At 60.2% G+C, this 50,337-nt stretch carries 42 protein-coding genes and 4 pseudogenes; 31 read left to right on the forward strand and 15 right to left on the reverse strand.

The window, feature by feature from the left end:
* Positions 1 to 305: 305 nt before the first annotated feature.
* Positions 306 to 1,418, forward strand: a complete 1,113-nt coding sequence (locus tag ASG39_RS07290; RefSeq protein ID WP_082477034.1) for a VWA domain-containing protein — start codon at positions 306 to 308, stop codon at positions 1,416 to 1,418.
* 596 nt (positions 1,419 to 2,014) lie between these two features.
* Here the strand turns inward: ASG39_RS07290 and ASG39_RS07295 are convergent.
* From ASG39_RS07295 to ASG39_RS24685, 6 genes and pseudogenes are all read right to left on the reverse strand, one after another.
* Entirely contained in the window at positions 2,015 to 3,700 is a 1,686-nt protein-coding gene (locus tag ASG39_RS07295; RefSeq protein WP_062594388.1) for a methyl-accepting chemotaxis protein, read from the reverse strand.
* Between the two features lie 12 nt (positions 3,701 to 3,712).
* Positions 3,713 to 6,061 carry an EAL domain-containing protein gene (locus ASG39_RS07300; RefSeq protein ID WP_082477036.1) on the reverse strand — a complete coding sequence of 783 codons (2,349 nt, stop codon included), beginning with the start codon at positions 6,059 to 6,061 and terminating at the stop codon, positions 3,713 to 3,715.
* 22 nt (positions 6,062 to 6,083) lie between these two features.
* Entirely contained in the window at positions 6,084 to 7,829 is a 1,746-nt protein-coding gene (locus tag ASG39_RS07305; RefSeq protein ID WP_062594389.1) for a pilus assembly protein TadG-related protein, read from the reverse strand.
* Positions 7,829 to 8,254: a TadE/TadG family type IV pilus assembly protein gene (locus ASG39_RS07310; protein WP_062594390.1), complete on the reverse strand. Its 426-nt coding sequence runs from the start codon at positions 8,252 to 8,254 to the stop codon at positions 7,829 to 7,831. The genes ASG39_RS07305 and ASG39_RS07310 overlap by 1 nt, the downstream gene beginning before the upstream one ends.
* Before the next feature lie 414 nt (positions 8,255 to 8,668).
* Positions 8,669 to 9,322: pseudogene (locus ASG39_RS24680) on the reverse strand (transposase).
* On the reverse strand, positions 9,319 to 9,783 hold the full coding sequence (locus ASG39_RS24685; RefSeq protein WP_277995956.1) for a transposase: 465 nt from the start codon (positions 9,781 to 9,783) through the stop codon (positions 9,319 to 9,321). Before ASG39_RS24685 ends, ASG39_RS24680 begins: the two are co-directional and overlap by 4 nt.
* Before the next feature lie 492 nt (positions 9,784 to 10,275).
* Between ASG39_RS24685 and ASG39_RS24455 the strand changes: the two genes are divergently transcribed.
* Complete coding sequence (locus ASG39_RS24455) at positions 10,276 to 10,566, forward strand: hypothetical protein (RefSeq protein WP_244481160.1); 291 nt, start codon at positions 10,276 to 10,278, stop codon at positions 10,564 to 10,566.
* Between the two features lie 211 nt (positions 10,567 to 10,777).
* On the opposite strand, the gene ASG39_RS07325 is transcribed toward ASG39_RS24455, so the two are convergent.
* Positions 10,778 to 11,500, reverse strand: a complete 723-nt coding sequence (locus ASG39_RS07325; protein ID WP_062594391.1) for an SDR family oxidoreductase — start codon at positions 11,498 to 11,500, stop codon at positions 10,778 to 10,780.
* A gap of 128 nt (positions 11,501 to 11,628) precedes the next feature.
* Here ASG39_RS07325 and ASG39_RS07330 point away from each other — a divergent pair, with 128 nt between their 5' ends.
* The gene (locus ASG39_RS07330; protein ID WP_062594392.1) at positions 11,629 to 12,564 is read left to right on the forward strand and encodes a LysR family transcriptional regulator; all 936 of its coding nucleotides are present in this window, start codon (positions 11,629 to 11,631) and stop codon (positions 12,562 to 12,564) included.
* A gap of 49 nt (positions 12,565 to 12,613) precedes the next feature.
* Here ASG39_RS07330 and ASG39_RS07335 read toward each other — a convergent pair whose 3' ends face one another.
* On the reverse strand, positions 12,614 to 13,780 hold the full coding sequence (locus ASG39_RS07335; protein WP_062594393.1) for a dihydrodipicolinate synthase family protein: 1,167 nt from the start codon (positions 13,778 to 13,780) through the stop codon (positions 12,614 to 12,616).
* Between the two features lie 256 nt (positions 13,781 to 14,036).
* Between ASG39_RS07335 and ASG39_RS07340 the strand changes: the two genes are divergently transcribed.
* The 14 genes from ASG39_RS07340 to ASG39_RS07405 all read left to right on the forward strand — a co-directional run bounded on the left by ASG39_RS07340 (position 14,037) and on the right by ASG39_RS07405 (position 30,320).
* Positions 14,037 to 15,083, forward strand: coding sequence for a LacI family DNA-binding transcriptional regulator (locus ASG39_RS07340; protein ID WP_062594394.1), 1,047 nt, complete (start codon positions 14,037 to 14,039; stop codon positions 15,081 to 15,083).
* On the forward strand, positions 15,080 to 16,084 hold the full coding sequence (locus ASG39_RS07345) for a Gfo/Idh/MocA family oxidoreductase (RefSeq protein ID WP_062594395.1): 1,005 nt from the start codon (positions 15,080 to 15,082) through the stop codon (positions 16,082 to 16,084). Before ASG39_RS07340 ends, ASG39_RS07345 begins: the two co-directional genes overlap by 4 nt.
* Positions 16,085 to 16,092: 8 nt before the next feature.
* A complete protein-coding gene (locus tag ASG39_RS07350; protein WP_062594396.1) occupies positions 16,093 to 17,703 on the forward strand; it encodes an acyl CoA:acetate/3-ketoacid CoA transferase in 1,611 nt (536 codons plus the stop codon).
* Positions 17,696 to 18,475: an enoyl-CoA hydratase/isomerase family protein gene (locus ASG39_RS07355; protein ID WP_062594397.1), complete on the forward strand. Its 780-nt coding sequence runs from the start codon at positions 17,696 to 17,698 to the stop codon at positions 18,473 to 18,475. The genes ASG39_RS07350 and ASG39_RS07355 overlap by 8 nt, the downstream gene beginning before the upstream one ends.
* Positions 18,475 to 19,995, forward strand: a complete 1,521-nt coding sequence (locus tag ASG39_RS07360; protein ID WP_062594398.1) for an aldehyde dehydrogenase family protein — start codon at positions 18,475 to 18,477, stop codon at positions 19,993 to 19,995. The genes ASG39_RS07355 and ASG39_RS07360 overlap by 1 nt, the downstream gene beginning before the upstream one ends.
* 129 nt (positions 19,996 to 20,124) lie before the next feature.
* Positions 20,125 to 21,324: an ABC transporter substrate-binding protein gene (locus ASG39_RS07365; RefSeq protein ID WP_082477046.1), complete on the forward strand. Its 1,200-nt coding sequence runs from the start codon at positions 20,125 to 20,127 to the stop codon at positions 21,322 to 21,324.
* 154 nt (positions 21,325 to 21,478) lie between these two features.
* On the forward strand, positions 21,479 to 22,357 hold the full coding sequence (locus ASG39_RS07370; protein WP_062594400.1) for a sugar ABC transporter permease: 879 nt from the start codon (positions 21,479 to 21,481) through the stop codon (positions 22,355 to 22,357).
* Complete coding sequence (locus ASG39_RS07375) at positions 22,357 to 23,241, forward strand: carbohydrate ABC transporter permease (RefSeq protein WP_062594401.1); 885 nt, start codon at positions 22,357 to 22,359, stop codon at positions 23,239 to 23,241. Before ASG39_RS07370 ends, ASG39_RS07375 begins: the two co-directional genes overlap by 1 nt.
* Before the next feature lie 5 nt (positions 23,242 to 23,246).
* Positions 23,247 to 24,362 carry an ABC transporter ATP-binding protein gene (locus tag ASG39_RS07380; RefSeq protein WP_062594402.1) on the forward strand — a complete coding sequence of 372 codons (1,116 nt, stop codon included), beginning with the start codon at positions 23,247 to 23,249 and terminating at the stop codon, positions 24,360 to 24,362.
* Between the two features lie 13 nt (positions 24,363 to 24,375).
* On the forward strand, positions 24,376 to 25,902 hold the full coding sequence (locus ASG39_RS07385; protein ID WP_062594403.1) for a GMC family oxidoreductase: 1,527 nt from the start codon (positions 24,376 to 24,378) through the stop codon (positions 25,900 to 25,902).
* Positions 25,899 to 26,678, forward strand: a complete 780-nt coding sequence (locus ASG39_RS07390; RefSeq protein ID WP_062594404.1) for a 3-ketoacyl-ACP reductase — start codon at positions 25,899 to 25,901, stop codon at positions 26,676 to 26,678. The genes ASG39_RS07385 and ASG39_RS07390 overlap by 4 nt, the downstream gene beginning before the upstream one ends.
* 14 nt (positions 26,679 to 26,692) lie before the next feature.
* Positions 26,693 to 28,348, forward strand: a complete 1,656-nt coding sequence (locus tag ASG39_RS07395) for a GMC family oxidoreductase N-terminal domain-containing protein (RefSeq protein ID WP_062594423.1) — start codon at positions 26,693 to 26,695, stop codon at positions 28,346 to 28,348.
* A 78-nt stretch (positions 28,349 to 28,426) separates the two neighbouring features.
* Positions 28,427 to 29,773, forward strand: a complete 1,347-nt coding sequence (locus tag ASG39_RS07400; protein WP_062594405.1) for a glycerate kinase — start codon at positions 28,427 to 28,429, stop codon at positions 29,771 to 29,773.
* A gap of 58 nt (positions 29,774 to 29,831) precedes the next feature.
* The gene (locus ASG39_RS07405) at positions 29,832 to 30,320 is read left to right on the forward strand and encodes a heme-binding protein (RefSeq protein WP_062594406.1); all 489 of its coding nucleotides are present in this window, start codon (positions 29,832 to 29,834) and stop codon (positions 30,318 to 30,320) included.
* A gap of 657 nt (positions 30,321 to 30,977) precedes the next feature.
* On the opposite strand, the gene ASG39_RS07410 is transcribed toward ASG39_RS07405, so the two are convergent.
* Positions 30,978 to 31,904, reverse strand: a complete 927-nt coding sequence (locus tag ASG39_RS07410; protein ID WP_062594407.1) for a manganese catalase family protein — start codon at positions 31,902 to 31,904, stop codon at positions 30,978 to 30,980.
* A gap of 233 nt (positions 31,905 to 32,137) precedes the next feature.
* Here ASG39_RS07410 and ASG39_RS23700 point away from each other — a divergent pair, with 233 nt between their 5' ends.
* Entirely contained in the window at positions 32,138 to 33,079 is a 942-nt protein-coding gene (locus ASG39_RS23700) for a glycosyl hydrolase 53 family protein (RefSeq protein ID WP_156468062.1), read from the forward strand.
* A 144-nt stretch (positions 33,080 to 33,223) separates the two neighbouring features.
* Here ASG39_RS23700 and ASG39_RS07420 read toward each other — a convergent pair whose 3' ends face one another.
* The 3 genes and pseudogenes from ASG39_RS07420 to ASG39_RS24185 all read right to left on the reverse strand — a co-directional run bounded on the left by ASG39_RS07420 (position 33,224) and on the right by ASG39_RS24185 (position 34,841).
* Positions 33,224 to 33,781 (reverse strand): DUF4142 domain-containing protein, encoded by a 558-nt coding sequence (locus ASG39_RS07420; RefSeq protein ID WP_162242417.1) that lies wholly within the window; start codon positions 33,779 to 33,781, stop codon positions 33,224 to 33,226.
* Positions 33,782 to 33,800: 19 nt separating this feature from the next.
* Positions 33,801 to 34,421, reverse strand: a pseudogene (locus ASG39_RS24180) (alpha/beta hydrolase); the annotation flags it as partial.
* Positions 34,422 to 34,436: 15 nt separating this feature from the next.
* Positions 34,437 to 34,841 carry a hypothetical protein gene (locus tag ASG39_RS24185; RefSeq protein WP_200943868.1) on the reverse strand — a complete coding sequence of 135 codons (405 nt, stop codon included), beginning with the start codon at positions 34,839 to 34,841 and terminating at the stop codon, positions 34,437 to 34,439.
* Between the two features lie 305 nt (positions 34,842 to 35,146).
* Between ASG39_RS24185 and ASG39_RS24190 the strand changes: the two are divergent.
* From ASG39_RS24190 to repC, 3 genes and pseudogenes are all read left to right on the forward strand, one after another.
* A pseudogene (locus ASG39_RS24190) lies at positions 35,147 to 35,557 on the forward strand (plasmid partitioning protein RepA); the annotation flags it as partial.
* 71 nt (positions 35,558 to 35,628) lie between these two features.
* Positions 35,629 to 36,609, forward strand: a complete 981-nt coding sequence (repB, locus tag ASG39_RS07435) for a plasmid partitioning protein RepB (RefSeq protein ID WP_062594410.1) — start codon at positions 35,629 to 35,631, stop codon at positions 36,607 to 36,609.
* Between the two features lie 159 nt (positions 36,610 to 36,768).
* Complete coding sequence (gene repC / locus ASG39_RS07440; protein ID WP_062594411.1) at positions 36,769 to 38,082, forward strand: plasmid replication protein RepC; 1,314 nt, start codon at positions 36,769 to 36,771, stop codon at positions 38,080 to 38,082.
* A 280-nt stretch (positions 38,083 to 38,362) separates the two neighbouring features.
* Here the strand turns inward: repC and ASG39_RS07445 are convergent, their stop codons facing one another.
* The 3 genes from ASG39_RS07445 to ASG39_RS07455 are packed head-to-tail and all read right to left on the reverse strand — an operon-like array spanning position 38,363 to position 40,163.
* Positions 38,363 to 39,508 (reverse strand): tyrosine-type recombinase/integrase, encoded by a 1,146-nt coding sequence (locus ASG39_RS07445; protein WP_062594412.1) that lies wholly within the window; start codon positions 39,506 to 39,508, stop codon positions 38,363 to 38,365.
* Positions 39,505 to 39,909 carry a type II toxin-antitoxin system VapC family toxin gene (locus ASG39_RS07450; RefSeq protein WP_062594413.1) on the reverse strand — a complete coding sequence of 135 codons (405 nt, stop codon included), beginning with the start codon at positions 39,907 to 39,909 and terminating at the stop codon, positions 39,505 to 39,507. The genes ASG39_RS07445 and ASG39_RS07450 overlap by 4 nt, the downstream gene beginning before the upstream one ends.
* The gene (locus ASG39_RS07455) at positions 39,906 to 40,163 is read right to left on the reverse strand and encodes a type II toxin-antitoxin system VapB family antitoxin (RefSeq protein WP_062594414.1); all 258 of its coding nucleotides are present in this window, start codon (positions 40,161 to 40,163) and stop codon (positions 39,906 to 39,908) included. The genes ASG39_RS07450 and ASG39_RS07455 overlap by 4 nt, the downstream gene beginning before the upstream one ends.
* A 183-nt stretch (positions 40,164 to 40,346) precedes the next feature.
* Between ASG39_RS07455 and ASG39_RS07460 the strand changes: the two are divergent.
* From ASG39_RS07460 to ASG39_RS07505, 10 genes and pseudogenes are all read left to right on the forward strand, one after another.
* Positions 40,347 to 41,485: pseudogene (locus ASG39_RS07460) on the forward strand (RHE_PE00001 family protein).
* Positions 41,486 to 41,591: 106 nt separating this feature from the next.
* A complete protein-coding gene (locus tag ASG39_RS07465; protein WP_062594415.1) occupies positions 41,592 to 42,509 on the forward strand; it encodes a hypothetical protein in 918 nt (305 codons plus the stop codon).
* On the forward strand, positions 42,502 to 42,990 hold the full coding sequence (locus ASG39_RS07470; RefSeq protein ID WP_062594416.1) for a hypothetical protein: 489 nt from the start codon (positions 42,502 to 42,504) through the stop codon (positions 42,988 to 42,990). Before ASG39_RS07465 ends, ASG39_RS07470 begins: the two co-directional genes overlap by 8 nt.
* Positions 42,987 to 45,011, forward strand: a complete 2,025-nt coding sequence (locus tag ASG39_RS07475; protein WP_062594417.1) for a hypothetical protein — start codon at positions 42,987 to 42,989, stop codon at positions 45,009 to 45,011. Before ASG39_RS07470 ends, ASG39_RS07475 begins: the two co-directional genes overlap by 4 nt.
* 82 nt (positions 45,012 to 45,093) lie before the next feature.
* A complete protein-coding gene (locus ASG39_RS07480; RefSeq protein ID WP_156468063.1) occupies positions 45,094 to 46,425 on the forward strand; it encodes a hypothetical protein in 1,332 nt (443 codons plus the stop codon).
* A gap of 153 nt (positions 46,426 to 46,578) precedes the next feature.
* Positions 46,579 to 47,172 (forward strand): DUF6088 family protein, encoded by a 594-nt coding sequence (locus ASG39_RS07485; protein WP_062594419.1) that lies wholly within the window; start codon positions 46,579 to 46,581, stop codon positions 47,170 to 47,172.
* Entirely contained in the window at positions 47,165 to 48,202 is a 1,038-nt protein-coding gene (locus ASG39_RS07490) for a nucleotidyl transferase AbiEii/AbiGii toxin family protein (protein ID WP_062594420.1), read from the forward strand. The genes ASG39_RS07485 and ASG39_RS07490 overlap by 8 nt, the downstream gene beginning before the upstream one ends.
* A 62-nt stretch (positions 48,203 to 48,264) precedes the next feature.
* Complete coding sequence (locus ASG39_RS07495) at positions 48,265 to 49,110, forward strand: restriction endonuclease (protein WP_244481162.1); 846 nt, start codon at positions 48,265 to 48,267, stop codon at positions 49,108 to 49,110.
* Between the two features lie 15 nt (positions 49,111 to 49,125).
* Complete coding sequence (locus tag ASG39_RS07500) at positions 49,126 to 49,905, forward strand: Hachiman antiphage defense system protein HamA (protein WP_062594421.1); 780 nt, start codon at positions 49,126 to 49,128, stop codon at positions 49,903 to 49,905.
* Positions 49,889 to 50,233, forward strand: coding sequence for a hypothetical protein (locus ASG39_RS07505; RefSeq protein WP_062594422.1), 345 nt, complete (start codon positions 49,889 to 49,891; stop codon positions 50,231 to 50,233). Before ASG39_RS07500 ends, ASG39_RS07505 begins: the two co-directional genes overlap by 17 nt.
* The last annotated feature ends 104 nt before the right edge of the window (positions 50,234 to 50,337 follow it).

Below are 50,337 nucleotides of genomic sequence, written 5' to 3' on the forward strand. Positions count from 1 at the left end.
CGATCACTCCAGAGCCCCCGCTGAAAACATGCAGGGGACGGTTGAAACATGGGTCAATTCTCAATGGAAATATAACGCTGCGCCGGGTCAGCTCTCAGTGGAAATCAACACTTAAAGCGGGGCATCGTCTTGAAATCGACGCAATCCGCATCACCAAAGCTGATGGGATTCTGGTCTGCAGCAAGCAGTCTTGGCTGGCAGATCTGATAGTTCTGCTTTCAGAGAAAATTTACATTCTGTCTCAACTGTTCCGACATGGATCACGATTATGTTGCCGCTAAGCAAAACATTAGTGGTATTCGATTATGCGCAAGCTTTTTTCAACAGCCATTCATTCCTTTCAATATGCAATATCCGGCAATATCGGCATCATGGCAGCAATGATAATGCCGGTCCTCCTTGGTGCGGGCGGTGTGTCCGTCGATGCTTCCAATATTATGTGGGCGAAAAGCACTTTGCAAAATGCGACCGACGCGGCAGCACTCGCCGCGGCATCCGGGCTCGCGAACGAGCAGATGTCGGTGGACGAGGCAAAAAAGCAGGCGAGGGCGTTCCTGCTGGCTCGAATGGCGAGCCCAATAGATTCTTTGTCATCGACAGGCGATGATGCAACGCTCAGCTCGCCTGATGTTGATATTGATACGGCAGCAACGGGGGTTGGAACCGGCAAGCGATTTGTCGTTTCGGTCAAATCCGAGTTTACCGTTCCGCTGACTCCGATGACGCGCCTGCTCGGTGCGTCCAGCATAAGCGTCCATGCTGAAAGCCAGTCTAAGGGGCAGACAGCGACCGAGAGTTCGCTTTCAATGTTCCTCGTTCTCGACAAGTCCGGATCAATGAACGAGGCAACAAACAAGAAGGGCGTCAACAAGCTTCAGTCTCTGAAGCTTGCAGTCGAGGGTTTGCTGGCGCAGCTTTCGAAGGCCGATCCAAACGGAAAGTACGTGCGGACCTCTGCAGTTGCTTACAACGACAAAGCAGACGCACCGAGTGGGTTAAGCTGGGACGAAGGTGTTACCTTGGCCTACGTAAAGAAATTGGCGTCAGGCGGTTCGACAGACTCCAGCGGCGCGATGAAGACGGCATATGCTGCGTTGACCGATCCTTCCGAAACAGCTGTTCACGTCGCTATGACTGGTTTGACGCCAAAACGGTTCTTGGTGCTGATGACGGATGGTGACAACACGGCCGTCAAGAACGATACGGACACGAAAGCTATTTGCGACAAGGCCCGATTAACGCAAACGACAGTCTACACGGTGGCCTTCATGGCGCCGGCAAAGGGCAAGTCTCTGCTGTCATCCTGCGCGACAAGTGCGGCTAATTTTTTCCAGGCTGAAGATGCGGACGCGCTGATTGCGGCATTTGCCTCGATCGGCAGAGACGCGTCGATGCTGGCGGTGCGCTTGACGAAATAAATGCACATAGGGTATAGCAAGGCCTCCCTGTATCTGCGCTGGAGACACGCCCGTTGCCTTTAAGACGCATAGCTTCTCTTAGCGCAACGCCATTATACAAGCAGTAGGCAAATTACTTCAAAGTATAAGCTCTGTTACAGATAATACAGGAATGACAGAGATAATTAAATTGTTTGAAAGCGTTCCAATTCTTTGCTGGATCCAGACCTTATGATGCTTCTTTCTTGCTTGATAAAAATTGGAGAGGGAGATTTGCACATCATCATTGTATAACATAACAGGTCTTACTTCGTCCATTTAAAGCGGACTGTGTTTCGCCGTCCTACGTCATCGCGTGAGGAGCGGGTTTCGCTTGGCCTCTTTCGGGAGGTAAATGGCCAAGCATACAGCCTCGATCTCCGAAGCCTCAGTAACGAATAGCCAAGTATACAGTCGTTTTTTCGCAGGCTTAGGGCTTCTCTTTGTGTCCTTTGACTATTTTAATTGCCTCATATTCCCGCAGAACGCTGCTCATTAGCGTGTTTTAATTGGAAACTGCCAGTTGCATTCATACATTGTAAATCCGCTAATGGAAAATGATTATCTGAAAATGTACTTCAAGCAACAATTCGCAAACGTTTAACATCTGTGTAAATGAATGTACCGAGAAGTTTCCGTAGCTCCACGGTCTGAGCAGCAAGCTCGATACTTGCAGCCGTGCTTTCCTCGGCCATCGCGGCATTTTTCTGGGTTGCTTGGTCCATCGCATTCACGGCGACGTTGATCTCCCGCAGGCCCACCGCCTGTTCCCGGCCGGCCTGGACGATGGCGGTGATGTTGACATCGATGCTCGTGACCTTGCCGACGATCTCATCGAGCGTTCGGCCTGTTTCTCCAACGAGCGCCACACCCTTCTTCACGACTGCCTGTGACGTCGAAATGAGCGTGCCGATTTCCTTGGCGGCCCTCGCGGATCGTTGCGCCAGTTCCCTCACTTCCTGTGCAACCACCGCGAACCCGCGCCCGGCCTCGCCGGCCCGCGCCGCCTCGATGCCTGCATTGAGCGCCAGCAGGTTGGTCTGGAAGGCGATCTCGTCGATCGCGTCTATGATGCCACTGATCGCTTGGGAGGCATCGGCTATCTCTGCCATGGCAGCCACGGCCTCCCCGACGACCTCCCCGGACCGTTTGGCTCCTACCCGCGTCTCGGACACGAGACGGCCGGCTTCCTGGGCGCGGGCGCTCGTGTCGTTGACGGTCGTCGTGATCTCTTCCAGCGCTGCGGCTGTCTCCTCAAGGCTGGTTGCATTCTGCTCGGTTCTGCACGAAAGGCTGCCAGCATTCTCACTGATCTCGCGGGAGCCATCGGCAATGGCTGTCACGCTGTCACCGATGCCGCTCATCGTCGTCCGAAGCTGTGCCAGCGTCGCGTTAAAGTGATGTCTGAGCTCCTCCATCGAAGGAACGAAGGCGCGGTCGAGCGTCCGTGTGAGATCGCCGTCCGACATCGCCTTCATCGCCGTTCCGATCTCGGCGATGGCGCTCATCCTCTCCGTGACGTCGGTTGCGAACTTGACGACCTTGCAGACCTTTCCGCCTGCATCGAGGATCGGGTTGTAAGCCGCCTGGATCCAAACTACTCTCCCGCCCTTTCCGATCCGCACGAACTCGTTCGCGATGAACTCGCCTGCAGCGAGACGATCCCAGAATGTCCGGTACTCCGCCGTGGCCGCATAGTCCCTGCTGCAGAACAGGCTATGGTGCCGTCCGACGATCTCGGCGAGTTCATAGCCAAGCGTCCTGCAGAAGTTCTCGTTCGCCGTGATGATCTCGCCCGTGGGCTTGAACTCGATGACGGCCTGGGATCGGGATAGGGCGGACAGCTTGCCCGCGTCCTCGACCGCCTTCTCCTTCGCCGCGGTGATGTCTGCTGCGAACTTGACAACCTTGTAGGGGCGACCACCCTTCATAACGGGATTGTACGTGGCCTGTATCCAGACTTCGCGCCCGCCCTTGCCGATCCGTCTGTACGCCCCGGCATCGAAAATGCCCCCCGCCAGCCGTTTCCAGAACGCCGCATAGTCCGCGGACTCAACGGTCTGCGCATCGCAGAACATGCTGTGATGCCGGCCGACGATCTCTGCGAGGTCGTAGCCGAGCGTCCTGCAGAAGTTCTCATTGGCGGTGATGACCATGCCTTTGAGGTCCAATTCGATGACCGCCTGCGACCGTGACAGCGCGTCCGCGATGTCCGTTCCGTGTCCAGCAGCCCGGCCGTGCGCACCCGTCTTCCATCCGAACATTGTATTATCCCCTTATCTCTTTCCCGCGGCGATCCGGCTGGATACCTTTCGCACGTATTTCTGCGGGCCTGCGGCGGGTCTGCCGACCAGATACCCCTGCGCATGCGCGCAGCCTTCGTCGGTGATGATCTTGTACTGCGCGGAAGTCTCGATTCCCTCCGCGGTGACCGGCAGTCCAAGGGAGCGGCCGAGGCTGACCACCGAACGAACGATGGCCCGCGCGCTCGGGTCGGTCGCCATGCCGGCGATAAAGCTGCGGTCGATCTTCAGTCCATCGAACGGAAAAGACTGGAGATTGCTGAGCGAGGAATAGCCTGTTCCAAAGTCGTCCATGACCACCTTGACCCCGAGCGCCTTGATCTGCGTAAGGATGTCGAGCGTCATCGCACGGTCCTTCAGGAGCGCCGTCTCCGTGACCTCCAGCTCCAGGCGCTCGGGCGAGAGACCTGTGGCGTCCAGGATGCTGCCGACGACGAACGCGAGGCTGGCGAGCCGGAACTGGATGGCTGATACGTTGACGGCCACCTTAAGTGCCGGGTTCCATTCGACCGCCTGCCTGCAGGCTTCCATCAGAACCCATTCCCCGATCGACAGGATGACGCCGCTTTCTTCGGCGATGGGTATGAAGATGTCGGGGGACACGTTACCCCGCGTGGGATGCGTCCATCGGAGGAGCGCCTCGTATCCGACCGTCGCCTTTGATCCGATGGCTTCGATGGGCTGGAACTGCAGGTGCAGCTCGTTCCGGACGATAGCCTGGCGAAGGTCGTTCTCGAGCTGCCTGCGATCCCGCCGCTCGAGGTCCATCGCCAGGTCATAGAAGGCATGGGTCCCCCGGCCGCCTGCCTTTGCGCGATACAGAGCGACGTCGGCCGCCTGCGTCAGTGCGTCGGCATCCAGTCCGTCCTTCGGATAGACGGCGATACCGATGCTGACGCCGACCGCGGTCGGATCGACGGAGACGTTCATCCTGTCGCGGAAGGTTGCTCGCACACGCTCCGCCAGCGCTCCGGCCCCGTCGCTGCCCACGCCTTCCGCCGTAAGGATCACGAACTCGTCGCCGCCGATCCGGGCGACCGTGTCGCCTCCACGGCAGCAGGTCCTGAGAATCTCGGCGACATCGCGAAGGACGCGATCACCCTCGGCATGCCCGAATAGATCGTTCACGGCTTTGAAGCGGTCGAGATCAAGCGCTAAGAGCGCAAACGGTTTTCCTGTCCCGGAACCGCGCGCCAACTGCATATCGAGGGTGTCCTGGAAGGTCGATCGGTTGGTCAGTCCTGTCAGGATGTCGTGGCGGGCGAGGTATTCGACCTTCTTCTGCACGGTTCGCCGTTCTGTAAGGTCGCGGAGCGCCACAACCTGTGAGGGGCGTCCGCCATATTCGATGGTGTGCACGGCGATCTCGAAGATGCGGGCCTGATTACCGACGAGCGGAAAGGCCTCCAGTGCGGCCTCGCGCGGTGTGTCGACCCGGTCACCGTCCGAAACCGTCATCAGACTGTCGGGCCGGATGCCGACGAGGTCCGAGGCCTCCCGCTCGAGGAGATGGGCGAAGCGGCCGTTTGCCTCGATGATCACACCGTCCCGGACGATCGCAAGGCCGTCGAGCGTCGAGTTGGCAAAGCCCTTCAGGTCGACGAGGTGCCTGTCTATCACGACAGCGACGATCGAGGTGGCAAGGATCAAGAGCGTGATCACGGCGATCGCAATGGTCAGCCACATCGCATCCTCACTCCCCGTGACGAGGGAGGGCAGGGACAGATCGGGTGTGATGATTGTGGCCGACATCGATGTGAAGTGAAGTGCGCAAATGCCGAGCACCGCGGCAATGGCGGCGGGTAGAATGCGTATCCGCCCTCGCAGTTGTGTGAAGGCGAGAAGCGACATGCAGAAAAGGGCGAACGCGACGGCCGCTCCAGCGGCGATCTCAGCCCAGCCGAAATTGAGCTGGGCGGCCGCGTCAAGACCTGCCATGCCGACGAAGTGCATCGCGGCGACCGCAAGCGTGACGAGCATGGCTGACATCGCCACGGGCTGCCGGCTTTTGAACCCCTCTCTGATCGCGATCCAGAAACCTGCGATGGCAATCAGGGCAGACAGCGTGGTGAAGAGGAAATCGAAGCGCAGCGACACGGTGCCCTCGTAGGCCAGCATCGCGACGAAATGGGTCGCCCAGACGCTGAGACCGGCGGAAAAGGCTGCGACGATACGCCAGTTGCGTCGGCGCGCGAGCGTGCTTTCCTCCGACCGCATGAGAAGATGGAAGAAGGCGAGCATTCCAACTGAGGCGATGACGGCCGAGATTGCCGTTATCGCGGTGTCGTGGCGGTCGGTGACGCATTCCAGAACCGTGAACATCCTGTTTCTCCTCTCCGCCGCCCTACTGCACCAGCACGGGGTTGGCGCAGTCCACGCCCGTGACCTGGATATCGGCCTCGCCGACGCGCACTCCTGCTGCGGCGAGCACGCTGTCGAGCAAGGTGTCGACGGCCGGGGTGACGGCCCCGAGCGTCTTTGCCAGAGCGGTCTGCAGAACCTTCGGAGGCGACAGGGACAGGCCGAGAAGCAGCTTGACCTCGACTGCCAGATCGAGATTGCCGATCAGCGACTGGGTCGCCGAGGTGGTGAGGCCCGTGCTCGAAACCGACTTTGTCAAACCGCTCGCGATGTTGGAAGGAGTGAAGGAGACCCTCTTAATCTGCGTGCCGCCAACCGTAGTCGACGACATGCCGTCGATGGCAAGCGCTGGCGTGTCGACCAGACGCGCCCTTGTCACCCTTGGCTTCGATCCGAAATTCTTCAGAGCCGACGGATCGACGGCGCCTATCGACACCTCGGCGACACCGGGAGCGGCATCGATCGCGACGGTGGCGTTGTCAGCCTTGCCGCCGTGGCACTGGATGTCTGCGAGCTTTGCTTCGGCATGGGCGACCTCGACATAGAGGGGCAGGGTGATTTTCGTTCCGAGAAGTTCGGCAAGCCCGTCGATTCGGACCGTGGCGGAGAGGCGTACCTGCGCCGTTCTGACCGCCTGGCCGGGTTCTCCGATGCGGTATGGAGGCGCGCTGACAGACGGTTCGCCGACGGCGAGGTTGAGGTCGACCGTTCCGAGACCTGGGAGAGCGGCCTGCGTCTGGACGGAAACGAGATTGGAACCGTTCGCCAGCGACGCGCTCGACTGCAGGAGATCGAGCAGCCCCACTTTCATCGAGATGCCGGATTTCGCGTCGACCCTCAGGCGCGACTTCTGGTCAAGGTCGACGAAGCCGCCCAGCGTAAACGTCTCACCACCAGGCGGCACGATCCTGCGCAGTTCGCTGACAATGCCCGAGGCTCCTGCCGCGACACCGCCGTATCTGGCCACGGCGGACAGGAGCTGAGGCATCGTGATTTCGGCCTTCAGGACGTCGTCGTAGGTAGCGGCGGTCAGGTTGAGGTCGGTCGCCAAGCCCTTCGCCAGTCGGAAGAGGTCGATGTCGGCCGCCGCCAGCGAGCGGTAGTCCACAGCGCTGAACGTGAGCTTCGCGCCGAGCATCTTGCCGAGGATGGCATTGAGGACGCCGCCCTCAAGACTTGCCAGCCGCGATCCGATAGAAAACGCGGCTGTCTTCGATACAGCGGCGGTCCCCGTCGCCGACAGCATTGGTGGTGTGGTGAACATGCCCGCGAAGAACAGCGTTCCCGACTGCTGGACATGGACGCGAACGGCATCCGCCAGTTGAGCGGAAGGCTTGAAGCGCTCATTGGGCGAACGCGCGGGATCGGGCGCATAGCGTCCCTTTTCGACCGTGACGCGTCCGGTGGATGCAGCGACGGACGCCTCCGGAAGCAGGGCGCCTTTCACCGTCTTCCATCCCTGCGGAGTCCTGAGCACCATCTTGAGACCGTTGTTGTCCAGATGAGCCAGGACGGCATCGTCCGAATGCGCCATGTCGGACGCGACCGCGATCGCGGCAAGGTCTGCCACCGTCTGGAGCTGCCGGCGCTCGAGCGTGAGCTGGCCGTAGTCGACCGCGAGGGCGACGATGCCAAGGCAGGCCGGGAGCGCCAGTGCAGACATGACGGCGATGTTGCCCTCCCTGCATGAAACGAGGCCGGAAACGCGCTTTGTCAAGGACTCTGCCATCACACCCCACCGATGCGAATGGTGGTGCTCCGGACGATCGTCGGACTCGGCATCGCGAACGTCATCAGGTTCCAGATCGGAAGGTCACTCGCGTCGTACGTGAGCTTGACGGTAAACTGATTGGCGACAGCCGCATCGTCTGCAACCTGGACTGTCAGCCGTGCCTGGTTGATCAGAGCGTATCCCGCAGTCGCCTGGGAAGTCGCGTACCCCGTAGCAAGGGTCGTTCGCTCCGTTGCTGAAAGTCCAGCAACAGCAGATCGGGCGGTATCAGCTGCGATCTGCTGAAGAGAGTGACAGGCGCTCAGGTAAACTCCCCATCCGATCATGCTAAATAACATGCAGATGAAAAGTGGAGCAAGCATTGCGAACTCGATCGCGGCGACGCCGTCTGCGTTGCGTGAAAAGCGTGACAGGATATGCATCGCCGAACTCCGGTCTATTATTGACCGAGCCTCCTCGGTGCACCATAAGGTTGCGCTCAATTTCCTAACGGGGTATTAACGCGACAATCCCGAGTTCTGGTACGATTTTGGACCTTTCTATCTGTGGTTTACTTGAGAAAACGGCTCAAAATAGAACATACGGCATTCAGAAACCCAACGTCCTCAATGACAACTCCCAATAATGTGGTGATTTAGCTCTTGGTCGGCTTGCGTGACCCGATCGTGTCCCAGGGGGTGGTGTAGCTTCAGCAGTCCCCGTGCTTTCTGGACAGAGCCGGGGATGGATCAGCTTGCGGCTGGCAGGCCGATGAGCAGATCCATCGCTCATCGTGGCGATTGTCTCAAGTGTCATGTAGCGGGACCGCTGGACTGCCCACTTGTCATTCTGCTCAATTAGCAAGGCGCGGACCAGTCTGACGATGGCATCGTCGTTAGGAAAGGTGCCGACGCCTCTGTCCGTCGCTTGATCTCGCCGTTGAGCCGTTCGATGGAGTTTGTCCTGTACAGCTTTGTCCAGAGCGCCTCGCGAAAGGTAATGTAGGCGAGCACGTCCTGCTCGGCGCTGTCCATAAGACTAGCGAGCTTGGGCACCTTCGGCTGTTTTGATCTGCGCCATTGCGCCATTGGGCACTTGCGGCCTCTGGCGTGTCCTGGTCAAACGCCATGGCGAGGAAGGCGGACACGACACGTCGTCCGCTCTTCCGGCATGGGCGAACGCGTTGCGCATGAAGTGGACCCTGGAGCACTGCCAGAAAAAACCTTCGACACGGCGGCCATGATGCCCTCATGCGCATCGGAGACGACGAGCTTGATGCCGCGCAAGCCTCGTCTTGTCAGCTTCCGCTGGAATTCTGTCCAGATCGCCTCAGCCTCAGACGTGCCAAGTTCCATGCCGAGCACCTCGCGTCGGCCATCTGTGTTCACACCCACCGCGATGATGACAGCGACAGAGACGATGCGCCTGCCGCGTCGGACCTCCAGATAGGTGGCATCAATCCAGAGATACGGCCATTGGCCTTCGATGGGCCTGTCGAGGAAGGCCTTCACCTTTTCATCAATCTACCCTTGCCCGACAGGCAATGTCTGCATTGCCCAAAGGGGGGAGAGTCGGGATACTTGGCTCTTGGAGATGCCTGACATGCCCATGGCCTTGACCAGGTCATCGACGGACCGGGCCGAGATGCCTGTATATAGGCCTCCTGGATGACCGCCGTCAGAGCGTTCTCGGCCATCCGGCGCGGCTCAAGGAAGCTCGCGAAATAACTGCCTGTGCGAAGTTCGGGAATGCGTAGTTCGACGGTGCCTGCCGGCGTCTCCCAGTCCCGGTCGCGATAAACATTACGCTGGGCAAGCCGGAAATCATTCTTCTCACCATAGCCTGCGCCGGTCTTCGTCCCCACCGCCAGCGCCATAAGCTTTTTGGCAGCAAAGCTGATCATCTCGCGCAGCAAATCGGCGTCGGCGCTTTTCTCAAGAAGTGAGCGCAGGTTCATCATAGTATCGGTCATCGGTGGTGTCCCTCAGGTTGGCTTTAAGTAACCTGTTCCTACCGGATGACACTGGTGACCACCGCTACGCCGCCTGCTCACTACAGCACATCGGAGGATCCGCTCGCGAGCGGCTTCGCTATCACCCCGCTACACCACTCGGCGGGAGACGAAGTTTAATTTCTCATGAACCAATTTAATGGGCATTAGCGTTAGTAAAAAATCTAGCTGTACCGCAATGAGCGATACCGGCTCCTAGAGCTATCAGACTATATTTCGTGATTTTGAGCACCTTGGCTCGGTGCACATGACACCACTGCAGTTCGATTCCGCCCAAGGCGTCTAAGCCGGGAGTGGCTGTTCTGCGGAAAGAATTTCCGGGCACGACGCAAGGCGATGGTTCGTGCCATCTGGGCGAGCGATAATGGCATAATTATCGACCTATCACACAGACAGGCTTCGTTTATTAAGGCCTGCCTTGCGAGCTAACATAGCCTTCACCTGGAGGAAGCTATGTTAAAGGTGGAGAGCATCGATCACCACTTCCCCAGTACGGCGGACCATGCTGCCGCCATTGCCGAGCGCTACTGGCCGGATACCAAGGTTTGGCTGGAAGAGGTGGCTAGCAGAGAAAGCGATGCGAACGGGCGTCTTCGCAGGTACCCGGAGACGTTCCGGATGTCGCTTGAGAACGGCACTCGTCTCTGCCTCGGAAGTTTTGTCGGGGCTGAGTACGACGATCTGCCCGAGCCGGTGCGCAAGCAGGTACCGGTCTTCGCGGACGTCAACGTCGCGTGGCTGTAAGCGCGGCTTGTTGAGGCCGATCCTGCTAACAAGGAGGATTCTAAGCAGCGGGCACGGGCGATCTTTGCCGCCGTTGCGGGAGCCCGGCTTTTGGCCCGCAGCCGTTCCGACATCTCGCTATTTGACGCGATGATTGAGAGCTACCGCACAGTAGGGCTGCTGCCAGCTTGATCTGGCAGCTCAGAACCACAGCGAGAATGGCCCTGCGCACTCACCAAGGTGCCCGGCTTCTTTCGAAAAAGAAGCCGCCCGTTGGCCCAGAAGCATCCTGACCTGCAAGCCAGACGATCGTGTCTGCGGCCTGCTCGACGGTGCGATATCCGGAGTGATTGTTAAAGTCCGTCTTCGTGTAACCGGGATCGGCGGCGTTCACCTTGATGCCGTCCTTCGCAAGATCCTTGGCCAGGGACAGGGTAATCGCGTTCAGCGCCGTCTTCGAACTGTTGTACCCCAGAATATTAACGGCATGGTATGGGTGCGCGGGATCGGAAAGCCAAGTCAGCGAGCCCAGGCCGCTGCTGACCATGATCACGTTGGCCTGACCGGAAGCTCGAAGAAGGGGCAGGAATGCCTGCGTCACCCGGATCGGGCCGAAGACATTGGTCTGGTACACCGTTTCGATCTCGCTCAGGGTCTGATCACTTGGCGCGGCATAGCTTCCGGGAATGCCGGCATTGTTGATCAAGACGTCGAGTTTGCCGTCGGCAGCCTCGACAGTTGCCACTGCGTTTTGCACGCTGTCGTCATCCGTCACGTCGATCGCAATTGCCCGAACATCGATGCCCTCCGATGACAGGGTTTCGGCGGCAAGCTCGCCGCGACCGGCGTCTCGGCTGCCGAGCCAGATGCGATATCCGAGCCGGCCCAGTTGGCGGGCGGTCTCGTAGCCGATGCTCTTGTTTGCACCGGTGATAAGAACGGTCTTGCCTGTCATGTGATCTCTCCTAGTCTGAACTTCCGGCCGTTGTTTCGTCGCAAGTGTGTTGGCCAGGTTCTGTTGCCATCAATCTATCACTCTTGGATTGTTTGATAAGCGGTCCAAAACCGCATAGTCTGATCGCCATGGCGAACAACGATGATCTCCCTTTGGACTACCTGTCCATATTTCTTTCGGTCTGCGAGACAGGTGGATTTCGGACCACAGCCAAGCAGCTTGGCTTGTCGCCATCGACCGTCAGTGAAAAGATCGCCTCGCTAGAGACGGGGTTGGGCGTGCCACTTCTCATCCGCACCACTCGAAGTGTGAACGTGACAGAAGCAGGTCGGGCGCTGGCTTCCCGCCTGTCACCATTGATGCGAGAGACACGGGCCGCACTGCAGGATGTCGCAAGTTCAAAGGACAAGGTCAGAGGTCAGCTAAAGCTGAATGTCACTGGCGCCGTCATGGTTGACATCCTACCGCCGCTGATCGATCGCTTCCTCAACCGCTTTCCAGAGGTCAGGGTCGAGCTTGTGGTGGAAGACAGGCTCGTCGATATCATCGCCGTTGGCTGCGACGCTGGGATCCGCTACGGCGAGCATCTGGCGCAGGACATGATCGCTGTCCCTATCGGGCCCCCATTCCAGCGATTGGCACTTGCAGCGTCGCCGAGCTACCTGGACGCGCGGGGTGTGCCTATGCATCCAAGTGATCTTCTGACCCATGACTGCATCCGGCTTCGCTTCTCAAGCGGCGCGCTCACTGCTTGGGAGTTCGAATGCGGTGACACGTCCGTCACGGTTGATCCCCCAGGACGTCTTACCATTAGTGTGGATGCTGCACCTGCGGCCATTGAACTGGCTTGCACGGGTCGCGGAATGATTTGCACATTTGAGAACTGGCTTGACCCGGTGCTGAAGACCGGCGCTCTCACGCCGATTCTTCCGGAATGGTGGACCAGGTTCGAGGGCCCTCGGCTCTACTTTTCAAGCAGGCTGATGTCGGCGCCTCTCAGGGCATTCGTCGATCTTGTGGGTGAAGAGAGGGCTCAAGATAAGCGACTTGCAAAAGAGGTTTGAACGAAAGATACCCGCTACCGGCCGCGCAATCCCCTGTTAATTAGCAATGTCATTGAATGCCGTAAACGCCAGCGAGATGGCGCATGCGCTGAATGGCGAGGTCCGGGCGGTCGAAGATGTTGGCCTGGTCGGCGAGGCGGAAGATATCGGCGTAGTGGTTAATGCCGCGCGCCGACTGCATGCCGGCCGGAAGGCTGAAATGCGACTGGTGTCCGTTCAGCCAGGCGAGGAAGACGACGCCGGCCTTGTAATATTGCGTCGGCACCTCGAAGATCTTGCGTGAGAGCGGGACCGTTGGATCGATCACCGCACGGAAAGTTGCTGTGTCGTCTGCGGCAAGCGCTGCCAGCGCCTTGGAGGCGGCCGGCGCGACGGCGTCGAAAATGCCGAGCAGCGCATGGCTGTGGCGCCGCCCGTCGCCCTCGATCAGGCCGGCATAGTTGAAATCGTCGCCCGTGAAGCAGAGCACGGCTTCCGGCAGACGGTCACGGAGCGCGATTTCCTTCTCATGTTCGAGCAGCGAGATCTTGATACCCTCGACCTTGCCGGCATTCTCCGTGATGATCCGCAGTGCGCAATCGAGCGCCGGCTCGAAGTCGGTGCTTCCCCAGTAGCCGAGTAGCTGCGGGTCGAACATATCGCCCAGCCAGTGCAGCACCACCTTGTCCTTCGTCTGCGAGAGAATGCGGCCATAGACCTTGGCGTAATCTTCCGCTGAGCGGGCGATGCGGGCAAGCGCCCGGCTCGCCATCAGGATCGCGCGACCGCCATGCTTCTCGATATGCTCGATCTGTATCTCGTAGGCTGCGATGATGTCGTCCAGCGAGCGGGCATCGTTTGGGTCGAGATGATCCGTGCCGGCACCGCAGGCAAGGTCGGCACCATCCACCGTGCGCGCTTCGGCAAGCGAGCGGGCAATCAGTTCCTGAGCACCGGCCCAGTCGAGACCCATGCCGCGCTGCGACGTGTCCATTGCCTCGGCGATCCTGAAGCCAAGGCTCCAGAGATGATGCCGGAAGGCAAGCGTCGTGTCCCAGTCGATCGCCGGGCGGTTCCACGGATCGGTGTCGCGCTCCGGCGCGGAAACGACATGCGCGGCGGCATAAGCGATGCGGTTGAAGACGGGGGTGGTTGCCGGCCGCGCGATCGGCGTGCCCACAAGACGATACGCTTCGACCGTGTCTGCGGATGTCGGCAGATTGAGAACCTGGGTCATGATGCCTCCTCGGAATGTCAACCGGATAATTTGGATCGGTCTAAATAGCAAGACTCTATTTTGCGACGAATGATCATCAGGTGTGCAAGCCGTCATGCGCGCAATGCGCTGCAGATACGGCAATACGCAGCCTGATAAGCCTGTATGCAATTGAAACAGGCCCGTCAAAAAATCTGCAAACACCCAGAAAATGGTGCTTGATATTTTGGAACGATCCAAATACTGAAGGGGACAAGGTGGAGGCGCAGAAGAGTTCATGGCGAACGGACGGGTCACGGTCATCGATATTGCAAAGGCGGCGGGGGTGTCGAAATCCACGGTCTCGCTCGTCCTGCAGGGTTCGCCGCTCGTCAACGAGGGCACGCGGACCAAGGTCAATGCCGTCATGCGGGATCTCGGCTATGTCTATAATCGCGGCGCGGCCAATCTCCGCCAGTCCAGCGCCAAGTCGAAGATCATCGGCGTCGTCGTCAACGATCTGACCAACAGCTTCTTTGCCGAGCTTGCGGTCGGCATCGATCTCGTCGTGCAGGATGCGGGCTTCGTGCAGTTCCTCGCCAATACCAGCGAGAGCCTCGACCGGCAGACGGAGGTCATTGCCTCCATGCGCGAGCACGGCATTTCCGGCCTCGTCGTGTCGCCCGCCCGCGGCTCGCGGGCCATCGACTTCAAGGCGCTGGTCTCGGCCGGCATGCCGGTCGTCGCCGTGGTGCGCCCTGTGCCGGGTGCCAAGGTGTCCTCGCTGATGTCGGACAATCACACCGGACTTTTTTCAGCCGTCGAACATCTGGCAAAGCTCGGCCACACGCGCATCGCCTTCTTCGGTGGTTTTGAGGATACGGCGATCTTTCAGGAGCGGCTGGCCGGCTATCGCGACGGGCTCGCGGCGGCGGGGTTTGGCTATGACGAAGGCCTTGTCTTTGCCTGCGCTCCCTCGCGGGCGGAAGGGGCGAAGGCCGTGGCGCGGGCGATGGCGGCCGGCGACCGGCCGACGGGCGGGGTCTGCTTCAACGATGCCGTCGCCTTCGGCGTCTATGACGGATTGCGGGCGCGGCGGCTTGAGCCGGGCGTCGATTTCGCCATCGTCGGCTTCGACGACGTCATCGAGGCGGGTACGTCCGTGCCCGCGCTCACAACCATCGCGGTGGATCCGCAAGGCATGGGCCGGCGTGCCGCCCAGCTGCTGCTCAAGCAGATCAATGCCGGCAAGGCGGAGGCGGAGGCCGTGGTGACGCCCGTACGGCTGGTCGTGCGGGAAAGCTGCGGCGTGAACAGAATGAAGCCGGGGAGGCGGACTGCATGACGAACCGTTGGGGATTGATCGGCGCGAGCACGATCGCACGGGAATGGGTGATCGGCGCGATCCGCGCGACGGGCGGGGAGGTCCTCTCCGTGATGAGTTCCAGCCCGGAACGCGCTGCGACCTATGCGTCCGAAAACGGGATCGGCAAGGCCGTCTCGAATCTCGATACCCTGCTCGCAGATCCCGATATCGACGCGGTCTATATCTCGACCACGAACGAGCTGCACCGCGATCAGGCGATCGCCGCCGCCAGGGCCGGCAAGCATATTCTCTGCGAAAAGCCGCTGGCGATGACTCTGGAGGATGCCCACCGCATGCGGGACGCGGCACGGTCGGCCGGCGTGGTGCTAGCGACGAACCATCACCTGCGCAATGCGGCCAGTCATGTCGCCATGCGGGCTGCGGTCGCAACCGGACGGATTGGCAAGCCGCTCTCGGCACGAGTGTTCCACGCGGTCTACCTGCCGCCGCATTTGCAGGGCTGGCGGCTCGATAATCCCGCGGCCGGTGGCGGCGTCATTCTGGATATCACCGTGCACGACACGGATACTCTGCGCTTCGTGCTGGGACAGGACCCGGTGGAGGTCACGGCTTTTTCGCAATCCGGTGGCCTCGGCAAAGCGGGGCTTGAAGATGCGGTGATGGGGGTCATGCGGTTTGAAGACGGGCTGATCGCCCAGTTTCACGACGGTTTTACCACGAAGTATGCCGAGACTGGTTTCGAGGTTCACGGAACCGAGGGATCGCTCATCGCCCGCAATGTGATGACGCAGCGGCCCGTCGGCACGGTGATCCTGCGCACCGGCGAGGGCGAGCAGTCGCTGCCGCTCGACGGGCGAAATCTCTATGAAACCGGCCTTGCGGCTTTCCATGCGGCAATAGCCGGCACGGGATCTCCTTCGGCGACCGCCGAAGACGGCATCTGGTCGCTGGCGACAGGGCTTGCCGTCGTCGAGGCGGCCCTGTCCGGCCGAGCCGTCACAATTCAGACGGGGCTTTGAGACGGATCATGAGCAAGCACATCACACCGGCCGAAGCGGCGGCCATGATCCCAGACGGCGCCGTCGTCTCTGTCTCGTCTTCCAGCGGGCTCGGCTGCCCGGACCTGATGTTGAAGGCGATCGGCGATCGCTTCGAGGCGACAGGCCATCCGCGCGAGATCACCACCCTGCACCCGATCGCCGCCGGCGACATGAGCGGCATCAAGGGCGTGGACCATATTGCCCGCAAAGGCCTCCTCAAGCGGATCCTCGCCGGCTCCTATCCGTCAGGCCCTTCGACATCCGAGCCGCCGCGGATTTGGCAGATGATCACGGGCAACGAAATCCCGGCCTACAACATCCCCTCCGGCATCCTCTTCGACATGCACCGCGAAGCCGCCGCCAAGCGTCCCGGCGTGATCACCAAGATCGGGCTCGAAACCTTCGTGGATCCCAAGCGGCAGGGCTGTGCCATGAATGCGCTGGCGGCGGAGACACCGGTCGTCAAGCGGGTCTCATTCGAGAACGAAGACTGGCTGTATTTCCCCGCCATCGTGCCCCAGGTCGCCATCATCCGCGCAACGACGGCCGACGAGCACGGCAACCTGACCTATGAACACGAGGGCGCGACGCTCGGCGGGCTCGACCAGGCGCTGGCGGCGCGCAACAATGGCGGCATCGTCATCGCGCAGGTCAAGCGCATCACCAAGCAGGGCGCGCTGAAGCCGCACGACGTGCGGGTTCCCGGCATGCTGGTCGATTACGTCATCGTCGATCCGGACCAGAAGCAGACGACGCTGACGGACTACGACCCGGCGATATCGGGCGAGATCTTCCGGCCGCTCAAAAGCTTCTCCGTGCCCGATTTCAACATCCAGAAGGTCATTGCGCGCCGGGTCGCGCAGGAGCTCCAGGCCGGCAGTTGCGTCAATCTCGGCTTCGGCATCTCGGCCAACGTGCCGCGTATCCTTCTGGAGGAGGGCCTGCATGGCGCGGTCACCTGGGTCATCGAGCAGGGGGCCGTCGGCGGTGTGCCGCTGCTCGACTTCGCCTTCGGCTGCGCGTCCAACGCGGATGCCTACATGCCTTCTCCCTACCAGTTCACCTATTTTCAGGGCGGCGGCTTCGATGCCTCGTTGCTGTCCTTCCTCGAAATCGGTCGCGATGGCTCGGTCAACGTTTCCCGCCTTTCGTTCCGTCCGCACGTGACGGCCGGTGCCGGCGGCTTCGTCGACATCACGGCGCGCGCTCGCAAGATCGTGTTCTCCGGCATGTTCAATGCCGGCGCCAAACTGTCGATCAGTGACGGCAAGCTGGTGATCGAGAAGGAGGGCAAGCTGAAGAAGCTGGTCGAGGCGGTCGAGCACGTGACCTTCTCCGGCAGCTGCGCCATCGCGCAGGGGCAGGACATCACCTATGTCACCGAGCGTTGCGTGCTCAAGCTGACGCCGCAGGGGCTGGTGCTGACTGAAATCGCGCCCGGCGTCGATCTCCAGACGCAGGTGCTCGATCAGTCCGAGTTTCCCCTGATCGTCTCGCCGGACCTGAAGCTGATGGATGCCGCACTGTTTGGCGAGCCGCGCATCGGCCTTTCGCTGCCGGCCAAGGCGCCGCGGGTCCTGGAGGGTGCCCATGTCTAAGGGAGAGGTACGCCTCGACATCGAAGGCCCCGTCGCCATCCTCACCGTCTCCCGGCCGGAAAAGCGCAATGCGCTCGATCTCGACATGCTCAACGCACTGATGTCCGTGGCCGATACGGTGGAGGCGGACGCGCGCGTTCGCGTCGCCATCCTCACCGGCGAGGGTTCAGGATTTTCGGCCGGTGGCGACATCACCGCCTGGAGTGGCATACGGCCGGAGGAATTCGGTCATGGCTGGGTGCGCTACGGGCACCGCGTGTTCGAGCGGCTGGCAACCCTGCGCATGCCGCTGATTGCGGCGCTGAACGGGCACGCGCTCGGCGGCGGTCTCGAGCTTGCTGGCATCGCCGACATCCGCATCGCAGAAGAACAGATCCAGATCGGGCTGCCGGAAACGGGCCTCGGCATGGTGCCGGGCTGGTCGGGCACGCAGCGGCTGGTTAAGCGCTTCGGCGCCCAGCCCGTGCGCCGGATGGCGCTCGGCGGGGAGATCTTCACGGCGGAACAGGCCCTGTCGCTGGGGCTGGTGGATCGGGTCATCGCGACCGGACAGGCGCTTGCCACTGCAAAAGACATGGCGACAGGCATCGCCGCGCGGGGGCCGGCGGCGCTGGAAATCGTCAAGCTGATGATCGCGAGCGCCAACGGAGAGGATAACGGGACGGCCGTGGAAGCGCTGGGGTCGATCCTCGCCGCCAAGACGGGCGACCTGAAGGAGGGCGTTTCCGCTTTCAAGGAGAAGCGCGCCGCACAGTTCAAGGGAGAATGGTAATGACGGTTCTGGTAAACCCGAAGGCGCTCGCGGATCATGCTCCACGCGACTTCAAGATGCTGATCGACGGCCGGTGGAGCGAGGGCACCGCCGATCCGATCGAGCGGGTCGCGCCCGGCCACGGCGTCGTGGTCAGCCGGTTCCAGGCGGGAACCCGCGCCGATGCCGAACGCGCTATCGCGGCTGCCCGCAAGGCCTTCGACACAGGCCCCTGGCCGCGCATGACGGCCTCGGAGCGCTCAGGCATCCTGCTGAAAGCCGCCGATCTCATTGCCGCGCGCGCCGAGGAACTCGCTTTTCTGGACGCGGTGGAAGCCGGCAAGCCGATCTCTCAGGTGCGCGGCGAAATCGCCGGCTCGGTCGATATCTGGCGCTATGCCGTGGCCCTTGCCCGCGATCTTCACGGCGAGAGCTACAATACGCTGGGCGACGGCACGCTGGGTGTGGTCCTGCGCGAGGCGATCGGCGTCGTCTCGATCATCACGCCGTGGAACTTCCCCTTCCTGATCGTCGGTCAGAAGCTGCCCTTCGCACTTGCCGCCGGTTGCACCACGGTCGTCAAGCCGTCGGAACTCTCGTCCGGATCGACCGTCGTGCTCGGCGAGATCCTCGAGGAAGCCGGCGTCCCCAAGGGCGTCGTCAACATCGTCACGGGCACGGGCGCCGAAGTAGGAGCGGTCATGACGTCGCATCCCGACGTCGACATGGTCTCGTTCACGGGCTCCACCGGCGTCGGCAAGCTGACCATGGCGAATGCCGCGCAGACGCTGAAGAAGGTGTCGCTGGAGCTTGGCGGCAAGAACCCGCAGATCGTCTTTCCCGATGCCGATCTCGACGGCTTCATCGATGCCGCCGTGTTCGGCGCCTATTTCAACGCCGGCGAGTGCTGCAATGCCGGCTCGCGGCTGATCCTGCACAAGAGCATCGCCGACGAGGTGGTGAAGCGCGTGGCAGCCCTGTCGGAAAAGGTGCGGGTCGGCGATCCGCTCGATCCGCAGACGCAGGTGGGCGCGATCATCACCCCGCAGCATCTGGAGAAGATCGCCGGATATATCTCAGGGGCTGCAAACGGCGGTGCCGACATTGCCCATGGCGGTGAGGCGCTCGATCTCGGCCGTGGTCAGTTCATGGCGCCGACGATTCTCGCCAATGTGACGCCGGACATGCCGGTCGCGCGCGAGGAGGTGTTCGGCCCGGTTCTCTCGGTGCTCACCTTCGAGACGACGGCGCAGGCGATCGAGATCGCCAACGCGGTCGATTACGGTCTGTCGGCCGGTGTGTGGAGCAAGGATTTCGACACCTGCCTGACGATCGGCAGGCGTGTGCGGGCGGGAACCGTGTGGATGAACACCTTCATGGACGGCGCCTGCGAACTGCCCTTCGGCGGCTACAAGCAATCGGGCCTCGGCCGCGAACTCGGTCGCCATGCGGTGGAGGATTACACCGAGACCAAGACGCTCAACATGCATATCGGCGGCCGCACGAACTGGTGGATGCCGCAGACGGAAAAGCTGGCCTAGCCGGCTGACGCCGGCGCTCGAGGAGGGCGGCGGCACGAGAGCGGAAATGGGTTCCGCTCTTCACTGTGCTCATGGGAGGAAAACATCGTGCGCAAGTTTCTGACATCGACTGCATTGGGTCTCGCTTTGATGGCCGGCGCCGTGCAGGCTGCCGAAAACGTCGAGGTGCTTCACTGGTGGACATCCGGCGGCGAGGCCTCGGCGCTCGAGGTCCTCAAGAAGGATCTTGAGGCCAAAGACATCTCCTGGACGGACATGCCGGTCGCCGGCGGCGGCGGCACGGAAGCCATGACGGTACTGCGCGCCCGCGTTACGGCCGGCAACGCGCCGACCGCCGTGCAGATGCTCGGCTTCGACATTCTCGACTGGGCGAAGGAAGGATCGCTCGGCAATCTCGATGCGGTCGCCGCGAAGGAAAACTGGGACAAGGTCATCCCCAAGGCGCTCCAGAAGTTCTCGAAATATGACGGCCACTGGATCGCGGCACCCGTCAACCTGCATTCGACGAACTGGATGTGGATCAACAAGGCGGCGCTCGACAAGGCCGGCGGCAAGGAGCCGGAGAGCTGGGAAGAGCTGATCGCCCTCCTCGACAAGTTCAAGGCGCAGGGCATCATCCCCGTTGCGGCCGGCGGCCAGCCCTGGCAGGACGCGACCGTCTTCGACGCCGTCGTGCTGTCGCTCGGCGTCGATTTCTACACGTCCGCTTTCATCGATCTCGACCCGAAGGCGCTCGGCGGCGACAAGATGAAGGAAGCCTTCAACCGCATGACGACTCTGCGCGCCTATGTCGATCCCAACTTCTCGGGCCGCGACTGGAACCTCGCCTCCGCCATGGTCATCGACGGCAAGGCCGGCGTGCAGTTCATGGGCGACTGGGCGAAGGGCGAATTTTCCAAGGCCGGCAAGACGCCGGGCAAGGACTATGTCTGCATGCGCTTCCCCGGCACGCAGGGTGCCGTCACCTTCAACACCGACCAGTTTGTCATGTTCAAGGTCGCCGAGGCCGAGGTGCCGGCACAGATGGAGATGGCCATGGCCATCGAAAGTCCTGAATTCCAGTCGGCCTTCAACGTCGTCAAGGGTTCGGCACCGGTGCGCACCGACGTGTCGGACGCAGCCTTCGACGATTGCGGCAAGAAGGCCATCAAGGATGCGGCCGAAGCCGACAAAAAGGGCACGCTTCTCGGCTCCATGGCCCATGGCCATGCCAATCCTGCAGCCGTGAAGAACGCGATCTACGACGTCGTGACCCGTCAGTTCAACGGCGACCTGACGGCCGACGAAGCGGTCGCCGAGCTGGTGAGCGCGGTCGAAGCCGCGAAGTAAGGGCTTGAGGAGCTGCGGGCCTTTGTCCGCAGCTCCGGCCTTCGCAACATCCGATATATGAAAACGGCCGGGAGACCGGGGGCGCCAGAGGGCCTGCCATGATGGTGGGGCCAGGGCTTGTGCCTCCTGTCGTCACGGCGAGGGGAACGAAGCCATGCAGAGCCGCAGCTTCCTACAGGACCAGTTGCCGAAAATCGTGCTCGCGCCGAGTTTCCTGGTCATCGTCATTTTCGTCTACGGCTTCATCGCCTATACCGGGTTCCTGTCGATCACCGACAGCAAGATGCTGCCGTCCACCAACATCGTGGGCCTGTCGAACTACAGCAAGCTCTGGGCCCTGCCGCACTGGTGGCGGGCTATCACCAATCTGGCGATCTTCGCCTCGCTCTACATCCTCATCTGCTCGGTGCTCGGCCTGTTCCTGGCGATCATGCTCGACCAGAAGATCCGCGGCGAAGGTTTCCTGCGGCCGATCTACCTGTACCCGATGGCGCTCTCCTTCATCGTCACGGGCACCGCCTGGAAGTGGATCCTCGATCCCGGCATCGGCATCGAGAACACCATGCATCTCTGGGGCTGGGAGACCTTTGCCTTCACCTGGATCAAGGACAGCAAGATGGCGATCTACTGCGTCGTGCTCGCCGCCGTCTGGCAGTCCTCGGGCTTCATCATGGCGATGTTCCTCGCCGGCCTGCGTGGTGTCGACAACGAGATGATCAAGGCCGCTCAGATCGACGGCGCGGGCACGGTGACGATCTATCGCCGGATCATCATTCCCCTGATGCGGCCGGTCTTCCTGTCGGCCTTCGTCGTGCTCGCCCATCTCGCCATCAAGGCCTACGACCTGATCGTCGCGCTGACCGGCGGGGGGCCGGGGCAGGCGACCGAACTGCCGGCCACCTTCATGTATTCCTACACCTTCACCCGCAATCAGATGGGCATCGGCGCGTCCTCCGCCATTATCATGCTGGTCATGATCTTCTCGATCATCGTTCCCTATCTCTATTCCGAAATCCGTGGAGGAAAACGCTGATGAGCGGCGCAGCCAATCCGCAGAACGCGATGTCGCACAGCCTTCTCACCCGGGCCCTGATCTATACCGCGCTGATCTTCTTTGCGATGTTCTACCTCATGCCGCTCTACGTCATGGTGGTGAACTCGCTGAAGCCGCTGGAGGAAATCCGCCAAGGCGGGATGGTCAACCTGCCCGAGGTCTGGACCGTGGAGCCATGGCTGTCGGCCTGGTCGACCGCTCAGATCGGCATCCAGCCGACGGGGCTCAAGCCCTTTTTCATCAACTCCATCCTCATGGTCATTCCTGCCGTCGCCATCTCCACCGTTGTCGGGGCGCTCAATGGCTATGTGCTGACCAAATGGCACTTCCGCGGGTCGAACATCGTCTTCGGCATGCTGCTTCTGTCCTGCTTCATCCCGTTCCAGATCGTGCTCATCCCCACCGCCCGCATTCTTGGCATGCTGGGCCTTGCCGGCTCCATTCCCGGGCTCGTGCTGGTGCATGTCGTCTACGGCCTCGGCTTCACCACGCTCTACTTCCGCAATTACTACGAGGCCTTTCCGACCGAACTCGTGCGGGCGGCGCAGATCGACGGCGCGACGTTCTTTCAGATCTTCCGCCGCATCCTGCTGCCGTCGTCCGGGCCGATCATCGTCGTCTCCGTCATCTGGCAGTTCACCAATATCTGGAACGACTTCCTGTTCGGCGCCTCGTTCGCCGGCGCCAATTCGACGCCGATGACGGTCGCGCTCAACAACCTCGTGCAGTCGTCCACGGGCGTGAAGGAATACAACGTTCACTTTGCCGGCGCGATCCTCGCCGCCCTGCCCACCCTCATCGTCTACATCGTTTCGGGTCGCTACTTCGTGCGTGGCCTGATGTCCGGCGCCGTGAAAGGCTGATCGTCATGTCGTTTCTCAAAATCTCGCATCTGCGCAAATCTTATGGCGCGCTGGAAATCCTGAAGGACATCAATATCGAGATCGAGGAAGGCGGCTTTCTCGTGCTGGTCGGCCCATCCGGCTGCGGTAAGTCAACGCTGCTGAACACGATCGCCGGACTGGAGCCGATCACCTCCGGCGAGATCGCCATCAAGGGCCGCTCGATTGCGGGTCTGCCGCCGTCGCAGCGCGACATCGCCATGGTGTTCCAGAGCTACGCGCTCTATCCAAACATGACGGTGGCGGGCAACATCGCCTTCGGCATGGAGATCCGCAAGGTGCCGAAGGACGTGCGCGAGAAGGCGATCAAGGAGGTCTCCGATATCCTCCAGATCGGCCATCTGCTCGATCGCAAGCCGAGCCAGCTCTCCGGTGGCCAGCGCCAGCGTGTCGCGATGGGGCGCGCCCTCGTGCGCAATCCGCAGGTCTTCCTGTTCGACGAGCCATTGTCCAACCTCGACGCCAAGCTGCGCGTCGATATGCGCACCGAGATCAAGCGGCTGCACCAGCGCCTGAAAACCACCATCGTCTACGTTACCCACGATCAGATCGAGGCGATGACGCTGGCCACCAAGATCGCGGTGCTGAAGGACGGCGTGTTGCAGCAGTTCGGCTCGCCGGCCGAGATCTACAACAATCCGGCCAATATGTTCGTCGCCGACTTCATGGGCTCTCCCGCCATGAATCTGCTCTCGGCAACCGTGGAGAAGGATGCGGCCGGCCTTTCCGTCTCGCTCGCCCGTCCGAACGGCGCACTGGTGAAACTGCCGGTGGCGGCAGGGCAGGAGCAGCTGGAGGCCCATCTCGGCCGCCAGATCGTCTTTGGCATCCGGCCCGAAGCGCTGACCGACATCGACGGCGCCGACCGCAATGCGCGCACGGTCGCGGAGGGCGACTGCCTGATCGAGGTCGTCGAGCCGGCCGGTGCCGACACCTTCGCCGTCACGAGGCTCGGCGGCAAGGAAGTGGTCGCGCGCCTGCGTGCCGATGCCCGTATCCATGCAGGTCAGACGGCAAGGCTCGCCTTCAACCTCGACAAGGCCGTCTATTTCGACCCCCAAAGCCAGCAGCGCATCGCGTGAGCGGGGGAGCGAGATGAGCAGAACCCCTGATATCGTCATCATCGGCTCCGGCATCGGCGGAGCGACGCTGGCCGCCGGGCTTGCCGCCTCGGGCAGCGAGATCCTGATCCTGGAGGCCGGCGAGCACATTGCCGACACGCCTGTGAACCGCGACCAGCGCGCGATCTTCCAGCGGGGGCATTTCCGCCCGAAGGAGACATGGTACGAATGGCAGGGCCAAGGCCAGAGGGAGCACAGGGGATTCAACCCGGGCAATTACTACAATGTCGGCGGCAACTCGAAATTCTACGGGGCGGTGCTCTCGCGCTATCGACGCGAGGATTTCGAAGAGATGCGGCATCAGGAAGGGGTCTCCCCCGCCTGGCCGTTTCCCTATGCCGAATTGGAGCCCTGGTATGGGGCGGCGGAGCGGATGTATCGGGTCCGGGGCACGCTCGGGGACGACCCGACGGAACCCGCACATTCCACGCCGTACGCCTTTCCCCCGGTGCCGGACGAACCGGCTATTGCCGACGTCCGGTCGCGGCTGAAGCAGAGAGGACTCCACCCGTTTTCCCTGCCGCTCGGCATCGATATCGACCGCTGGCTTGCCAAGGGGCGAACGCCATGGGATGCCCATCCGGATTCCGACGATGGCAAGATGGATGCCGAAAGTGCAGCCCTTGCGGTCGCGCTCGCCTTTCCCAATGTCACGCTGCAGACGGGTGCGATCGTAAAGCTGCTCGAAACGAATGCCTCCGGCAGCCGCATCGAGCGTGTCGTCTACTCCACGGCTGATGACACACGCAGCGTCTCGCCGAAGCTCGTGGTGCTTGCAGCCGGTGCGGTTCAGTCGGCCGTCCTCCTGCTGCGCTCGGCCAATGCGCGTTTTCCAACGGGTCTTGCCAACAGCTCGGACCAGGTCGGGCGCAACTTCATGAACCACAATTCTTCCGCCGTGTTGGCACTGTCGCCGCGCTACCGCAACACGTCGGTTTATCAGAAGACGTTCGCCTTCAACGACTTCTACCTGTCGGACGGCGCGGGCGGGCCGCCGCTTGGCAATGTTCAGCTTCTCGGCCGGGTGTCCGGCGCGATCCTCAAAAGCAGCCTTCCGCTCATCCCCGAGCGATTGCTCGACCGGATGTCGGCGCATGCAATCGATTTCTACGCCATGAGCGAGGATATCCCGCATCCCGAAAGCCGGGTCATGGTCGATGGCGAGCGGATCGTGCTCAAATGGCACCGTACCAACTGGAACGCCCATCTGGCCCTGGTCGCAAAGCTCAAGGTCGTTCTCCGCTCGATCGGTTTTCCGATCGTGCTCTCCAAGCCATTCGACAAGCGCACCCCGTCCCATCAGTGCGGCACGGTGCGCATCGGCAACGACCCCGCGACCGCGCCGCTCGACCCCTTCTGCCGCGCCTATGACCACGACAACCTGTTCGTCGTCGATGCGAGCTGCCTGCCGACCTCGGCTGCCGTCAATCCGGCGCTGACGGTCGCGGCCCAGGCCTTGCGGGTGGCGGATCATATCGTCTCGAAGGACCTGCAACGATGAGCGAGCGAGGACAAAGACCGGTAGCGGTGGTGACGGGCGGGCGACGGGGGATCGGCTTCGGTATCGCTTCGCACCTGGCTGCTGCTGGCTACGACATCGTCGTCACGGGCATCGGCGGCCCCGAAACGGCCGAGGACGCGCTGGCGGAGCTGCGCGCGGGTGGGAAGATCGACGGCCTCTACCTCAAGGCGGACATCTGCGATGTCGCCGGGCACGGAGCGACCGTCGATGCCATCTTGACCCGGTTCGGCCGCATCGACTGCCTCGTCAACAATGCGGGCATGGCCTCCGTGGTGCGTGGCGATTTCCTCGACCTTTCGCCCGACAATTACGACCTGATCCTGGCAACCAACCTCAAGGGCACGGTGTTCTTCACGCAGGCCGTGGTGAAAGCGATGCTGGCGACCGCGCCCGACCATCCCCGGTCGATCGTCAACATCACCTCGGTCTCGGCGGAGGCAAGTTCGCCCGAGCGCCTCGACTACTGCATCAGTAAGGCCGGTCTTGCCGCCTTCTCGCAGGGGCTCGCTTTGCGGCTTGCGGCCGAGGGAATTGCTGTGTTCGAGGTGCGGCCCGGCATCGTGCGGACCGACATGACGGCCGGCGTCACCTCCAAATACGATGCCCTGATCGCCGGGGGACTGGTACCCATGCGGCGCTGGGGAGAGGCAGGCGATATCGGCGCCATCTGCGCAGCGCTCGCTTCGGGCAGCTTCGCCTTTGCAACCGGGACCGTGATCGATGCCGATGGCGGGCTGTCGATCCCGCGTCTTTGACAGGAATGGATATCATGCGCTTCGACTATATCATCACTGGGGCAGGCCCCGCCGGATGCGTTCTCGCCAACAGGCTGAGCGAAGATCCCGATGTCACCGTGCTGCTTCTGGAAGCCGGCGGCGGAGACTGGAACCCGCTCTTCCACATGCCGGCCGGCTTTGCCAAGATGACGAAGGGCGTGGCCAGCTGGGGCTGGGAGACCGTGCCGCAGAAGCACATGAACGGTCGTGTCCTGCGCTACACGCAGGCCAAGGTCATCGGCGGCGGCTCCTCCATCAACGCGCAGCTCTATACCCGTGGGAACGCCGCCGACTACGATCTCTGGGCAAGCGAAGACGGCTGCGAGGGCTGGGACTACCGTTCAGTGCTGCCCTATTTCAAGCGGGCGGAGGACAATCAGCGCTTTGCCGACGACTATCATGCCTATGGCGGGCCGCTCGGCGTATCCATGCCGGTGTCGGCGCTGCCGATCTGCGACGCCTATATCCGGGCGGGGCAGGAGCTGGGCATTCCTTACAATCCAGATTTTAACGGGCGCCAGCAGGCAGGAGTCGGCTTCTACCAGCTGACGCAGCGTAACCGCCGCCGCTCGTCTGCGTCTCTCGCCTATATTTCGCCGATCAAGCACCGGAAAAACCTGACGATCCGCATGGGTGCCCGCGTGTCGCGCATCGTGGTGGAGGGTAAGACGGCTGTCGGCGTCGAGATCGCCACCAGCCGGGGCAGCGAGATCGTGCGCTGCGAGCGCGAGGTGCTGGTGACGTCGGGTGCCATCGGCTCCCCGAAGCTCCTGCTGCAGTCGGGCATCGGCCCGGCCGATCACCTGACGTCGGTCGGTGTTCCCGTCGCGCACGACCTGCCCGGCGTCGGCGGCAATCTTCAGGACCATCTCGACCTGTTCGTCATCGCCGAATGCACCGGCGATCACACCTATGACGGCGTCGCGAAACTGCATCGCACGCTCTGGGCGGGCCTCGAATATGTGTTGTTCCGCTCGGGCCCGGTCGCCTCATCACTCTTTGAGACCGGCGGTTTCTGGTATGCGGACCCGAATGCGCGCTCGCCTGATATCCAGTTCCATCTGGGCCTCGGCTCGGGCATCGAGGCGGGCGTAGAAAAACTGAAGAATGCCGGGGTGACGCTGAATTCGGCCTATCTGCATCCGCGGTCGCGCGGCACAGTGCGGCTCTCCGCGTCGGAATCCGCCGCCGCCCCGCTCATCGACCCCAACTATTGGTCGGACCCGCATGACCGGAAAATGTCGCTTGAGGGGCTGCGGATCGCCCGCGAGATCTTCGAACAAGCGGCATTGAAGCCCTATATTCTGGCCGAGCGCCTGCCTGGACCGAAGGTACACACGGAAGTCGAGCTCTTCGACTATGGCTGCGCGAACGCCAAAACCGACCACCACCCGGTCGGCACCTGCCGGATGGGCACCGGCGCGGATGCGGTCGTCGGACTCGATCTGCGCGTGCGGGGGCTGCAGGGTTTGCGCGTCTGCGACAGCTCCGTCATGCCGCGCGTGCCCTCCTGCAACACCAACGCCCCGACGATCATGGTCGGCGAAAAAGGCGCCGACATCATCCGCGGCCTCGATCCCCTGCCGGCAACGATCTTCGCCGACGAGCGCAACGACCAGCGGCCCCGGACTCGCGCTCATGTGCGCTGAGGCGACGCGGCTGCTTTGCATTCCGTCACCGGCTTTGCCACAAAAAGGCGTCGCCATGCCTAGGAAGGTCGGACCCTGATGCCACTTGAGAACCCGCGCGCATTCCTCGCCTCGCTCTTCCACGCCGCCGTTCGCGCGGCCGATCCGCTGGAAGCGATCCGTGCCCATCTCCCAGCGCGACCGAAAGGCCGGACCGTCGTCATCGGTGCGGGCAAGGCGGCGAGCCAGATGGCGCAGGCGCTGGAAAGCGTGTGGGATGGTCCGCTGGAAGGCGTGGTCGTTGCGCGGCACGGCCCGGTTGCGGCGTGCTCACGCATCCGGGTGCTGCAGGCGGCGCACCCGGTTCCCGATGAGGCGGGCATCGCCGGGGCGCAGGCTCTGATGGCGGCGGTGCGCGGCCTGACGGCGGACGATCTCGTCATCGCACTGATCTCCGGCGGCGGCTCCGCGCTCCTGCCGTCACCGCCGCCGGGCTTCGCGCTTGCCGACGAGGTGGCGCTGAACGAGGCCCTGCTCGCCTCCGGCGCGCCGATCTCGGCGATGAACGTGGTGCGCAAGCATGTCTCGATGATCAAGGGCGGGCGGCTCGCAGCGCTCGCCTTTCCGGCGCGCGTCGTCAGCCTCGTCGTCTCCGACGTTCCCGGCGACAACCCGGCCTTCGTCGCCTCCGGCCCGACCATTACCGATGCCGCCGGCCGCGAAGATGCGCTGCGGGCGATCCGGGACTACCGGATGAACCTTCCGCCCCGCAGTCTCCAGTATATCGCCACGGCGGAGACGCTGCGCCCCGACGATCCGGCCTTTGCTGGGCACGAGGCCCATGTCATCGCGTCCGCCCGTGTCTCGTTGCAGGCAGCGGCGCGCTTGAGCCTCGAGGCCGGTGTGACGCCGTTGATCCTGTCCGACCGGATCGAGGGGGAAGCGCGCGATATCGGCCGCATGCATGCGGCGCTGGCGATGGAGTTTCAGGTGAGCCGTCCGCCGCAGGAGGGCCCGATGGTTCTGCTCTCGGGCGGGGAAACGACCGTCACGATCGGACCCGAGGGTGCGGGCAAAGGCGGGCGAAACACCGGCCCGATGGTTCTGCTCTCGGGCGGGGAAACGACCGTCACGATCGGACCCGAGGGTGCGGGCAAAGGCGGGCGAAACACCGAACTGCTGCTGGCCGCCGCCATCGACCTCGACGGCACCACAGGCATCACCGCGCTTGCGGCCGATACGGACGGGATCGACGGCTCGGAGACCAATTCCGGCGCCTTCTGCGATGGCGGAACTGCCGCGCGTATCCGGGCGACTGGCGGCGAGCCGCACGCCCACCTCGCGCGACACGACGCCTGGTCCGCGTTTTACCTTTCAGACGATCTGTTCGACACGGGGCCGACCGGCACGAACGTCAACGACTTCAGGGCCTTTCTGCTATTTTAAACTTTCAAATATCTGACATTTCGGTCCCCAACCCACCTCCCCTTTCAAGGACGCCATTGTGACCCCGCCGGACAACAGGACATCCGCTGACCTTCTCGTGCAAGAGCGCGAGGGATTCGTCGCCCGCTTCACTGCAGAGGACGCTTGGGCGCTTGGAACGCTCATGCGGCAAGCGGCGGTGGCCGCCCGCCTGCCGGTCGCAATCGAGGTCACCATCGCGCGCGAGCCGGTGTTCTTCACCCGCCTTGCCATGGCCTCCGAAGACAACCGGCACTGGGCGGAACGCAAGCGGCGCGTGGTGGAACGGTTCCACCACAGTTCGCTCTACATGCGGCTTCTCACGCAGGAAGAGGGGTACGAATTCCACCACCGCTACGGACTTTCTCCCGACCTATTTGCAGCCTTCGGCGGTTCGGTACCGATCTTTCAAACGGACGGCAACCTGATCGGCACGGCAACAATTAGCGGCCTTCCAGACGTCGACGACCACGATTTCGTAGTGAAGCACCTGCGTCTTTTAAGCCCTCCAACATCCGAACGGCCGTAGAAACGCTGCGGGTTCGGCTCATAACTCGGGTCATCGAATGCAAGCGATCGACCGACCCGATTCTGCGCGGGACGCCGTTGCACTCCATCCCGTGGACACCATGCGGCGCTCCAACGCGCGACGACATACCACGGTATCGCGATTCTAAGAACGCTCTGCAATGGCTGTAACTAACCGGCTTACGGCCGGGTCCTGGGCTGGTCCGGCAACCTTGTTGTCTCAGTCGCGTCAGCAAAGAAGTTCGCCCGTCACACCTGAGTAGACGTGAAGCTTCCCCTGCGGCAGATATAGGTTTGGATAGCTTCCAACAGCGCAAGTGTTGGGGCGCAAGCGGGCGATCAGATCGTATCCGTCGAGCTTCAGGAAAGCGACTGTGTCAGATTCCGGCGGCGACTTGGATAATACACGTGAAACGCGCTAGGTTTGCCAGTGATTTTTGGAACTACGACCGCCGCGGACGTGTGGGATATGGAGGTCGCTTCACTCACTCGTTCGGGCGACTGTAGGACACGAACGCCGATCAGTGGAAAAAGGGGTATGGGCATTGAGATAACCCAGTCATTACCCCTTCCTGAGATCGAGCTCCCTACGACCTATAGAGCACGACCCTTTCATCGACATAACGGGGGAGCACCAAAACAATGCTCCCCAAGCTAGTTACCGAGACTTCTTATAGAGCTTTTCGGCGATCTCGAACATTTCCTCGGGCGCGTAATCGGGCGTGAACGCGGACGGCACACCGACAAGCTGGTGGATCTTGCCGCCTTCGGGCATCCCATCCACCACTTCGAGCTCCCCTGGCGGATCGGTAGGGAGCGCTACTTCGCCGTTACCCCAGATGCCGGACATCTCCTTGTAGTCATTGGGACTGAAAGTGTAGAGGCGGCGATGGGAGCCCTCGTCTAGGTATTTCTGGCATTCCGGGATTTTGTCGAGCGGGATGTTTGGGGTTGGCAGAAACTTCTTTACATCAACACCTGTCACCTTCTGCAATGCGAGAGCGTAGGCGTGTGCATGCACCGATCCCCGCACGAGAAGATAACCGCAGACCTGTCGGCCCGTTGGATCGCTGAGTGTCTCGTAAACGCGTAGCTTGTGAAGCCGTGCGCCGCATTCAAGATGAAAGTTGTGTAGCAAATCGAGCACGACATTTCCGGTCGTGGTGATGAAGTCGTTGTTCCAGGAGACGCCGTTGCTGTTTACCGGCATCGCCCCGCCACCCCCTGACAGGAAGGCCGCTGCAAGTCGCATGTCCTTCATATCTTCAAACGGGGCCCCTGAGATGTCGCCGCCATCGCCAGCGTCGCCGTCCGGAACATCCGGGCCATTGTTCAGCATCGCAATGCCGTTGCTGACGAGTTCGACGTGACCGAGTTCCTCGGCCGTGATCGCCGCCACGAGGCTGTAAAACGGCTTCAGTTTCTCTTTCGATCGGAAATTGAAGCTCTGGAACATATAGTTCCCAAGCGTTGACATCTCACCGTATTTGCCTCCAAGCAGTTCCTGTAAGGCCGCGGCGGCATTCGGGTCCGCGCGCTTGGGTGCCGGCAGGTTAGCCTGCAGCTGGTCGACTCTCATAAACATGGAAGTTCCTTCCGTTTGAGGTCTTTTCCAACCGGGCCACACTTGCATTGTTCCCGATCAAGATCCACCGCCACAATATCGCGGCGTTGACGACGTCGGACAGGATTGACTTTGCACGTCTCTATCTGTGAGGCATCGTCCTCTTGAGTGGCGTCAGTCTGTTCGAAGAGCGATGAAGGCATGTTCGAATATTGACGGCCTCTACATCGAGAAACGAGGTCGCGAAAGGTGTCATGCCACTGCAGCATTCCCTTCTTTTTCCTGCCAAGCCGGTCTTTCGAAGCTTCGCGATAGCGGGTTTCGAGTGCGGTCTGGTTCACGGCGGCCGTCACGATCTTTTAGTTACGACCAGACACACCGCCCAATCCCGCATGCTCGACCATTACCGAATTGTTCGTGACCATCGGATAGCGACGATACGCGACGGGCTCGTGCCCGGTCACCACGTCGTCGAGCGACTTGCCGCTGCAAAGGAGGCATCGATCGAAGCCATTTGGGATCTGTCGCATTACCATCGCAATCAGGATCCGATCCGCTGTGCCAGAATCGCTGCCGAGGCATCAATCGCTGTCAACGGCTCGGACAGGCTGTGGCTCTGCCCCGTCAACGAACCTTCCCTCTATCCTCGAATTGCTGGAGTGCCTCGACATGAGGCCATCGAGATGGCGATCACCATGGCCCGCGTCGCGCGCGATCATCATCCCGATATCGGTATCCTCACGATTGATCCGATTACCGGCGTGGGCGACCGTCAGTTTGAGGCGACCGATGCGATCGTCTCTGCCATCCATGTCGATGTAATCGGGACCAACTATTATCCGCATACCGCAAGAACATCGCTCGTGAAGGTGCTGATGGCGACGTGGCAACGTTATCGCAAGCCGATCATGGTGTCAGAAACGAGCTGGCACGACGGCCATCCCATCCATCACCGTCGGCATCCGGGACTGAACAAGGGCACATGGTTGCGGCATGTCATCGAGCAGGTCGATATCGCCAGGTTTCATGGGGCCAACATCGTTGGCATATGCTGGTATCCTATCGTCGATTGTCCTCCATGGCACGCGCCTCAGTCGCGTAGCCGTTGGAGCCATGGCCTGATCCGAAAAGATCTGTCTGTCGATCCGTGGCTGTCGGCAGAATTGGAAAGGGCGACAATTCGAGATGCTGCATAGGCAGATTTATGGTTCAACGATTTTACGCGGACGCAATTTCAGCAAGAGCCGATCTAACGAAATGCCGCCGATCCGCGACCCGTAGATCGTCCGGCGTGGGCTGTCCAGGCGACTCTTTATCCGCTTGTCAAACTGGAGACGCAACTACTTCTTCTCGATCAGCATTTTCACATGCGCAAGATGCGTCTCGAGGTTGGGTAGCGTTTCTTTTGCGAACCCGACGAGCGCCTGATCGTCACCTGAGCTTGCATAGGTGCGGAAGAGGGCAACGGCTTCCATATGGGCCTCGGCCTGCATATCGAGATACAGCGTGTCGAAATCATTGCCCTTCGCGGCCTGAAGCTGTTCGATCATCTTTCGATGCTTGGGTGCCAGTTGGGTTTCCGGTAGCGGCACGCCTTTGCCTTCGAGCGTTACCTTCAGTTTCTCGCCGGCTTTCGTATGATCGGCAATGATCATCTCGGCAACCTCCTTAATGTCTTTGTTCAAGGCGTGATCCCGAGCTAAAGTGCTTGACTGTACCTCGAATGCATTTGCGCCTGCGACGACGGGGACGAAGGTGGCCCGATCGATGATCATCATTGGAGCGGCGTCGCCGGCGGGCATTGGCTTCAGCTCCTGCGCTTGCAGCGATGCCGCGCAAAACGTTTGCGCTGCGAGCGGGCGAACGAGCGCCAATCTTGTCCAGAATGTTCGTGTCATGATCTTGCTCCTCTTAAGCTTACTTGCCGAAGGCTTTGACGAGGTTGGCATTCGCCGCATCGACTGCGGCCTTGGCCTTGTCCACGACCTTGGCCATTCCAAAGAACTCATGCGTGACGCCCGCGACATCGACCAGGTCTACGGTCACGCCCGCCGCTTTCATCTTCTCGGCAAGCATCTGTCCCTCTGAGCGTAGCGGGTCGATCTGAGCCGTGATCACCGTTGCCGGCGGCAGTCCGGCAAAGTCCCTTCGACCGACGAGGTTGATGCGCGGGTCGGAAGTCTGCTCTTTCGCGGTGAAGACATGGGAAATGAACCACGCCATGTCGGCCTTTCCGAGCGGAGCAGCCTCTGCATTTTCGCGATAGGACGGCGTGTCGAGATCGTTTCCGGCGATCGGATAGACTAGGAGCTGGTGAACCGGCTGGGTGGTCTTTTTTTCCTTGGCCATCAGGGCAACGTTCGCAGCAAGGTTGCCACCGGCGCTCTCGCCGGCAACGGCGATGCGTTTGGCATCGCCGTTCATCTGGTGGATGTTTTCCACGGTCCAGATATAGGCCGCCCAGGCGTCGTCATGCTGTGCCGGAAACTTGCTTTCGGGCGCGTGACGGTAGTCGACCGACACGACAATCGCCTTCGATCCGAGTGCGAGCGCTCAAGGCGTTGCGTCATAGGTGTTGAGATCTGCAACGACCCACCCACCTCCATGGAAATAGAGGACGACGGGAAACGGTCCCTTGCCTTCGGGTGTGTAGATGCGCGCGGGCAGCGCACCTGCAGGGCTGGGAATGGCGATGTCGCGTGTCGCGACCTTTGCCTCCGGGTTGGACGAGATCTTGCGATCCCGCTGAACGGTTCGGGCGGCATCCGCACCGCTTGCCTGTGTGCGGGCTTCCGGTACGCCGATGGTGTGAAACGGTTTCGCCTGCAAGTCCTTCAAAGCGTCGAGAACGGCCTGCATCTGCGGATCCGGTGTGGCCTGCTGCGCGAAGGCGGCGGGAGATGCGAAAAGAGCGAAAGCAAAGCTTGCGTTGCGAAGTGCCGAGATCGTTGTGGTCATATTCGATCCTTTTCTCGTATTTTTTTTGTCGCCGGGCATCACCGCTTCGGCGGCTTGACGTCTTGCGCGTAGCGACCAACGAGCTCGCCCTTTGCAAGGACGTGTCCGGAAGCGGCCTCCAGCAGCGCATCCCGATCGGCTGTCGGCGGAAGATCGATCATCGCATCCAAGGCAAGGATTTGGATATGATAGCGATGGGCGGGATCGCCGACTGGCGGCTTCGGGCCGTAATAGCCGTGGGTCCCCGATGTATTGCGGCCCTGCAGAACGCCTTCTGGTTCAACCAGTCGAAGCTGTTCCTGCAGGCCCTCACCGCCTCGACGTCGGTATTGATTACCGTACACCCACAGATGCTGGACTTGATGTCCATGAGCCAGTTTTTGCTCATGCTCGGAAACATCACGAAAACTATCAAGGCGGCTGGCGCTGATGTGAGGCTTGATTGGCTACGCTACCTGATTACTCGATTTGAGCCGCAAGATGTGCCCCAGGTGCAAATGCTCGGCTTCATGCAGTCAATGCTTGCCGAGGAAATCTTGAAGACACCCATGGTGAAGACGACTGCAATCTCCGACGCTGGATTGACCAAGCGGAGCCTCTACGAGTTGGATCGCTCGAACTTCACGCGGGGGACTTACGACCGCGCCATCGAGTGCATGGATGCGGTGAACTTCGAGATTCAAGGTCTCATCCATCGAGCATGGGGGAGAATGTAAAATGTTGACCGCCGTCAAAACCGAAAAAGATTTCCACGAAATCAACTGTTTGACAACTCGAGGGTCGTGAGATGGCTCGAAAGAATCCATTCATGAACGTTATGAGCGAGGAAGTCGCGGATAATTCCGAGGCTATTCGCGAGTACACGAATAAGGGTGCCTCGAAGTCGCTTATTCATTCCTTGGATGAGATGGCCGCACAAGCAGATCGATTTCTCGAAGGCGAAACCGTTGTCGAACTCGATCCCGAGATCATAGATGGCTCGTTTGTTCGCGACCGACTCGAAGACGACAAGGCAGATTTCGATGAGCTTCTGTCGGCAATCCGAGATCGCGGGCAGGACACACCTATTCTTGTCAGGCCGCACCCGTCCGCCACGGGTCGATATATGGTGGTATTCGGACACAGACGCCTCCGGGCGGCTAGGGTGCTCAAGCGAAAGGTCCGCACGGTCGTTAAGGACCTGAAAGATAGCGATCACCTCGTCGCGCAAGGCCAAGAGAACTCCGCGCGGGCCAACCTGTCCTTCATTGAGAAAGCGATGTTCGCTGCCGAAATTGCCCGCCGTCAGTTCGATGGCGACAACGCTATTGTGCTTTCTGCCCTGTCTATAGACCGAGCAACTTTGTCGAAGATGCTAGCCGTCTCAACCATTCCCAAGTTAGTGCTGGATGCCGTTGGTGCTGCCAAAGGCATCGGCAGGGACCGCTGGTACGAACTCAGAAGCTTACTGGAGCGTCCATCTACACTCGGGAAGGCAATGGAGTTCATCGAGACCGCCGAATTCAAAGCAAAGGGAGGCGACGACCGCTTTAACGCCTTGATGACATTCTTGAAGAGCGTCGGGAAACAGACGAGCTCCAGAATGACGAGAACCCATAAGTGGTCATCAGACGATAAAGCCGTGGCGGCCGACATCAGAGTGGACGGCAGGTCTTACACGCTTGCCCTGAAGGCGAAGGATGCAGCAGGCTTTGGTGAGTACATCTCCGACAACTTAGGCCATCTGTATCAGGCTTACCGGAACAAATTGGATCAACAAGGAGAGTAGACGGCAAAAAGAAAAAGGCCCCCAAACGACCAAGTCGTGGAAGCCCTTCTCGTATTCCCTAAGCAAGAATGAGAATCGCATTTCCTCGAATCCCAGTCAAGAGTCTTTGGCACCGTTTTGGTGAGCGGATTTCTTTTGCCTCAACGTGGGTGGAAGAACATGGAAAACAGGTATGTGACGACGCCCTTCGGGCGGCGGCCGATGTCGCTCGGCATGTTGGCAAGCCAACAGTTGGCCGAGACCATCGAACCGGGAACAACGAGAAACAAATGGAAACTGTTTAGAGCGGTCTGCGAGGCGCGACCTTCGCTTGGGGTGTCTGATCGCGCTCTGACAGTTCTCGACGCTCTGCTGACCTTCTATCCAGACAACGAGATTACCGAAGAGCGCGGGCTGATTGTCTTCCCATCCAACGCCCAACTGTCGATCCGCGCTCGAGGAATGACCCCGGCGACTCTGCGGCGGCACTTGGCTGGCCTGGTAGACGCTGGATTGATTCTTCGAAAGGATAGCGCCAACGGGAAACGCTACGCGCGCCGCAGCAGGGGAGGGGAGGTCGAAGAGGCTTACGGCTTCTCGCTTGCCCCGTTGTTGGCGCGGGCGACGGAGATTGAAGCATTGGCTGCTCAAGTGGTTGCCGATCGTGAACGTCTGCGCATTACGAAGGAGCAACTGACAATCTGCCGTCGCGACATAGCGAAGCTGATCGCTGCTGGCGTAGAGGAGGAGATCGGATGCGATTGGGAAATGATCACCTTCACGTTTCGGTCGATCGTCGAGCGCACTCCTCGAACGGCAGGCATCGTGTGCCTGCTTTCGGCATTAGACGAAATGTTGTTGCTTCGCGCGGAGATCGCCAACAGCTTGGAAACATGTTGCAAAACAACGAAAGTGCACGCCAATGAATCCCAAAGTGAGCGTCACATACAGAATTCAAATTCCGAATCCCTGTATGAATCTGAACCACGCTTCGAAACGAAGCAGGGGGCAAACTTGGCAGATCCCATCAGAGCCAGACGAGCACCGATAGCCACACAGAACGAGATCCCCACATCCGCTGCTGACCAGCAGAAAGGCGATTGGCGCACCGAAACAGCGAAGGCTTTGCGGAACGAGGGCAGTGGGATGAAATCCTTCCCGCTGGGAATGGTTTTGCAGGCCTGCCCGGATATCGCCGATTACGGCCCTGGTGGACAGGTCACCACCTGGCGAGGCCTGATGACCGCAGCTGTTGTTGTAAGATCCATGCTGGGCGTCAGCCCGTCCGCCTACGAGGCTGCCTGCGCCGCCATGGGACCCGAGAACGCGGCGACCGTGATTGCCTGTATCCTTGAGAAAGCTGGACACATCAATTCGGCCGGAGGCTATCTCCGCGATCTAACACGCCGCACCGAGAACGGGGAGTTCGCACTGGGACCAATGCTGATGGCTCTGCTGCGGGCGAACGGTCCCTTGGGGCAGAATGCTGGCTGATGACAGGGATGACCGTTTTGCGTTTTGTCTTTTGAGGCTTGCTGCTGATGATCGGCCGGGATCTATCTGCAGTAGAGATCTGTATCGTGTCTTGTTTAGGCTTCAGTATCTTCTGGCAATGGCGGCCCCAGTTGAAGCCCCATTCGGCTTCATGGCTCCCTCATGAAATCACGGGGGTCTACAGGCTTTGTGTGATGCCAGCTTGGGGCAATCAGGATAGGAAACAGAAATTGTTTCCGCGTAGAAAAGCGAGTGATGCGCCTTCATATGTTTTCCAGGTTCAAGATATGAGGCGAGCTGCACGGCCGCTGCGCCGGGTCGCATTGTTGTAGTAGCTCGACGCCTGCTGGACGGACCGATGCCGTGATTGCTCCATGGCCTCCTGCAGCGGGACACCACGATTGGCAGCCTCGGTGAGATACCCCGACCGCAGTCCATGAGCGGAAAACGCCTTGGGATCGAGCCCGGCCTGCGCTGCTCTCAGCTTGACGATTTGATTGATCGCACCCGGCTCCAGCGCCCGCTGCGAGAGATTGCCCCAGCGATCGATCTTGCGAAAAATGCTTCCCGTCTCGATGCGGCTCGCTGCAAGCCAGGCATTGAGTGCTTCGACCGGCCGACCGGTGAGATAGACGACATCGTCGTGATCGGCGCCCGAGGTCTTCGTGCGGCCGAGATGGATGGCAAGCGAGGGCAGGGGAGGGCCGTTCTCGACGGGAACGGGGGGCTCGGCGTTGAGTTGCTCGACCCGCAGTCCGGCGACCTCGCTGCGCCGACGACCGCCAGAGGCAAAGGCGACCATGAGGATCGCCCGGTCCCGCAGATCGGTCAGGCCGCCGCTGTCGCAGATGGCCAGCATCTTGGCGAGGATATCGCCGGTGACCGCTTTGGCACTCTTCGGTTTGCGCGGTCGCGGCGTTGCGCGAACGGCCAGCCGGATGGCGGATTTCAGGGCAGGAGAAGAAAAGACGCCGGGGAAGCCGCGCCATTTCGTCAGCGTCGACCAGGTGGCAAGACGGCGGCGCACCGTATCGGGGGCGTGGGGTCCGATGGTCTTCAGGAACCCCTGCTCGCGCAGGCTCTGCTCGACATCGGCCGGCATGCCGTGGTGGGGATCGATCTCGCGTTGCCGCGGTTGCCAGAGGTGATGGGCGACGAATTTGAGAGCCAGGGCTTCCGGTGCGGGCCAGGGCAGGGAAGCCCCCGTTGCGGCCAGCGACCAGGCCTGGAGATAGGCGAGATCGGAGGTGAGCGCGCGCAGCGTATTCTCGCCCATCCCTTCGTTGACAAGGTGTCGGAGCGTCTCGATGTCCTGGTCGGTCAGGAGCTCGGCGAGCTCGTCGCGCCGTTCGAACGGAAGGACAGCCGCGATCGTATCGAGCTCTTTTGCCCGACGAGTAACAGCATTCGTGCCGATACCTGTCATCCCATCGACGACGTGGGATGGAGTTTCAGATCCGTCTGGCTGAAATCACGCCCCTTGAAGAGCAGGGGCGCCTTGGCAACAGCAGCGACAGCATAGGAGAAACAATCACCCATATTCAGGCTGGCCGGGTGGCGTCCCCTGCCGTATCGGTCAAGCGCGGCTTCCGCTTGGCGATAATGCCTCTCATTGAAGGCAAGCGGCATGATGTTGGGTGTGTCAACGAACCGGGAGACGATGTCGGCGGGATTGGAAAACCCTTTGGCTGTGAGAACCGTTCGCGTCTCGAACAGTGTCGGCCAACCGATAACAATCTCTTCCTGCTGCAGGACCGATTTGAAGGCGTCAGCCTCCGGCTCCTCGAGGACGATCGCGATAATGACCGAGGTATCGATGGCAATCATATTGGCAAGCCGTTTTCGTCATAAAGATCATCATGCGCAGAGGTGGTGCCAGCCGGAACATTGCGACGGCCTTCGGCGGCAAGCTCCCAGACGGCATCCAGCGGGTGCTTTTTATCCTGCTGCCTCAATTCGACATCGTAGCGTTCAAGCGCCAGTTCCACGAGTCTGTTGATCGGCTGTCCGGTGCGCCGCGCCAGCGCATGCGCCAGATCTCTTGCCTTGGTGCTACGGATGGAAAGCTGTGGTTCGGACATGGGTTTTTCCTCATCGGATTGAGGCCGCAGAATAGCGTTATCCGCCTAAGATAGCAAGAAACCCGCAACAGATGGCTAAGATTCGATAAGGGATACTTATCGATGGTTAGCCGCATAACCGCCAACCATACTATGTAAGGAACCATAATATTCATATAGCGTTCCTATAGTAAATCATTTACCATGATTTCAATGGCTTACGATCTTGCGAAAATCAGCATGACAGCCCTGATGGAGCCGGCTTTTCGCGCTGGTGTCGAACTGGCGCGTCTCGACGAGCGTATCGCCCGCTCAGCGGTCGGAAGCGGCATGCTTGAACGCATGCAATTCGCCGATGCGTGCGCCTCGCTGTGGATCGACGGCGAACTGGTTCACCTCGAAGACCTCGTCCTCCACGACGCCACCCGCGACATTCGCACCCCCACGCATGAGCTGACAATCGCCCGCGACGTCTTGCGCACGCGTCGGCGCATTGCCGCCCAATCCCCGGACTGGGCGCTCTCTTTCGACGGCATCCGCTCGCTGCGGAAAACCTCGGAGATCGGGTCGGGTGCGGGGACGAGGCGACGATGGCTGGAGTTGTTCGGCCGACGGTCGCGATCGACGCGGAAGTCGAGGGGGAAGACGCCGACGACATCGAACATCTCCCCGGCATCGATTATGCCGCCATCGATGCGGTTCTCGCCCGATCGGAGGCGGCAATCGAGAACGCAACTCGGCCGGGCCGGAGGGACGACCAAGAGAAAGATCCGATGATCTACGATCTCGACTGGGACGAAGACGCGCGGCTCGATGAATGGCGGGGCGTGTTGCGCCAAGCTGAAAACCTGCCCGCGGTGCTACATGCCATCGTTGCTCTTGATGCCTGGAACGAGCTCTCCGTCCTGCAGCACGCGCCCTGGCTCGGCCGGCTGTTGGCCGCCTCGATCCTGCGTCAGGCCGGTATCACGTCAGGCGCGCATCTTGCCGCCATCAATCTCGGCCTCAAGACCATTCCCGTCGATCGACGCCGAAATCGCGACCGGGAAACACGGATGCTGGCAATTACCCACGGACTGATCGCGGCCGCGGAGATCGGGCTCAAGGAGCATGACAGGCTGGCGCTGGCTCGAACACTGATGGAGCGAAAGCTGGACGGGCGCCGGACATCTTCAAAACTGCCGGAGCTGGTTGAGTTGGTGATGGCCAAACCGTTGGTGTCGGCAAAAATGGTGGCGAAGACGCTCGATGTGACGCCGCAGGCGGCGCGGCGGATTGTTTTGGAGCTGGGCCTGCGCGAGATGACGGGGAGGGGGAGGTTTCGGGCGTGGGGCGTGCTGTAGTCGGTCGTCATAAACATTGGTTGTACTCCTGGATACTCTGATAACCAATTGATTGTACCGTCGTCAGATGTAAGAATGGCCAACTTAATCGTGGGGGACTTCATAATTGGCAATAAGCGCAGTTCAGGTCTGGAACGCTGATGACTGGGAATTATTCTCTCTAAATCTTCTTCAGCATCGGCATGGCGCTTTGAATGTGCACAAAATTCCAGCCGCTCACCAAGGCGACTTCGGGATTGATTTCTATTGCACAAAGGAGGCCGTCGCCTATCAGTGCTACGCAGTGGAAGAGCCAATAGACATCTCGACCCGAGCTGATAGGCAAAAGACGAAAATCACCCGAGATTTGGCCAAGATCCTTGCCAATGAAATAGAGATAAAAAAGCTATTTAACGACGTTAGGATCAAACACTGGATTCTTCTTTCGCCTTTGCATGACAGCAAAGAGGTCAACCTCCACTGCTCAAAAAAGACCAAGGATATGCGCGATAAGCGATGTGGTGTGTTAGATGACGCGTTCGAAGTTGCTATTCATGATTTGACGCTCTTTCCAACTGCGGTCATAGCCACCGGCCTCACCTCGATATCGAGTGTGAAGCTTTCCGTGCCTGCCCCTTCAACGGAGGAGGTGGCGGCTTGGACCGTAGGTTCGTCCAATTTGCTGGCTAACGCTCATCATAAACTTCTAAAGCGCACGTCCCACGAGAATATCGGCGACGCCGTTGCAGATGCAACGTCGGCATTCCTGCAGGGAAATGCTTTGCTTGACGCACTGCGCAGCGGGTCACCGGACCTTCATGAGAAAGTCACTGTTGCCATCAAAAGCCGAGCACGACGAATTCAGTTCGCTGGTCCGCAAGGAGGACAAAGTGCGAACGGCATTTTGCACGCAGAATTGGAGTCGTTGATTTCAGCTGTCCAATCGGCGGCGCCGAACCTTTCAAATGAAAATGCCGAGCAGATCGCGTACGGTGCAATCTCGGAGTGGATTATGCGATGCCCATTGGATTTCCCGGATGTCTAACGGATCCGCCTTCCGAAATGCAGTTCTTAGCGGCACATTTACGTACACGCCGAGACCAGATCCCGTGCCCGCTGATTTGAGAATGTCGTGGGGCCTTGCGGTTCTCCTGCTTGCGCTCCTCTACAGCAAGGGCAAGAAATCGAACTTTCAAAAGCTTCAGTTTCTCGCCCACTCGGTGCGTCTTCCGGAAGGAAGAGAAGAGGTTAGAGGTTTACTTGCAGGGCAATATCGACCCTCTGAGGTATCGGTTCGAGTCGAACCGTCTCTCAATCGAGCCGTGTCTTTGGCCTATGGACTCAAGCTGGTGAAGATTGAACGTGGAGTTTCCGTGACGTTGACAGATAGCGGGAAGACCACAGCGGAGGCAATCGCCAAGGCCGGCGATTTGCTTGAAGAGGAACTCAAGTTTTTACGTGAAGTGGCCCCGCGAGTGACCGATATTCTCATGAAGCGCGTATGGCGGTTGGAGGACCTGATATGACGATGAGGTTTAGGCACCTCCGCCTGCGAGCCGTGACGTCTGATGGGACGTATGGAGCCGACGTCAAATTTGGCGATGGTCTGACCGTATTATGGGCTGATAATACCAAGGGAAAATCAACCTGCATGCAGGGGATGTTGTACGCACTTGGCTTAGAAAAGATGTTGAGTCCACGCAGAGAGGTTCCTTTGCCGCACGCAATGACGTCTTACTTGAACCGCGACGACGGGCAGCGTGTCGACGTGGTGGAATCCCGGGTGTCGCTCGAAATTGCAAATGGCCAAGGGGAAGTCATAACAGTGCATAGGGCTGTCAAAGCACCTACAGACAGCAGATTGATAACAGTCGATTTTGGGGCTGCTCTTACGGATAGGTCCAAACCACTTCGAACCCAAAACTTCTTTGTTCTTGATGGCGGCGCAGCCCAACGCGAAGATGGGTTTCATTTTTTTCTCGAGCAGTTTCTGGGATGGGAGCTGCCACAAGTACGCCGCTACGACTCGCCGGAGACAAAACTCTACCTTGAGACGGTGTTCCCGCTTTTTTGGGTCGAACAGAAATATGGATGGTCTACGATTCCGGCCGCAATACCGACCTACATGCGAATCCGTGAAGTTCATAAGAGGGCGGTTGAGTTTCTTCTTGATCTGGATGTCCATAAATTGGAGATGCAGCGCGAGCGACTGTCGGAGCGGATGGCGGCGAACGCTAAAGAATGGTCAGCGGTGCATGAGGAAACAAATCGCTTCGCGTCTCGGAGCGGCGGGCGGGTCGTTGCACTTATGGAAAAACCTGTTGCGGATGACGGGATCCTGGATCGTGCTCATTTGGAGATGGCTGAGGGCGTCAACTGGATCCCGATGTCGTCGATGGTGGCACGGTATCGCGCGGTCGCTGCGCAATTAGGCGCTGTGTCCGTTCCAGAGGTTAGCGAACAGTCAACGGAGGTTTCCCGTCGTCTGCACCAGCGAATAGAGGAGGTTGACCGGCTTAACGCCGAGAGAATTCGAGTTCATGGTATCAGACAGTTGAAATCGGCGGATATGCTCTCGCTTCAAAGGCGGATCGATACGCTGGCGGACGACCTCGCGAAAAACTTGGACGTACAGAAGCTGCAACGGTACTCCGGGGTATCGGCAGTCCTCACGCCCGATCGTTGCCCAACATGTGAGCAGGCCCTGATCGACACGCTGCTTTCCCAAGACGCGCTGTCCGCCGTGATGCCGATTGCCGACAATATTGAGTACATTCGTTCGCAAAAGAAAATGTTCGAGGATATCCTGGGGCGTGAGGCAGCCGACGACGACGGCAGAGCCGATCAACTCAGCGCGATCAATCGCGAACTCGCTGATCTCTACGCGCAGATTAGATCACTTCGTTCGGAGCTTATTGCTCCTGGATCAAATCCGTCGGCCGCCGCGATCGAAGATCGTATCCGTGCCGAGGCGAAGGTTCGTGATCTGGAGGCACTCCAAGCGGTCTTCGAAGACGCGATCGACAGGTTGACTTTGATCCAAAAGATTTATGCCTCACTATTACTCGAACAAGCAACGCTCCCAAAGGACAAACTTTCCGCGACCGACCAATCCAAACTCAATCGCCTGACAGCGCTGCTTCAGTCGCAAGCCGGCGAATTTGGATTCAGCACCTTTTCGGCAGGCGAACTGGAGATTTCCGCTGACAGCTACCGACCGGAAAAAGAAGGCTTCGAGATCGGCTTCGAGACGTCTGCAAGCGATGCCATCCGTTTAAAGTGGGCCTATCAGCTAAGTCTGCTCGAGCTCGCATCCAGTTTCCGCACCAATCATCCAGAGTTGCTGATTTTCGATGAGCCTCGCCAGCAATCTTCGTCGAAGGTCAGCTTCGAAAGCTTGCTCAGAAGAGCATCGAAGGCGCGTGATCGGGGGCAGCAAGTGATATTTTCAACCAGCGAAGATTTGGAAAGCCTTCGCCAAATCACCAGCTCGATGGATTGCCACGAGGAAATATTCGCCGGCTACATTCTCCAGAGGGTCGGATGAGGCCAAAACCGGACTCTGGTCACCGCCGGAGAATTCACTGAGGTGCTTTTTGCGTGACTAGCGGGTGGCGGGATGGCGTAGGGTGGATATGACTCTCGAGAGAAAGACATTTTCTGGAAGGATTGCGAGGGGCGACGAAGCATTCGCCGTCGATTTCCATGGCTCGGCTGGGGCGGATTTCCGCCTGAAGATTGAAGTCGATCCACTTCCGAACCAGACACTCTTCCGTCTCCAAAGCGCCATGGGGGATCCCGGCTCCTATGCGCAAAGTCTCTTGCTAGAAGGGGAGGCCTCAGATGGCGCAATGTTTTTTTCTGAGCGGGTGGAGGTACGAGCCGCAAAATTCGGATCAAGCGGAAACGACATTACCGTTTCAGCGCTGAAGGCAACGGTGACTGTCTTACGATCCGGTCCAATCTTACGTCCAGTGATGCGACTGTGGCTTCGCAGTTTCAAATCCCACCGAAATCCTATTGTGCCGACGTCGCTCGGAAAAATGGAGGTCTGGGGCAATCACAATAAAGTGCCGAAGGACGAGGTTTTCGGCAGTATCGCCATTCAAGCGGACGAGACTACCGACCGGTCATACTGGCGGGCAAGAGCGGATGACTTCCTGACATTCATGCATCGGGGGCTGGCGTTCGCCCACGGAAGCCTCCTGCAGACGCCGCGTTTGGATATCCATTTCGAGGATTGTTGCGAGGCGACGTTCTATGATGGCAATGCCTTTGGCCCAGGGCTGCCACCGATCCATCACCTCAACCATGGTCCGTTCCTAAAGGCGTTCGCCGCGCGTTATGACGACGAGAAGCCATTTCCCGATATGCTCTGGACTGCAATCGGTTGGCTACAGAGCGATACGGCTTTTGATGAAGGCCGCTTCCTGACATCGATGACTGCTTTGGAGGCGATCGTCGAACATCTCATCCCGAAGACGCTGACGACGATCGTCCCCAAGCCGGAATTTTCCGTCGTTCGCGATCAGCTTCTCGACGTCGTGGAGTCGTCATCGCTGGCGGAAACGGCACGCGAGATCCTTAAGGGAAGGATCAAAGGGCTGAACGGACGGTCGCTGTCGCAAAAGATCGAAGCCTTGCGGGACTATTATGGGCTTTCCGCCAAGATGTTCGACAACGCCAGCATCGCTGCCATGATCAAGCTGCGGAATGATATCGTCCACACCGGGACCGCTGCGAGTGGTGACTTTTGGCCAAATATCGTGTTCGTCCGCGAACTTGTCTCACACATCATGTTCCACGAGGTCGGCTATACCGGTCCATATGAGAGCTACCGAGACGGCTACAAAATGGTTCATGCGGCCATGACTGTCGGGGAAGACTCCGCGGCGGGTGGTCCGGTCGATGAAGGGGCGGATCCACCAGCTTTCATCGAAAGTCTCCCGTCTCCATCGTGACGCTCGATTAACCTTCGCAGAGTTTTGTTCGTTCGCGTTTAAACACTATGACGGTTAGCATCTCGACGATTATCTGAGGGGTTGAATGTCAGAAAAATATAGCCTATTTTCTGACACATGAAAACGCCCACTGCATCAGTTCCAGACCAAATCATGAAGCGCGCCCGCGCCAATGGGCGGGGCGGCGTCTTCACGCCCAGTGATTTTTTGGATGTGGCCGCGCGGGCGACGGTCGACCAGGCCCTTTCCAGGTTAACCAAGAATGGAAAGCTCCGGCGCCTCGCGCGGGGCCTGTACGACTTCCCAAAGGTTCATCCGCAACTTGGTCCGCTTTCGCCGGCCCCTGACGATGTCGCGCGAGCCTTGGCGCGGGAGACCGGGTCTCAGGTGCAGGTCGCCGGTGCCCGCGCGGCGAACGCCCTTGGCCTGTCGACACAGGTGCCGGCTAAGAGCACCTATCTGACCGATGGCCCCTCCCGCCGTGTCGTACTCGGTAAGCGCGTCGTTGATCTGCGCCACGCTTCACCCAAGCATCTTATTGCTCCGGGCAGTGCTGCAGGCACCGTCGTCCAGGCCCTTCGTCACGTCGGAGCAATACGTGCCGCCGACGTTGCGCACGTCGCCTCGCGTCGGCTGTCGGCCAGCGACAAGAAGACACTTGCATCCAATGCGATCCAGGCCCCCGCTTGGATGCGGCCGACGCTCGTCTCGATCGCCAACGCAGCATCGGGTGAGATCGATGGATAAGGTCGCTCTTCTTCCAGCCGGCGATAGGGCAGCCCTCTTTGGCGAGACGGGCGCTGGCCGAGGTGTCGCTAATACGATCATAGAAAAGGACTTCTGGGTCTGCTGGACCTTGAAGCGACTTTTCGGCCTGCAGCATAAGGATACTGCAACCCTTGTGTTCAAGGGTGGCACTTCCCTCTCCAAGGCATTCGGCGCCATCCGTCGCTTCTCCGAAGATATAGACCTCTCTTTCGATCGGGCGGACCTCGGCTACACGGGTGACCGGGATCCCGAGAAGGAGGGCATCAGCAAGAAAAAGGCCGATAAACTCATCGAAGCCCTGGTAAGCGATGTTGAGCGGCATATAGCCGAGAAACTGCTCCCGGCTCTTCGGTCCGAGATCGTCGATCAACTTGGCGAGCCGACCAAAGGCGAGTGGTCGCTGGAGATCGACCCCGACGACGCGCAGACGGTGACCTTCCACTATCCAACTGTTCTGCCTGTCGCCGACTATGAAGGCATGGCCTACATCACCCCGCGGGTAAAACTCGAGCTCGGCGCACGTGGCGATCCGTGGCCCACCGAGGTGAGGGTCATCCGTTCCTACGCAGCGGAGGACTACCCCGACTTCTTCGAAGACCCTGATAGCGCGGTGACCGTTCTCTCCGCGCAACGGACCTTTTGGGAGAAAGCCACAGCCTTGCACGCCGAGGCACATCGCCCTGCAGAAACGGCGACACCACAATATTTCTCCCGCCACTATTACGATCTGGCCATGCTTCTCGACACCGATGAGGGCAAGGCAGCCGTCCCGGATTTCAAACTCCTGGCAACCGTGGCGAAGCACAAGGCGACCTTCTTCCGGTCGGGCTGGGCCAGCTACGATACCGCGCGGCCGGGCACCTTGCGCTTGATGCCAAGCGAACCGCGGATCAAGGACCTGCGGGCCGACTATCGCGCCATGGGACCGATGATGTTCGATGAGAAACCGCCATCTTTTGACGAAATACTTGCTAAAATCGAGAAGCTGCAAGAAACAATCAATACATAGCCCGATTCTATAGGCTGGGGAGGGAAGTTATTAGCTCGATACGGTCCATCGATCTGCGTCTCGTGGACGACCTTTTTGACTTCGTGCGAGGCCCCGGCTTCGTGCTGGACTTTTCCGACGCCAGCTTCTCGGAATTTTTTGCCTCCGAGCTCAAGGTCAGTATCGGCGATCCGAGATATGCGGTGAACGGGGGGTCAAAGGGTAAACGCCTCCGTTACTTCCTGCAAAACTGCGACGACGCCACTGCGATCTGCACCCTTACGGCGCTCTGGGAGCACCGTTCGGAATATCTTGCGCGTTCTGGCAGCAAGGATCCCGTCGTCAACGCCGAAACCCGCTATCAAGGGCTGATTAACCGACTGTTGGGCGGGGCCGCTCCGCTGCCAGCTGCGCATAGCGCATCGGCCGGCACAATAGACCGGCAGAAGATTGCCAAGATTAAGTTGGACCTCTTGCAGGTCACGTCGCTTGCCCCGCATGCCCGCGGCTATGCGTTCGAAGGCTTTCTTAAGGACCTGTTCAGCGCGTTTGGTCTAGCCGCCCAAGAGCCTTTCCGGCTCCGAGGCGAACAGATCGATGGGAGCTTTTTGCTGGGAAGCGACACCTATTTACTAGAGGCCAAATGGCACGGCCAGCCCATCGGTGTCGCCGAGCTCCACACCTTCCATGGCAAGATCGAGCAGAAGGCGGCCTGGACCCGAGGCCTTTTCGTCAGTAACAGCGGATTCACCGATGACGGCCTCGTCGCCTTCGGACGGGGCAAGCGCGTCATCTGCATGGACGGTCTCGACCTTTACGAGATGCTGGAACGAGAAATATCGCTCATCCACGTTCTCGAACGTAAGGTTCGCCGCGCCGCTGAAACCGGCTCAGCCTTTGTTCGCGTCCGCGATCTCTTTCCTCAGTGACCGGGGAGGAAGGATATGACGCAGTTCAATGATTGGTGCCTTTCGGTGGACGAACCCGTCGGCAACCACTTTCGCCGGGTCATGACCGGACAAGCCGCGGGCCTGGCTACAGGGATCCAGGCGACGGCCGCCATTGTGCCCGGGCATTATGCGTCGGAAGAATCCGTTGCTCGGGCGCTCAGCCGCCTCGGCAAGCCGGCTGCGGCCGCCCTTATCGAGGGCAAGCTTCCAACAACGAAGAATATCCGATCGGGCGATCTCGGCGAAATCTATGCAACGGAGTGGATCGACACACACAGCGGTGGATACCGCGCGCCGATCAAACGCCTGCGGTGGAAGGATCATCGGAACATGGCGATGCGCGGTGATGATGTCATCGGCATCCTTCAAGATGCCGCCAACCAGCGCTTGCTCTTTCTGAAAACTGAGGCGAAGAGCCGCGTGGCGCTGACCGGTCAGGTTCTCACCGACGCCCGCGCGGGCCTGGACAAGGATGGCGGACTGCCGTCCGCTCACGCGCTGTCCTTCATATCGGCACGCCTGCTAGAACTGGACAATCTGCCGCTCGCCGACGCGATCGACGATGCGCTGCTCAAGCACGGCGTTCCCGTGCAAAACGTCAGGCACTTGCTTTTCACGTTTTCCGGCAACGCGCCGGACGCCCTGCTAACCGCTTCGCTACAGGCTTACCCCGGACCTATAAACCAATGGGGTGTTGGCCTGCGAGTGGAGGGACACGCCGCCTTCATCGGCGCGGTCTATGATCGAGTGATCGCCGATGCCAACTACCCCTGAAGCAATCGCGGCCGACATTGCAGAGGCGGCCACCGCCGGCTTTCGGGGCAGTCTTATCGCGAGAGGCCAGGCGCGAGCGATCATCTGGCGAAACGGCACGCTCCCGCCCGATGCACCGGGCTTTGCGCCGCAACTCAGCTACGACTTGCATTCTTATGGCTATGGGCTTCTCGGGCTCGGCCTTCGCCTTCGTGAGCTTGGCGGCGATGCTGCACAGGCGCGCACCGCCTTCGAACAGGCTGCTACTGCGCTGGAGGCGGTGATCGCCAAAGGTGACCGCCTTGAGGCGGATCGCGACTTCCATTTCGTCATGGCGGCCGCGTGTTGATTTCCACTGAGAGCTGACCCGGCGCAGCGTTATATTTCCATTGAGAATTGACCCATGTTTCAACCGTCCCCTGCATGTTTTCAGCGGGGGCTCTGGAGTGATCG

The sequence above is a fragment of the Rhizobium sp. Leaf371 genome (assembly GCF_001424045.1).
Lineage (GTDB): Bacteria > Pseudomonadota > Alphaproteobacteria > Rhizobiales > Rhizobiaceae > Ferranicluibacter.

Coding starts and splice junctions, on each gene's coding strand:
- ASG39_RS07290 (WP_082477034.1), top strand. CDS start 306: ATGCGCAAGCTTTTTTCAACAGCCATTCATTCCTTTCAATATGCAATA.
- ASG39_RS07295 (WP_062594388.1), bottom strand. CDS start 3,700: ATGTTCGGATGGAAGACGGGTGCGCACGGCCGGGCTGCTGGACACGGA.
- ASG39_RS07300 (WP_082477036.1), bottom strand. CDS start 6,061: ATGTTCACGGTTCTGGAATGCGTCACCGACCGCCACGACACCGCGATA.
- ASG39_RS07305 (WP_062594389.1), bottom strand. CDS start 7,829: ATGGCAGAGTCCTTGACAAAGCGCGTTTCCGGCCTCGTTTCATGCAGG.
- ASG39_RS07310 (WP_062594390.1), bottom strand. CDS start 8,254: ATGCATATCCTGTCACGCTTTTCACGCAACGCAGACGGCGTCGCCGCG.
- ASG39_RS24685 (WP_277995956.1), bottom strand. CDS start 9,783: ATGACCGATACTATGATGAACCTGCGCTCACTTCTTGAGAAAAGCGCC.
- ASG39_RS24455 (WP_244481160.1), top strand. CDS start 10,276: ATGTTAAAGGTGGAGAGCATCGATCACCACTTCCCCAGTACGGCGGAC.
- ASG39_RS07325 (WP_062594391.1), bottom strand. CDS start 11,500: ATGACAGGCAAGACCGTTCTTATCACCGGTGCAAACAAGAGCATCGGC.
- ASG39_RS07330 (WP_062594392.1), top strand. CDS start 11,629: ATGGCGAACAACGATGATCTCCCTTTGGACTACCTGTCCATATTTCTT.
- ASG39_RS07335 (WP_062594393.1), bottom strand. CDS start 13,780: ATGACCCAGGTTCTCAATCTGCCGACATCCGCAGACACGGTCGAAGCG.
- ASG39_RS07340 (WP_062594394.1), top strand. CDS start 14,037: ATGGCGAACGGACGGGTCACGGTCATCGATATTGCAAAGGCGGCGGGG.
- ASG39_RS07345 (WP_062594395.1), top strand. CDS start 15,080: ATGACGAACCGTTGGGGATTGATCGGCGCGAGCACGATCGCACGGGAA.
- ASG39_RS07350 (WP_062594396.1), top strand. CDS start 16,093: ATGAGCAAGCACATCACACCGGCCGAAGCGGCGGCCATGATCCCAGAC.
- ASG39_RS07355 (WP_062594397.1), top strand. CDS start 17,696: ATGTCTAAGGGAGAGGTACGCCTCGACATCGAAGGCCCCGTCGCCATC.
- ASG39_RS07360 (WP_062594398.1), top strand. CDS start 18,475: ATGACGGTTCTGGTAAACCCGAAGGCGCTCGCGGATCATGCTCCACGC.
- ASG39_RS07365 (WP_082477046.1), top strand. CDS start 20,125: ATGGCCGGCGCCGTGCAGGCTGCCGAAAACGTCGAGGTGCTTCACTGG.
- ASG39_RS07370 (WP_062594400.1), top strand. CDS start 21,479: ATGCAGAGCCGCAGCTTCCTACAGGACCAGTTGCCGAAAATCGTGCTC.
- ASG39_RS07375 (WP_062594401.1), top strand. CDS start 22,357: ATGAGCGGCGCAGCCAATCCGCAGAACGCGATGTCGCACAGCCTTCTC.
- ASG39_RS07380 (WP_062594402.1), top strand. CDS start 23,247: ATGTCGTTTCTCAAAATCTCGCATCTGCGCAAATCTTATGGCGCGCTG.
- ASG39_RS07385 (WP_062594403.1), top strand. CDS start 24,376: ATGAGCAGAACCCCTGATATCGTCATCATCGGCTCCGGCATCGGCGGA.
- ASG39_RS07390 (WP_062594404.1), top strand. CDS start 25,899: ATGAGCGAGCGAGGACAAAGACCGGTAGCGGTGGTGACGGGCGGGCGA.
- ASG39_RS07395 (WP_062594423.1), top strand. CDS start 26,693: ATGCGCTTCGACTATATCATCACTGGGGCAGGCCCCGCCGGATGCGTT.
- ASG39_RS07400 (WP_062594405.1), top strand. CDS start 28,427: ATGCCACTTGAGAACCCGCGCGCATTCCTCGCCTCGCTCTTCCACGCC.
- ASG39_RS07410 (WP_062594407.1), bottom strand. CDS start 31,904: ATGTTTATGAGAGTCGACCAGCTGCAGGCTAACCTGCCGGCACCCAAG.
- ASG39_RS23700 (WP_156468062.1), top strand. CDS start 32,138: ATGCCACTGCAGCATTCCCTTCTTTTTCCTGCCAAGCCGGTCTTTCGA.
- ASG39_RS07420 (WP_162242417.1), bottom strand. CDS start 33,781: ATGACACGAACATTCTGGACAAGATTGGCGCTCGTTCGCCCGCTCGCA.
- ASG39_RS24185 (WP_200943868.1), bottom strand. CDS start 34,841: ATGACCACAACGATCTCGGCACTTCGCAACGCAAGCTTTGCTTTCGCT.
- repB (WP_062594410.1), top strand. CDS start 35,629: ATGGCTCGAAAGAATCCATTCATGAACGTTATGAGCGAGGAAGTCGCG.
- repC (WP_062594411.1), top strand. CDS start 36,769: ATGGAAAACAGGTATGTGACGACGCCCTTCGGGCGGCGGCCGATGTCG.
- ASG39_RS07445 (WP_062594412.1), bottom strand. CDS start 39,508: ATGACAGGTATCGGCACGAATGCTGTTACTCGTCGGGCAAAAGAGCTC.
- ASG39_RS07450 (WP_062594413.1), bottom strand. CDS start 39,909: ATGATTGCCATCGATACCTCGGTCATTATCGCGATCGTCCTCGAGGAG.
- ASG39_RS07455 (WP_062594414.1), bottom strand. CDS start 40,163: ATGTCCGAACCACAGCTTTCCATCCGTAGCACCAAGGCAAGAGATCTG.
- ASG39_RS07470 (WP_062594416.1), top strand. CDS start 42,502: ATGTCTAACGGATCCGCCTTCCGAAATGCAGTTCTTAGCGGCACATTT.
- ASG39_RS07475 (WP_062594417.1), top strand. CDS start 42,987: ATGACGATGAGGTTTAGGCACCTCCGCCTGCGAGCCGTGACGTCTGAT.
- ASG39_RS07485 (WP_062594419.1), top strand. CDS start 46,579: ATGAAGCGCGCCCGCGCCAATGGGCGGGGCGGCGTCTTCACGCCCAGT.
- ASG39_RS07490 (WP_062594420.1), top strand. CDS start 47,165: ATGGATAAGGTCGCTCTTCTTCCAGCCGGCGATAGGGCAGCCCTCTTT.
- ASG39_RS07500 (WP_062594421.1), top strand. CDS start 49,126: ATGACGCAGTTCAATGATTGGTGCCTTTCGGTGGACGAACCCGTCGGC.
- ASG39_RS07505 (WP_062594422.1), top strand. CDS start 49,889: ATGCCAACTACCCCTGAAGCAATCGCGGCCGACATTGCAGAGGCGGCC.